The 48,280-nt window shown below is 70.9% G+C and carries 45 protein-coding genes; 31 read left to right on the plus strand and 14 right to left on the minus strand.

What is annotated here, in order from left to right:
* Positions 1-57: 57 nt before the first annotated feature.
* Complete coding sequence (locus ACFVH5_RS25305; protein WP_385836051.1) at positions 58-1,734, minus strand: methyltransferase; 1,677 nt, start codon at positions 1,732-1,734, stop codon at positions 58-60.
* 95 nt (positions 1,735-1,829) lie between these two features.
* Entirely contained in the window at positions 1,830-2,993 is a 1,164-nt protein-coding gene (locus ACFVH5_RS25310; protein WP_385836098.1) for a 4-hydroxybenzoate 3-monooxygenase, read from the minus strand.
* A gap of 515 nt (positions 2,994-3,508) precedes the next feature.
* Here ACFVH5_RS25310 and ACFVH5_RS25315 point away from each other — a divergent pair.
* The 5 genes from ACFVH5_RS25315 (at position 3,509) to ACFVH5_RS25335 (ending at position 9,616) form a co-directional block, all read left to right on the plus strand.
* Positions 3,509-4,678 (plus strand): DNA gyrase subunit B, encoded by a 1,170-nt coding sequence (locus ACFVH5_RS25315; RefSeq protein ID WP_385836053.1) that lies wholly within the window; start codon positions 3,509-3,511, stop codon positions 4,676-4,678.
* 435 nt (positions 4,679-5,113) lie between these two features.
* On the plus strand, positions 5,114-5,857 hold the full coding sequence (locus ACFVH5_RS25320; RefSeq protein WP_385836055.1) for an NUDIX domain-containing protein: 744 nt from the start codon (positions 5,114-5,116) through the stop codon (positions 5,855-5,857).
* Positions 5,858-7,021, plus strand: coding sequence for a purine phosphorylase (locus ACFVH5_RS25325; RefSeq protein WP_385836057.1), 1,164 nt, complete (start codon positions 5,858-5,860; stop codon positions 7,019-7,021).
* Positions 7,018-8,994, plus strand: coding sequence for a hypothetical protein (locus tag ACFVH5_RS25330; RefSeq protein WP_385836058.1), 1,977 nt, complete (start codon positions 7,018-7,020; stop codon positions 8,992-8,994). Before ACFVH5_RS25325 ends, ACFVH5_RS25330 begins: the two co-directional genes overlap by 4 nt.
* 82 nt (positions 8,995-9,076) lie before the next feature.
* Positions 9,077-9,616 carry a hypothetical protein gene (locus tag ACFVH5_RS25335; protein WP_385836059.1) on the plus strand — a complete coding sequence of 180 codons (540 nt, stop codon included), beginning with the start codon at positions 9,077-9,079 and terminating at the stop codon, positions 9,614-9,616.
* 137 nt (positions 9,617-9,753) lie between these two features.
* Here ACFVH5_RS25335 and ACFVH5_RS25340 read toward each other — a convergent pair whose 3' ends face one another.
* Positions 9,754-10,416, minus strand: coding sequence for a hypothetical protein (locus tag ACFVH5_RS25340; protein ID WP_384806177.1), 663 nt, complete (start codon positions 10,414-10,416; stop codon positions 9,754-9,756).
* 139 nt (positions 10,417-10,555) lie between these two features.
* Between ACFVH5_RS25340 and hemL the strand changes: the two genes are divergently transcribed.
* The 7 genes from hemL to ccsB all read left to right on the plus strand — a co-directional run bounded on the left by hemL (position 10,556) and on the right by ccsB (position 18,653).
* Positions 10,556-11,875, plus strand: a complete 1,320-nt coding sequence (gene hemL, locus ACFVH5_RS25345; RefSeq protein WP_385836061.1) for a glutamate-1-semialdehyde 2,1-aminomutase — start codon at positions 10,556-10,558, stop codon at positions 11,873-11,875.
* A complete protein-coding gene (locus ACFVH5_RS25350; protein WP_384806173.1) occupies positions 11,872-12,546 on the plus strand; it encodes a histidine phosphatase family protein in 675 nt (224 codons plus the stop codon). The genes hemL and ACFVH5_RS25350 overlap by 4 nt, the downstream gene beginning before the upstream one ends.
* A 429-nt stretch (positions 12,547-12,975) precedes the next feature.
* On the plus strand, positions 12,976-14,229 hold the full coding sequence (locus ACFVH5_RS25355; RefSeq protein WP_385836063.1) for a hypothetical protein: 1,254 nt from the start codon (positions 12,976-12,978) through the stop codon (positions 14,227-14,229).
* Positions 14,230-14,283: 54 nt separating this feature from the next.
* Positions 14,284-14,907, plus strand: coding sequence for a TlpA family protein disulfide reductase (locus ACFVH5_RS25360; RefSeq protein WP_385836065.1), 624 nt, complete (start codon positions 14,284-14,286; stop codon positions 14,905-14,907).
* A 6-nt stretch (positions 14,908-14,913) separates the two neighbouring features.
* A complete protein-coding gene (locus tag ACFVH5_RS25365; RefSeq protein WP_384272260.1) occupies positions 14,914-15,681 on the plus strand; it encodes a cytochrome c biogenesis CcdA family protein in 768 nt (255 codons plus the stop codon).
* A 3-nt stretch (positions 15,682-15,684) separates the two neighbouring features.
* Positions 15,685-17,520 (plus strand): cytochrome c biogenesis protein ResB, encoded by a 1,836-nt coding sequence (locus ACFVH5_RS25370; protein ID WP_385836067.1) that lies wholly within the window; start codon positions 15,685-15,687, stop codon positions 17,518-17,520.
* On the plus strand, positions 17,517-18,653 hold the full coding sequence (ccsB, locus tag ACFVH5_RS25375; RefSeq protein ID WP_384806165.1) for a c-type cytochrome biogenesis protein CcsB: 1,137 nt from the start codon (positions 17,517-17,519) through the stop codon (positions 18,651-18,653). The genes ACFVH5_RS25370 and ccsB overlap by 4 nt, the downstream gene beginning before the upstream one ends.
* A 16-nt stretch (positions 18,654-18,669) precedes the next feature.
* On the opposite strand, the gene ACFVH5_RS25380 is transcribed toward ccsB, so the two are convergent.
* The 4 genes from ACFVH5_RS25380 to ACFVH5_RS25395 form a co-directional block, all read right to left on the minus strand.
* Positions 18,670-20,880 (minus strand): hypothetical protein, encoded by a 2,211-nt coding sequence (locus ACFVH5_RS25380; RefSeq protein ID WP_385836068.1) that lies wholly within the window; start codon positions 20,878-20,880, stop codon positions 18,670-18,672.
* Between the two features lie 156 nt (positions 20,881-21,036).
* Positions 21,037-22,020 (minus strand): isopenicillin N synthase family dioxygenase, encoded by a 984-nt coding sequence (locus ACFVH5_RS25385; protein WP_385836070.1) that lies wholly within the window; start codon positions 22,018-22,020, stop codon positions 21,037-21,039.
* A complete protein-coding gene (locus tag ACFVH5_RS25390) occupies positions 22,013-22,501 on the minus strand; it encodes a nucleoside deaminase (RefSeq protein ID WP_385836072.1) in 489 nt (162 codons plus the stop codon). Before ACFVH5_RS25390 ends, ACFVH5_RS25385 begins: the two co-directional genes overlap by 8 nt.
* A 265-nt stretch (positions 22,502-22,766) precedes the next feature.
* On the minus strand, positions 22,767-23,219 hold the full coding sequence (locus tag ACFVH5_RS25395; protein ID WP_385836074.1) for a GNAT family N-acetyltransferase: 453 nt from the start codon (positions 23,217-23,219) through the stop codon (positions 22,767-22,769).
* Positions 23,220-23,305: 86 nt separating this feature from the next.
* Here ACFVH5_RS25395 and ACFVH5_RS25400 point away from each other — a divergent pair, with 86 nt between their 5' ends.
* Positions 23,306-24,160 carry an alpha/beta fold hydrolase gene (locus tag ACFVH5_RS25400; RefSeq protein ID WP_385836076.1) on the plus strand — a complete coding sequence of 285 codons (855 nt, stop codon included), beginning with the start codon at positions 23,306-23,308 and terminating at the stop codon, positions 24,158-24,160.
* Between the two features lie 24 nt (positions 24,161-24,184).
* Here the strand turns inward: ACFVH5_RS25400 and ACFVH5_RS25405 are convergent, their stop codons facing one another.
* Positions 24,185-25,183 (minus strand): aldo/keto reductase, encoded by a 999-nt coding sequence (locus tag ACFVH5_RS25405; protein ID WP_385836078.1) that lies wholly within the window; start codon positions 25,181-25,183, stop codon positions 24,185-24,187.
* Between the two features lie 94 nt (positions 25,184-25,277).
* A complete protein-coding gene (locus ACFVH5_RS25410; RefSeq protein WP_385836080.1) occupies positions 25,278-26,366 on the minus strand; it encodes a sensor histidine kinase in 1,089 nt (362 codons plus the stop codon).
* Between the two features lie 337 nt (positions 26,367-26,703).
* On the opposite strand from ACFVH5_RS25410, the gene ACFVH5_RS25415 reads away from it, so the two are divergent.
* The 5 genes from ACFVH5_RS25415 (at position 26,704) to ACFVH5_RS25435 (ending at position 29,317) form a co-directional block, all read left to right on the plus strand.
* Positions 26,704-27,102 carry a sortase-dependent protein gene (locus ACFVH5_RS25415; RefSeq protein ID WP_385836082.1) on the plus strand — a complete coding sequence of 133 codons (399 nt, stop codon included), beginning with the start codon at positions 26,704-26,706 and terminating at the stop codon, positions 27,100-27,102.
* On the plus strand, positions 27,099-27,731 hold the full coding sequence (locus tag ACFVH5_RS25420; RefSeq protein ID WP_385836083.1) for a class F sortase: 633 nt from the start codon (positions 27,099-27,101) through the stop codon (positions 27,729-27,731). The genes ACFVH5_RS25415 and ACFVH5_RS25420 overlap by 4 nt, the downstream gene beginning before the upstream one ends.
* A 115-nt stretch (positions 27,732-27,846) precedes the next feature.
* Entirely contained in the window at positions 27,847-28,338 is a 492-nt protein-coding gene (locus tag ACFVH5_RS25425; protein WP_189778691.1) for an RNA polymerase sigma factor, read from the plus strand.
* Positions 28,322-28,846: a hypothetical protein gene (locus ACFVH5_RS25430; protein ID WP_385836084.1), complete on the plus strand. Its 525-nt coding sequence runs from the start codon at positions 28,322-28,324 to the stop codon at positions 28,844-28,846. Before ACFVH5_RS25425 ends, ACFVH5_RS25430 begins: the two co-directional genes overlap by 17 nt.
* Before the next feature lie 231 nt (positions 28,847-29,077).
* The gene (locus ACFVH5_RS25435) at positions 29,078-29,317 is read left to right on the plus strand and encodes a hypothetical protein (protein ID WP_385836085.1); all 240 of its coding nucleotides are present in this window, start codon (positions 29,078-29,080) and stop codon (positions 29,315-29,317) included.
* 43 nt (positions 29,318-29,360) lie between these two features.
* Here ACFVH5_RS25435 and ACFVH5_RS25440 read toward each other — a convergent pair whose 3' ends face one another.
* Positions 29,361-29,765 (minus strand): PLD nuclease N-terminal domain-containing protein, encoded by a 405-nt coding sequence (locus ACFVH5_RS25440; RefSeq protein ID WP_385836086.1) that lies wholly within the window; start codon positions 29,763-29,765, stop codon positions 29,361-29,363.
* 124 nt (positions 29,766-29,889) lie between these two features.
* On the opposite strand from ACFVH5_RS25440, the gene ACFVH5_RS25445 reads away from it, so the two are divergent.
* The 5 genes from ACFVH5_RS25445 to mqnE all read left to right on the plus strand — a co-directional run bounded on the left by ACFVH5_RS25445 (position 29,890) and on the right by mqnE (position 34,894).
* On the plus strand, positions 29,890-31,350 hold the full coding sequence (locus ACFVH5_RS25445) for a menaquinone biosynthesis decarboxylase (RefSeq protein ID WP_107020863.1): 1,461 nt from the start codon (positions 29,890-29,892) through the stop codon (positions 31,348-31,350).
* Entirely contained in the window at positions 31,347-32,249 is a 903-nt protein-coding gene (mqnP, locus tag ACFVH5_RS25450; RefSeq protein WP_385836088.1) for a menaquinone biosynthesis prenyltransferase MqnP, read from the plus strand. The genes ACFVH5_RS25445 and mqnP overlap by 4 nt, the downstream gene beginning before the upstream one ends.
* 153 nt (positions 32,250-32,402) lie before the next feature.
* Entirely contained in the window at positions 32,403-33,077 is a 675-nt protein-coding gene (locus tag ACFVH5_RS25455) for a UbiX family flavin prenyltransferase (protein WP_107020869.1), read from the plus strand.
* Positions 33,078-33,207: 130 nt separating this feature from the next.
* Positions 33,208-33,666, plus strand: a complete 459-nt coding sequence (locus ACFVH5_RS25460; RefSeq protein WP_210881899.1) for an Lrp/AsnC family transcriptional regulator — start codon at positions 33,208-33,210, stop codon at positions 33,664-33,666.
* Positions 33,667-33,730: 64 nt separating this feature from the next.
* Positions 33,731-34,894 (plus strand): aminofutalosine synthase MqnE, encoded by a 1,164-nt coding sequence (mqnE, locus tag ACFVH5_RS25465; RefSeq protein ID WP_210881900.1) that lies wholly within the window; start codon positions 33,731-33,733, stop codon positions 34,892-34,894.
* A gap of 211 nt (positions 34,895-35,105) precedes the next feature.
* Here mqnE and ACFVH5_RS25470 read toward each other — a convergent pair whose 3' ends face one another.
* Positions 35,106-35,702 carry a TetR/AcrR family transcriptional regulator gene (locus ACFVH5_RS25470; RefSeq protein ID WP_384806138.1) on the minus strand — a complete coding sequence of 199 codons (597 nt, stop codon included), beginning with the start codon at positions 35,700-35,702 and terminating at the stop codon, positions 35,106-35,108.
* Positions 35,703-35,854: 152 nt separating this feature from the next.
* Between ACFVH5_RS25470 and ACFVH5_RS25475 the strand changes: the two genes are divergently transcribed.
* The 4 genes from ACFVH5_RS25475 to ACFVH5_RS25490 all read left to right on the plus strand — a co-directional run bounded on the left by ACFVH5_RS25475 (position 35,855) and on the right by ACFVH5_RS25490 (position 38,293).
* Positions 35,855-36,439 (plus strand): hypothetical protein, encoded by a 585-nt coding sequence (locus ACFVH5_RS25475; protein WP_385836089.1) that lies wholly within the window; start codon positions 35,855-35,857, stop codon positions 36,437-36,439.
* Positions 36,440-36,550: 111 nt separating this feature from the next.
* The gene (locus ACFVH5_RS25480) at positions 36,551-37,084 is read left to right on the plus strand and encodes a GNAT family N-acetyltransferase (RefSeq protein WP_384806134.1); all 534 of its coding nucleotides are present in this window, start codon (positions 36,551-36,553) and stop codon (positions 37,082-37,084) included.
* Between the two features lie 108 nt (positions 37,085-37,192).
* Positions 37,193-37,543 carry a DUF4229 domain-containing protein gene (locus tag ACFVH5_RS25485; protein ID WP_385836090.1) on the plus strand — a complete coding sequence of 117 codons (351 nt, stop codon included), beginning with the start codon at positions 37,193-37,195 and terminating at the stop codon, positions 37,541-37,543.
* Between the two features lie 93 nt (positions 37,544-37,636).
* A complete protein-coding gene (locus ACFVH5_RS25490) occupies positions 37,637-38,293 on the plus strand; it encodes a TetR/AcrR family transcriptional regulator (protein WP_385836092.1) in 657 nt (218 codons plus the stop codon).
* 40 nt (positions 38,294-38,333) lie between these two features.
* On the opposite strand, the gene ACFVH5_RS25495 is transcribed toward ACFVH5_RS25490, so the two are convergent.
* Entirely contained in the window at positions 38,334-39,233 is a 900-nt protein-coding gene (locus ACFVH5_RS25495; protein ID WP_385836093.1) for a MaoC family dehydratase, read from the minus strand.
* 418 nt (positions 39,234-39,651) lie between these two features.
* The gene (locus ACFVH5_RS25500; RefSeq protein WP_385836094.1) at positions 39,652-40,992 is read right to left on the minus strand and encodes a 3-oxoacyl-ACP reductase; all 1,341 of its coding nucleotides are present in this window, start codon (positions 40,990-40,992) and stop codon (positions 39,652-39,654) included.
* 237 nt (positions 40,993-41,229) lie between these two features.
* Between ACFVH5_RS25500 and ACFVH5_RS25505 the strand changes: the two genes are divergently transcribed.
* Together ACFVH5_RS25505 and ACFVH5_RS25510 are read left to right on the plus strand one after the other, a co-directional pair.
* Positions 41,230-42,501 carry an acetyl-CoA C-acetyltransferase gene (locus ACFVH5_RS25505; protein WP_385836095.1) on the plus strand — a complete coding sequence of 424 codons (1,272 nt, stop codon included), beginning with the start codon at positions 41,230-41,232 and terminating at the stop codon, positions 42,499-42,501.
* A gap of 199 nt (positions 42,502-42,700) precedes the next feature.
* Positions 42,701-44,617: an AMP-dependent synthetase/ligase gene (locus ACFVH5_RS25510; RefSeq protein WP_385836096.1), complete on the plus strand. Its 1,917-nt coding sequence runs from the start codon at positions 42,701-42,703 to the stop codon at positions 44,615-44,617.
* A gap of 166 nt (positions 44,618-44,783) precedes the next feature.
* Here ACFVH5_RS25510 and ACFVH5_RS25515 read toward each other — a convergent pair whose 3' ends face one another.
* Positions 44,784-44,987, minus strand: a complete 204-nt coding sequence (locus ACFVH5_RS25515; protein ID WP_016645643.1) for a cold-shock protein — start codon at positions 44,985-44,987, stop codon at positions 44,784-44,786.
* A gap of 371 nt (positions 44,988-45,358) precedes the next feature.
* Between ACFVH5_RS25515 and ACFVH5_RS25520 the strand changes: the two genes are divergently transcribed.
* A complete protein-coding gene (locus ACFVH5_RS25520) occupies positions 45,359-46,240 on the plus strand; it encodes a menaquinone biosynthetic enzyme MqnA/MqnD family protein (RefSeq protein WP_384806121.1) in 882 nt (293 codons plus the stop codon).
* Positions 46,241-46,386: 146 nt separating this feature from the next.
* Positions 46,387-48,237, plus strand: a complete 1,851-nt coding sequence (locus ACFVH5_RS25525) for a serine/threonine-protein kinase (RefSeq protein ID WP_385836097.1) — start codon at positions 46,387-46,389, stop codon at positions 48,235-48,237.
* Positions 48,238-48,280 lie beyond the last annotated feature (43 nt).

Genomic DNA, 48,280 nt, shown 5'->3' on the forward strand with positions numbered 1-48,280 from the left:
GCGCAGTTCCCCGCGCCCCCATTCAGGGGCGCGGGGAACTGCGCAATCTTTTCGGCGTCAGGTGCGGCGGGCGTGCAGGACCGTGCCGTCCAGGGGGAGCGGGGTGCGGTCCAGGAGCGTGAGGCCCGCCTCGGTGAACAGCCGGGCGTAGTGGTCGGCCCGGCGCTCACGGCCGCCGACGTTGCACATCATGTGCAGATCCCAGGCCGTGGCCAGCGAGGCCGAACCGTCGGCGGGCAGGACGCGTTCGACGACGAGCAGATCCGCGGCGGAGGACATCGCGCGGGCACAGTGGCGCAGGATCTCCCGGCAGCGGTCGTCGTCCCAGTCGTGCAGGACCCGGGACAGGACGTAGACGTCACAGCCCGCGGGCACGTCCGCGAAGTCGCCGGGCAGGAAGGTGCACCGCTCCGCGTGCCCGGCCCGGCCGAGGACGCGGCGGGCGGTCTCGACGGTCTGCGGGCGCTCCAGCAGGAGGCCGTGCAGCCGGGGGTGCGCGGACAGGATCCGGCCGAGCAGTTCCCCGTTGCCCCCCGCGATGTCGACCACGGTGGCGCCCACGGGCGCCGAGGCGAGGACCGGGTGCGCGGGCAGCGGGTCGAACATCCGGGCACCGGCGGCCATCGACAGGTCGAAGAGTTCGGCGAGTTCGGGGTCGCGGGCGAAGTGGTCGAAGTGGTTCTCGCCGAAGCGCTGCTCGAAGGCGACCTGTCCGGTGCGCACCGTGTGCCCGAGCCCGGCGAAGGACTCGTAGAACGGTCCCCCGTACATCAGCGCCAGTGGCCGCATCGACCCCTCGGCGTCCGCGCGCAGCAGCGCCCCGGTGTCCGTGAGCCGGAACCCGTCGCGGTCCTCGCTCACCACGCCGAGCATCGTGAGATAGCGCAGCAGGGTGGCCAGGTTCGGCGCGAGGGCACCGGCCTCCCGCGCCAGTTCGGCCAGGCCGACGGCGCGCTCCCGGTCCATCGCGTCGGCCACCTCCAGTCGGGCGAACGCGGCGAGCGCCTGCGTCGTCCACGCCCCGGTCAGCAGCCGCAGCAGGGTCTCGGCGTGCTGCTGCCCCGGGTGTACGTCGTCGAGGTGGGCGGCGAGGACGTCACGGTGGTCGCCGGGCACGTACAGCTCCACGCGCCGGTAGCCGGACTTGGCCTCGGCGGGCGCGGTGAAGTAGAACACCGTGCCGTCCTCGTGCGGGTTGTAGCCGCCGCCGTCGGGGATGGCGCCGTACTGCCCGAAGGCCGCGCACAGGCCGCGCAGCACCAACGGGTCCGGTGCCTCGACCTCGAAGGCGACATGCGCCTCGCGCTGTCCCTCCCGCTCGTGCGCGGCGACCGTTTCGAGGTCCGAGCCCGGCGGCACGGTCAGCGCGAACACCTCGACCGTGCGCCGCGTCCCGTCCCGGCCGCGCACCGAGGGGCGCAGGATGGCGACGTCCAGCTCCGCCGCGGAGCGCCGGTGGCGTACGGCCAGCCGCTCGCGTACGACGACGCTGGGCCGTGGCGGCGCGTCCGCGGCGAGCCCGCAGTCGGCGAGCGCGGCGTACAGCGCGGCCTCGTCGGGCGGGAAGACGAGCAGAGCCGCGTGCGAGAAGGCGCAGCGCTCCGCCAGGGCGCGCAGCTCCGGGCCGTCGAGCCCGGGGAGCAGCAGCGGGAGGAGGGTGGCGGTGTCCTGTTCCTTGACGAATTCGACCGTCTCGCGCAGACGGGACATGTCGCCCGACAATGCCGTGATCACTACGGGTGGATCCTCATTCCGGGGTTCGGCTGACTGCGTACGGATGACTGCGTGGGAAGGGCTGCGCAGGGACGGCTGCGTACGGGCGGGACCGGCTAGATGCCGACGTAGTGCTCGGCGAACCAGTCCTGCTGACTGCGGGACGTGCGCAGCGAGGCGAGGCGGGCGCGGCGCAGGGAGTTGTGGAACAGCGACTCGCCGTCCGCGCCGGACGGGCCGTGCAGCAGCCCGATCATCCAGTGCGAGAACTCCTGCGCACGCCAGATGTGGGTCAGACAGCGCGCGGAGTAGGCGTCGAGGCCCGCGGGGTCGCCGCGCGTGAGGTCGTCGGTCAGGGCGTCGGCCAGGGACGCGGCTTCGAGGACCGCGAGGTTGGCGCCCTTCGCGGCGGACGGGCTGATCAGCCCGGCGGCGTCACCGGCGAGGAACAGGGCGCCGTGGCGCAGCGGTTCGAGCACGTCGGACTCCAGGTCGACGACGGCCCGCTGCACGACGCGCCCGCGGCGCAGCGGGCCGTACTCCCGTGCCCGCATCCGCAGTTCCAGCTCGTCCCAGATCCGCTCCTCGGACCAGGACGCGGCCGGGGTGCCGCGCTCGCACTGCAGGTAGTAGCGGGTGATGTCGCTGGTGCGGGCCATGTGTCCGGCGAAGCCGCGCTCGTGGACGGCGTAGCCGACGGCGTCCAGGCTGGGCGGCGCCTCGGCGAGCAGGCCGAGCCAGGTCACGCCGTGGTCGCGGTGGTGGCGGACCGTGCCGGCCGGCAGGGAACGGCGGGCCGCGCCGTGCCGGCCGTCGCAGCCGGCCACGTACCGGGCCCGCCACCGCAGGGGGCGTCCGTCGGCCTCGCGCGCGACCACCTCGGGCCGCTCGCTGTCGGCGTCGTGCACGGCCACGGCCTCGGTGCCGAACCGGATCTGTCCGCCGCGCTCCAGGAACCGCGTCAACAGGTCGGACACCAGGTCCTGTTGGGGATAGACGGTGTGGTGTTCCCGCTGCCCGAGCCCGCCGTAGTCCAGCCGGAACCGGCCGTCCCCGGTACGGAACTCGCAGACGCCGTGCGGTTGTCCGCGTCGGTGCAGCCCGTCGGCGAGACCGTGCCGGTCCAGGGTCCGTACGGTGCCGGGCGCGAGGAATCCGGCACGTGCGCGGGTCCGTACGTGCGCGGGTTCGGCCCGTTCCAGGACGACGCAGTCGATGCCCCGGTCCACGAGGATGTTGCCGAGCACGAGCCCGGCCGGCCCGGCCCCGAGGACGGCCACGTCGGTGATGTGGCCGGCTGGTTCTGGTCGGCGCTTCCCGTCTGTCACGAAACCAGATAGTAAACAGCCCAAAACCGGTCAGCGAACCTGATTCACCCGAATGCGTCGCTCGAACGACAAAGCGGGCGAGGGGTGTTGTTTTTGGAGTGAGGGTGGGGGGCTTCGGTGCGCTCAGGGGTGCGGGCCCGGTGAGGGCTGGTCGCGCAGTTCCCCGCGCCCCTGAAAGCAGGGGCTGCGCCCCCTGAAAGCGAACGGATTGCGCCGTTTCCGGCGCCCTTTGGGGGGCTGTGCCCGTGGGTCGGATTGGGGGGCTCGGGGGTGGCCTGGGTGGGGGGCTGTGTGGCTTCGGTGGGGGTTGGGGGTGCTTCGGGGGTGGTGGGCGGCTGTGGGGTCGACCTGTTTTCGGCAGGGCCTCACCGGCCTGCACGTGGCCTCGACGAAACAGCTCTGACCTGGTGTTTTACCGAGATTAGCCTAGGCTGAAGAGGTCTGCCGGACGTCAAGGGAGGGGCTCCATGACTGGAGACGGCACGGGGTACGACGCTGCCCGGATCGAGGTGCTGGACGGGCGGGAAGCCATTCGTAAGAGGCCCGGGATGTACGTCGGTTCGATCGGCGAACGCGGCCTGCATCACCTGGTGTTCGATGTCGTCGGCCGGGCGGTGGATCAGTTCCTGGCCGGCCGGTGTGGCTCCGTCGATGTGACGCTCACGGCCGACGGCGGCGTGCGGGTGGCCGACGACGGGCCGCAGGACCCCTTCGAGATCGACGAGGAGACCGGAGGTCCGGGCCTCGAAGCGCTGCTGACCGGCTTCCTCACCGACTACTGGCCCAGCGGTCGGCGCAGCGTGACGGTGAGCCACTTCAATGTCGGGCTCTTCGTCGTCAACGCGCTGTCGAGCCGGCTGACGGCGGAGGTGCGGTGCGAGGGCGTCCACCGGCTGCGGGAGTACGCGTGCGGCGCCGAGATCGGCCCGACCGTCGTCGCCGTGGAGCCGACGGCGGGAAGCGGGACGACCGTCGCGTTCTGGCCCGACACCGGGATCTTCGAGACGACGCAGTGCTTGTTCGCCGTACTGGCGGAGCGGTTCCGGCAGTTGGCCTTCCTCAACCGCGGCCTGCGCATCTCGCTGACCGACGAACGCCCGGCGGGCGGGACCCGAGCGGTCTCGTTCCGATACCCGGACGGAGTACGGGACTTCGTGGCCGCCCTCGACGCGGAGACCGGAATGTCCTTGGGCCGGGACGTCATCGGTTTCGAGCGGGAGGACCCACGGATGGCGGGGACGATGGAGGTGGCCCTCCTGTGGAGCGGCTCGGGCGAGGAGCGCACGCTCGGCTTCGCCAACAGCGGCGCCACTGCCGAGGGCGGCGCGCACCTGGACGGCTTCCGTGACGGGGTGACGGCCGCGGTCACCGCGTACGCGCGTGGGCGGGGGCTGTCGGCGGCGACGGACGCCGATCCCTGCGCGCACCGGATCGGCGCGGGACTCAAGGCGGTCGTGTCGGTGAAGCTCGACCGTCCCAAGTTCCTCGGATCGACCCGTGGACTGCTGGGCAACCCCGACGTACGGATGTGCGTCGGGGAGGCCGTCCGGGAGCACCTGGCCAACTGGTTCGAGGAGCGGCCGGAGCAGGCCATGGAGATCGTCGACCGTATGGTCCGGGGCACCCACGAGCTCTGAACCGTCGGCGGACCACGCCGTCGGACGTACGTGTGCGCCGGCGGTCCGACCCGGCAGGGGCAGGCCCGCTGCCGGACCGGGCAGCGGGCGGTCGGGGGGCGTGGTCAGCGCCGGTATTTCCGAGTGACCACCTACATGACCCAGCGCCCACGACCCGCGAACACAGGGGCCCGCAATCGCCCGAGCCGGCCGGCCGACTACCGCTTCCACTTGGTACAACCGGGCAGCCCGGACACCCCTTCGCGGCTTCCTGAAACGCAAATGTCCGCTGCCGAGCTGCTCCGTGACGACACCGAATCAGCAAGCTCCGCTCGCCCCCGCTTGACCGCGCAGCGGACAGCGAGTCGACCGTTCGGAGCGGCACCGTCACGCAACTTCAACGCCCACTGTCGCACTTCTTGTTAAAGTGACAGTAACTGAAGTAGCTTGTAAAGCATGCAAGTTGACGTGTGGTCACCCACGCCCGTGCTGCTGACGGTCGATCTCGTGATTCTGACGCTCCGTGAGGGGCGACTGTGTGTCCTGCTCGTGGAGCGAGGTGAGGATCCTTATCAGGGCATGCTGGCTCTGCCGGGCGGGTTCCTCAATCACGCTGGTGAGGAGATTCTGGACGCCGCCCACCGGGAGTTGCGTGAGGAAACTGCTCTGACTGCCGGGTGGGTCCATCTTGAACAGTTGGCCACCTATGGGACGGCAGGCCGAGATCCACGCGGACGAGTCGTATCCGTGGCCCACTTGGCGATCGCACCCGGGCTCCCCGAACCGGTCGCGGGAACGGATGCCACGGATGCTGCGTGGGTTCCCGCGGAAGCCGTCCTGTCTGGTGAGGTGGACCTGGCCTTCGACCATCGTCAAATCGTGACGGACGGAATCGAATGTGCGCGCGCCAAGCTCGAATTCTCGGCGCTGGCCACGGCATTCTGTGGAGAACTCTTCACCATAGTCGACTTGAAGCAGGTGTACGAGGCGGTTTGGGGCACCGAACTCGACACTCGTAATTTCTATCGGAAAGTCCAGGCCGCAGAGGGATTCATCACCCCGGCTGGCTCGGCGCGCAGGACCACGAGAGGGCGGCCCGCGCAGCTTTACCGGGCTGGGCCGAAGACGGTGCTGTTCCCGCCGTTGATCCGACCTGTGCCGTCCGTGACGGAAGAGGACGCGAGAGGGGAAGGGGATTAGATGTCGAACGACCTGGTGGTGATTCTGACCGCCCTCAATCTTGAGTACCAGGCGGTGCGCGGCAAACTGGTCGGCCTGCAGGTGCGCCGTCATGAGCGTGGGACACGGTTCGAGGTGGGAACCGTGCAGGGAACTTCATGTCGGGTCGCGCTCGGCCTGACGAACAAAGGGAATCATTCCGCCGCGGTGATCGCCGAGCGCGCGATACAGGAGTTCTCGCCGGTGGCCGTACTCTTCGTCGGCGTCGCCGGTGCCCTGTGGGACACCGCCAGGCTGGGCGACGTGGTGATGGCGACACATGTGTACGCCTATCACGGCGGGACCAGTGAGGACGACGGGCTCAAGGCCCGCCCCCGGGTGTGGGAGGCGGCGCACACCATCAGTCAGCTCGGTTCGCATGTGGCCCGTGTGAACGACTGGGCCGACGATACATCCGGTCGTGGGCGTGCGCCGCAGGTGCGCTTCGGTGCGATCGCCGCCGGTGAGGTCGTGCAGAACTCGAAGATCTCGGCAGAGGCGCGGTGGATCCGGCGGCACTACAACGACGCGCTCGCAATCGAGATGGAGGCCGCCGGCGTGGCGCAGGCTGGTCATCTCAACGGGGCACCGGTGGCCATCATCCGGGGAATCAGCGACCGGGCGGACGGTACGAAGAACAGCGCGAAGGACCGCAACTGGCAGCCACGGGCCGCAGCGAACGCGGCGGCATTCGCTACCCGGCTGGCCGTGGAACTGGTGAGAGAACAGGAGCAGATCGCCATGTCCCAGGCAGACAAGGCCCATAGGGGTGACGGGCCCGAAGAGCACGTCAGCAACACCGCCCACAACAGCACCGTTGGCATCATGGCCGGCTCGGTCAAGGAGAGCAGCGTCTACTTGCACGCAGATCGGAAGGTGTCCGATCCGGTGGACCTGATCGCGGAACTGGGTGCTTTCCGTGAACACTTGAAGCGTCACCACGCCGAGAGTTCCCTCGACGACGACACCTATCGAGAGGCGTTGGCCGAGTTGGGGTTCGCCCACCGGGCAGCAAAGGAGAAAACTCCCGAATCGCCCAAGAGGGCAACCATGGCGCTCAAGAGGTTACGAGGCCTGGTCGCGGAGTTTCCCGAGCTGGTGGCCAGGCTGGCGCCACTGGTCGTCGCGGCGGGTGACTCGTCATGAACGACGGCAGCGGCGGTACGCACAATTCTGCATACGATTCCACCGTTGGAATCCAGGCCGAGACCGTACACAATTCCAACGTCTATTTCGTGCATCCGGATGCATCGCCTCAGGAAAAATACAGGGTCGGTGTGCGGTTCCTGGAGGATGGCATCCCCAGCCGTGCTCGCGACATGATCAGTGACGCGATCGCCCATGGATACGAGAACGCGGAAGTCCGTTTCCATTGGGTGCTCGCCATGCTCAGTGCACGCGCCTACCACGACCTCAACACCGAAGAACTCCAGCGGCTGCACCATGCTTCCGGGCTCGTGCGGACCTACGCCGAGGGAGAGTGGAAGGACGCTCTGCGCATCGCCTTCGAACTGTTGGCGATGCTCAGCACCACGGACGGTGAAGCAGGGCGCGTACTGGAGCGGTTGCGAACCCTGTCACCTCGCCGGCGGGACGCGATCCTCCACCACTTCGACCTCGTACTCACCGGAGGGCTGAAGGACAGCCTGTGGGCAGAGAACCGCGAGCGGGCCGAGGCGGCTCGCTTCGGCGACGACCGGGTCCAACGGGTCTGGGCCTATTTCGAACCCGACCCCATCGGGCCACGAGCTCTACCGCCCCGCCCGAGCACCGCTGCCGCGGCGAGGGCGGCCCTCCCGGTCCGGGTCGGCCTGTTCGGCATCGGCACAGCGTTCCTCTGGATCCTGGCGCTGATCGCGGACCCGGCTGCGGCAGTCATTCAGTTGCTGGTGGCGCTCTGTGCGGGCCTGACCGCGGCGCACTTCGGCCCGCGATGGTGGTACCAGGAACATCAGCTGAAGGCCGGGAATCGTCAGCCCCCCATTCCGTACATGAGCGCTCCCGCCTCCGACCAAGACGGGTTCACCAAACGTGTCCGTCATTCGTTCGATCACTACTTCGGTATGCGAACGCCCTACGGATTCTCCCCGCAAGAATGGCTCGGTCGTACTGGCTACATCCGCAACAGCCTGGTCGTCGAGATCGCGTTTCTCTACCGCGAGAGTCGCATCAGTGTGGACCGGGTCAACTGGCTGATCCGCTATCTCGCTGAGGATGCCCGGGATCGCTACAACCGAGGCACTCTTTTCGATCGGCCCCACCAGAGCCAGACGTCGGTGGCGAAAGTGATGTGTGTGCTCGCCCTCATCGTTCTAGGCGTCACGACGCTGGGCCTGATCGGATCAGTGGCCTCGGATGCCGCTCCGCAACTGCCGCTGGCCGTCCTGGCTCTGGCCGGTTCGGTCTGGTCCGGACGCGCGGCGGCGTTCTCGTGGCTGGAGGCCGGGGGTGAAGAACGCCGAATGTCCGAGGAGGGCGAAGAATATCAAGCGAGGCTGAGCGCGAGGCAGGTCGCGTACCAGAACTGGAAGTCGTTCCTGGACGCCACGCGACCCAGTGAGCTGGAAATGGAAACCTGGCTCACCTGCGACAAGACGCTGTTCGTCGATGAAGCGCTCCGCCACTACCAGCTCACCTGGCGCGACCTGATCACCCACACCATCCTGGTGACACCCGCACGCCCCTACAAGCGAGGGCGTATGAAGGGTGGCCCTTGGCGATACTCGCGCTACAGCTTCCGGCTCTTCCTGGTCACACAGGATGGCGTTCGTGAAATCAGCACGGAATTCAATTTTGCCGACGCGAAACGTGGGGGCGAGCAGCGAAGCAACTACCGGTTCGATGCGCTGTCCTCCGTGCAGGTCACGGAACGCGCCCGTATCGGCTACGACCTGGAGCTCATCCTCACCAACGGGCCTGCCAGGAACATCCGAGTCAAAGACGCCGATACCCATCAACTGGCGCCGGACGAAAATGCCCAGCAAATAGCCGAGATCAACCTCAATGCGGCCGGCTTCGTCCACACCTTCCGCCTCCTGGAAGGGATCGCGGCGGACGGAAAGCGTTGGATAGAACGAAACAATCCCAACAATATTCCGTCCTTCCGTGCTGCCGACTGAGTCTTTCTCCAGGGTGGGCAGGGTCCGGCGCTCCGCACTCTGCCCACCCACTCCTCAGCCCAGCCGGGACCCGAGCAAAGGAATGGCCGTGGCAGTAAGAGAAGACGTCACTGAGGGCAGACTTTTACTGGTCGAGTACGATCGCATCAAGGAAGAGCAGAAAACCCGGATAGGATTTCGTGACAACCTGCTCTACTTCACGCTCGCCTCGTCCACCGGGGTCCTGGCGATCGCCATCCAGAGCGGGCAGGCTCAACTGCTGCTCGCTGTCCCCGTGATCTGCCTGGTCCTGGGCTGGACCTATCTGGTCAACGACGAGAAGATCTCGGCGGTCGGCTGCTATATCCGCGGCCAGTTGGGACCGCGGCTGGCCGAGCTCAGCGGCGCCCCCGGCGCAGTGTTCGGCTGGGAGAACTACCACCGCGACGATGCGAGCCGCACCACGCGCAAGCGACTGCAGACCGCTGTGGATCTCTTCACGTACTTGGCCTTGCCGATGACCTGTGTGACCGCATTCTGGTGCTCTCCGGCCGTCCAGCCCTTACCCCTGATCGTCTCCCTCGTGCAGACCCTTGCCCTGGCCGTACTGGGCTGGCAGTTTCTCCGCTATGCGGAGCGGTAGTACTGCTCCGAGGCTCCTGCTTCGAACCGCATCCGCCGTCCCGACAGGCGCAGCCTGGTGACCGCCTCCGCAGCGCTGGGCCCGCACCGAGAAGGGCGAGGCCCAATGGGTCCCGCCCATAACCACCGAAACCTCGGTCAGGGCCAGACCAGGCAGTAGGGCTGGTGGCCTGCCTCGTGGAGGCGGTGGCTGAAGTCCTGCCATTCGTGGAGGAGTTGGTAGACGTTGTACGCGTCGCGGGGGCCGCCGCGGTCCGGGACCGTCGACCAGATGAAGGCTGCCGCGCCCACGGCCTCCTCGCCTATGCCGCGGAGCGGGTCGACGACCGTCATGGGGAGCCTGACGACGGCGTAGTCCGGGTGGAGGACGACCAGTTCGAGCGGGGGCACCTTGTGCAGGGGTATGCCCTCGATGCCGGTCAGCACCATCGCGGCCATCGTCTCCGGCTTGATCTTCGTGAACATGCCGTTCATACCGAGCTCGTCGCCGCCGAGCTCCTCCGGGCGCATGGAGATGGGGACCCGGGCGGCGGTCGCGCCGTCCGGAGCCCCGAAGTATTTGTAGGTCACCCCCACCCGGCCACCATTCCCGCTGCTTCCTGGCCTGAGCTGGTCTGCCCCGCGGTCCGTGTAGTCCATACCGTCCATACGCGCGGACGGGTCGATCCGCTCAGGTTCGCTCTGCGAGCCTTGAGTCTGCCGTGCCTCGGCCGCTTCCGCCTCGCGCCGGTGCTTCCCCCGCCGGGCACGCCGAGGACCGAGGTCATCGGTCCCCTCGCCCAGTCCGCCACCGCGATGCATATCTCCACCCGACTGCTTTTCTAGGGTGCGCGACCCCCGCCACGCAACCCGATCATCGTGACAGTGACCTCCCCCACGGCCGCACGCCGAAACGTGCGTTGAAACACCTGTCCGCAGGATCTTCGCAGCCTCTGACACCATGGTCCGTGTGAGCTATCCGTACGAAGCCCCAGTTTCGCAGACTCTTTTCGACCGTGCGGCGGCCGTGACGCCCGGCGGCGTGAACTCTCCCGTCCGCGCGTTCCGCGCCGTGGGCGGTACGCCCCGGTTCATGGTGTCCGGTAACGGTCCATACCTGACCGATGCCGACGGGAGGGAGTATGTCGACCTCGTTTGTTCCTGGGGGCCGATGATCCTCGGCCACTCCCACCCCGAGGTGATCGCGGCCGTCCAGGCCGCCGTCTCCCGCGGCACCTCCTTCGGTACGCCGGGCGAGGGCGAGGTCGCGCTCGCCGAGGAGATCGTCGCCCGCGTCGAGCCCGTCGAACAGGTCCGGCTGGTGTCCAGCGGCACCGAGGCGACCATGTCCGCCATCCGTCTCGCGCGCGGGTTCACCGGGCGCGCCAAGGTCGTGAAGTTCGCCGGCTGCTACCACGGGCACGTCGACGCCCTGCTGGCCGCGGCGGGCAGTGGCCTGGCCACGTTCGCGCTGCCCGACACCCCGGGCGTCACCGGCGCCCAGGCCGGCGACACCATCGTCCTGCCGTACAACGACCTCGACGCCGTTCGGGAGGCCTTCCGCGCGCACCCCGGCGAGATCGCCTGTGTGATCACCGAGGCCTCGCCCGGCAACATGGGTGTCGTGCCGCCGCTGCCCGGCTTCAACCAGGGACTCAAGGACGCCTGCGCGGCGGACGGCGCCCTGTACATCTCCGACGAGGTCATGACCGGCTTCCGTACGAGCCGGGCCGGCTGGTACGGGGTCGACGGCGTCGCGCCCGACCTCATGACCTTCGGCAAGGTCATGGGCGGCGGCTTCCCCGCCGCGGCCTTCGGCGGGCGGGCGGACGTGATGGGCCACCTCGCGCCCGTCGGCCCCGTCTACCAGGCCGGCACGCTGTCCGGGAACCCGGTCGCGACCGCCGCGGGCCTCGCGCAGCTGCGGCTGCTCGACGACGGCGCGTACACCCGGCTCGACGCGGTCTCCGCGCAGATCCGTACGCTCGTCACGGACGCCCTCACCAAAGAAGGTGTGGTGCACACACTGCAGAACGCGTCCACCATGTTCTCCGTCTTCTTCACGGGGGAGGACGTACGCAATTACGAGGACGCGAAGACGCAGGAGTCGTACCGCTTCAACGCCTTCTTCCACTCGATGCTGGCGCAGGGCGTCTACCTGCCGCCGTCCTCGTTCGAGTCCTGGTTCGTGTCGACGGCGCACGACGACCGGGCGGTACAGCGGATCGCCGACGCCCTTCCGGCGGCGGCACGGGCAGCAGCGGAGGCCACGGCAGTATGAGTGACATCACCGTCGTACACGTGATGCGGCACGGCGAGGTCGAGAACCCGGACGGGCTGCTCTACGGGCGGCTGCCCGGGTATCACCTGTCCGAGCTGGGACAGCGGATGGCGGAGCGGGTCGCCGAGCACCTCGCTCCGCGGGACATCACGCATGTCGTCTCCTCCCCGCTGGAGCGGGCCCGGGAGACGGCCACGCCGGTCGCCGAGACGCACGGTCTCGATCTCGCGACCGACGCGCGGCTGATCGAGGCGGAGAACGTCTTCCAGGGGAAGACCTTCGGGGTCGGGGACGGGGCGTTGCGCAATCCCGAGAACTGGAAGCACCTGGTCAACCCGTTCAAGCCGTCCTGGGGCGAACCGTATCTGGAGCAGGTCGTCCGGATGATGGGGGCGCTGGACGCTGCGCGGGACGCGGCTCGGGGGCATGAGGCGGTGTGCGTCAGCCATCAGTTGCCGATCTGGATCGTGCGGTCCTTCGTGGAGCGGCGGCGGTTGTGGCACGACCCGCGCAAGCGGCAGTGCACGTTGGCGTCTTTGACGACGTTCACGTATCAGGGCGACAAGATCGTGTCCGTGGGCTATACGGAGCCTGCGCGTGATCTTGTGCCCGCGCATCTGTTGGCCGGGGCGAAGCCGGCGAAGGGCAAGTCGAAGGCGTTCGGAGCGTAGCTTTTCGCGGCCCTGAAGGCCCGGGCTGCGCCCGGCGTGCTTGTTCTCACAGTGCGGGCCCGGTGGGGGTCGGCCGCGCAGTTCCCCGCGCCCCTGAAGGGCGGGCCTGCGCCCCAGCCCCCACCGGCCCGCCCTTAAGGGGCGCGGGGAACGGCGCGCTCAGCCCCCACCGGGCCGCAGGTGAATATCCGGCCCCGCCACCTACCCCCCAGGGGCGCGGGGAACTGCGCGGTCAACTCCCACCGGCCCGCAGGTGAACAACGCGTCTCGCCGTGCAGCGAGCCGCCCGGTTCCCCGACCCCCGTCACAACTTCGCCATCGGACAGTCACCGAAATATCTAAGTGTGCGGGGGAACCCCCCTCTTCGTCGTGCCCTCTCACTACGTGTCCAGATTGCTTGGGCGCCGAGCACGACGAATGGGGACGGAAATGCACGACATCAGCCGAAGGGGAATGCTGGGCCTCGGAGCCGGGGCCACAGCCGCGGCGGCCATGGGGATCGCGGGCTGCGGCACCGCTCTCGGCGGCGGCGGCTCCCACCACGTCGGCGGTTCCGGAAAGCCTGGTGACAGCGGCAGCGCCCGCCCCGCCCGCCCCCTCGGCGACGGCTCCACCTCTTTCACCGGCAAGCAGCCCAAGCAGCCCGAGAAGCCCGTGCCCCTTCAACCCGGTGAAACCCCGCCGCAGTTCGTCGTCTTTTCCTGGGACGGCGCGGGAGATGTCGGCAACGGTCTCTTCGAGCGCTTTTTGAAGCTCTCCGAAGAGCACGACGCGCGAATGACGTTCTTTCTCTCCGGGCTCTATCTCCTGCCCGAGTCGAAAAAGCGCAAGTACCTTCCGCCGAACAACGCGCCGGGCGCGTCCGACATCGGTTATCTGACGGACGACCACATCAAGTCGACGCTGAAGAACGTCCGGCGGGCCTGGCTCGACGGCCATGAGATCGGCACCCACTTCAACGGCCACTTCTGCGGCGGCACGGGCACGGTGGAGAACTGGACTCCGGCGCAGTGGCGCAGCGAGATCGACCAGGCGAAGGCGTTCGTCAAGGAGTGGCGTACGAACACCGGCTGGAGCGAGAAGGACGTGCCCTCGCTGCCCTTCGACTACGAGAAGGAACTCGTCGGCGGTCGCACCCCCTGCCTGAAGGGCCAGGACAACCTGCTGCCCACCGCCCGGGAGCTGGGCTGGCGCTACGACGCCTCCTCGCCCGGCGGCACCCAGGTCTGGCCGGGCAAGAAGGAGGGCGTCTGGGACCTGCCGCTCCAGGCGATGCCCTTCCCCGGGCACACCTTCGAGGTCCTCTCCATGGACTACAACATCCTCGCGAACCAGTCCGTGAACTCGACCCAGGCTCCGCCCGCCAACTACCCGGCCTGGCGCAAGCAGGCGACCGAATCGTACATAGCTGGCTTCACGCGTACATACGAGACGAATCGTGCGCCCTTCTTCATAGGCAACCACTTCGAGGAATGGAACGGCGGCATCTACATGGACGCCGTCGAGAACGCGCTGAAGCACATCGCGGGCAAGAAGGACGTACGCCTGGTGTCGTTCCGCCAGTTCGTGGACTGGCTCGACGCGCAGGACGCGGCCGTCCTGGAGAAGCTGCGGACCCTGGGCGTGGGGGAGGAACCGACCGGTGGCTGGAAGGCCTTCCTCGGTCAGGACCAGGCCGCCTGAACCCCGCGAGGGGGGTGCGCAAGATCCTCGGAACGGACATGCGAAACTTTTCACATGAGTGCCGCCAGCCGTGCCGTCCAGCGCACCGACCGGACCCGTAGCCGCGCCGCCGTAGCCACCGGAGCGGCCGTCGCCGCGGCCCTGCTCCTGTCCGCGTGCGGATCCGGAGGCAAGTCCGGCGGGTCGGGTGACACCGGTTTCGTCACCGGCTCCGACGGCATCGCCACGGTCGGCAAGGGCAGCCGCGCACAGGCCCCCGAGCTGTCCGGCGAGACCATCGACGGCAAGCAGCTCGACGTCGCCGACTACAAGGGCAAGATCGTCGTCCTGAACGTCTGGGGCTCCTGGTGCGGCCCCTGCCGTCTGGAGGCCAAGAACTTCGTCAAGGTCTCCGAGGATCTCAAGGACCAGGGCGTGCAGTTCGTCGGCATCAACACCCGGGACACCAGCACCACCCCGGCCCTCGCCTTCGAGAAGGCGCACGGCGTCGAGTACCCGAGTCTGTACGACCCGACGGGCAAGCTGATGCTCCGCTTCAAGAAGGGCACGCTCAACCCGCAGACGATCCCCTCCACGCTCGTCCTCGACCGGGACGGCAAGGTCGCCTCCCGGTCGCTGTCCGCGCTCAGCGAGGACAACCTGCGCAAGATGCTCAAGCCGATCCTCGCGGAGAAGTGACCGCTCGTGTCTCTTCTCGTGGCCGCGGGCACCGACCTCAACCGGACCGTCCTCGACGGGGCGCTGGTGCTCGCCATTCCGATCGCCCTGCTCGGCGGGCTCGTCTCCTTCTTCTCCCCGTGCGTACTGCCGCTCGTACCCGGCTACCTCTCGTACGTCACCGGCGTCAGCGGCACCGACCTGGCCGACGCGCGACGCGGCCGGATGGTCGCCGGGGCCTCGCTGTTCGTCCTCGGCTTCACCCTCGTGTTCGTCTCCGGCGGGGCGCTCTTCGGCTACTTCGGCTCGACCCTGCAGGAGCACAAGGACACGATGTCCCAGGTGCTCGGCGTCCTCATGGTCCTCATGGGTGTGTTCTTCCTGGGGATGATGCCCTGGCTGACCCAGCGCGAGTTCCGCTTCCACAAGCGGCCGGTCGCCGGTCTGGTCGGGGCCCCGCTGCTCGGCGCGCTCTTCGGGATCGGCTGGACACCCTGCATCGGACCGACGCTCGCCTCCGTGCTGGCGCTCTCCTCCGACCAGGCGAGCGCCGGTCGCGGGGCCATACTGACGGTCGCGTACTGCGTCGGTCTGGGCGTGCCCTTCGTCGTCGCCGCCGTCGCCTTCCGCAAGGCGCTCGGCGCCTTCGGCTGGGTCAAGCGCCACTACGTGTGGGTCATGCGGATCGGCGGCGGAATGATGATCGCGACCGGTCTGCTCCTGCTGACCGGCGCCTGGGACGGCATCGTGCAGCAGATGCAGGGCTGGTCCAACGGCTTCACGGTAGGGATCTGACGCATGAGCGCGACACGGGACACCGACGCGAGGACCGACGGCCGGACCGACGAGAACGGTACGGCTGACACCGCCACGCGCGACGCCGGCGATCTCGGTGCCGCCGGGGCCCAGCTGTCCACCGCGCCCCGGGAGACGGTCATGCCCGGCTCCTTCGGCGGCGTGCGCACGCCGGGCGCCCTGGGATGGCTCGCCTGGACCGGCCGCGAGGCCACCGGCTGGGCCCGCTGGATCTGGCGGCAGCTGACCTCGATGCGGGTCGCGCTGATCCTGCTCTTCCTGCTGTCGCTCGGCGCGATCCCCGGCTCGCTGATCCCGCAGTCCGGGACCGACGAGACGAAGGTCGCCGACTTCCTGGCCCGGCACACCACGATCGGGCCGGTCTACGAGAAGCTCGGGCTGTTCCACGTCTACAGCTCCGCGTGGTTCTCGGCGATCTACATCCTGCTGTTCATCTCGCTCATCGGCTGCATCGTGCCCCGTACCTGGCAGTTCGTCGGCCAGCTGCGCGGCCGGCCGCCGCGCGCCCCGCGCCTGCTGACCCGGCTGCCCGCGTACACGACCTGGCGGACCGAGGCCGCGCCCGAGGAGGTCAGGGACGAGGCGCTGAAGCTCCTGAAGAAGCGGCGCTTCCGCGCGCACCTCGACGGGAACGCGGTCGCCGCCGAGAAGGGCTACCTCCGCGAGGTCGGCAACCTCGCCTTCCACATCGCGCTCATCGTGATGCTGGTCGCCTTCGCCTGGGGCCAGCTCTTCAAGTCCGAGGGCAACAAACTGATCGTCGAGGGCGACGGTTTCGCCAACACCCTCACGCAGTACGACGACTTCAAGTCCGGCAGCCTCTTCGACACGAACGACCTGGAGCCCTTCAGCTTCGTACTGGAGGACTTCGAGGGCACGTACGAGGAGACGGGACCCAACAAGGGCACGCCGCGCACGTACCAGGCGAAGGTCGACTACAGCGTGGGCGCGGACGGCAAGGAGCAGAAGAAGACCGTCAAGGTCAACGAGCCGCTCGACATCGACGACTCGAAGGTCTACCTCACCGCCCACGGCTACGCGCCCGTCGTCACCGTCCGGGACGGCAAGGGCGAGATCGTCTACCAGCAGGCCGTACCGCTGCTGCCGCTCGACTCGAACGTCACCTCGACCGGCGCGATCAAGGTCATGGACGGCTACAAGGACGCCAAGGGCAAGCAGGAGCAGCTCGGCTTCCAGGCGTTCTTCCTCCCTGCGTACGGGGGCGACGGCACCGCGGTGGTCTCGCAGTTCCCGGCGCTGCTGAACCCGGTGCTCAACCTCGCGGCGTACCACGGCGACCTCGGCGTCGACGCGGGCCTGCCGCAGAGCGTGTACCAGCTCGAAAAGAAGAACATGAAGGAGTTCAAGGACTCCAAGGGCAAGCAGCTGCGGGAGAACCTGAAGCCGGGCGAGACCATGCAGCTCCCGAACGGCGCCGGCTCGATCACCTTCGAGAAGGGGGTCAAGGAGTGGGCGAACTTCCAGGTCACCCGGCAGCCCGGGGCCGGCTGGGCCCTCGCCGGTGCCTTCGGCGCCATCTTCGGCCTCGCCGCCTCCCTCTTCATCCAGCGCCGCCGGGTGTGGGTGCGGGCCGTGACCGGCCCCGACGGCGTCACGGTCGTCGAGATGGCGGGCCTCGGCCGCAGCGAGTCCGCCAAGGTCCCCGAGGAACTGGGCGTCCTGGCGGGCCATCTGTACGACCTGGCGCCGGGCGCACCCGACACCCCGGACCAGCCCGAGAGCGACACCCCGGACCAGCCCGGGAACGAGACCCCCGAACCTCCCGCCGTACCTGCCGAAGGGGCTGAGACGAAGTGACTCTCGCCGCCGCAACCGACCTCGCCGCAACCGACTTCGCCGCCGCGACCGACCTGGCCGCCGCGACCAACGAGCACCTCGCGAACGTCAGCAACACGCTGATCTACTCCGCGATGGCCGTCTACACGCTGGCCTTCTTCGCGTACATCGCCGAATGGCTGCTCGGCAGCCGCAGCAAGGTCGGCCGGACGGCCGCCGCGCTGACCGCCGACCGGACCGGCAAGAAGGCGGCCGCCCCGGCGGTCACCGTGCAGAACGCGGGCGGCACCGCCGTACTGGAGCGGCCCCAGGTCGTCACGCGGGCCGCGGCCGGTGCGCGGGACGTGCCGGACGGGCCCGGCGCGCACGGCGGTGACGAGCAGGGCGACCTGTACGGCCGGATCGCCATCTCCCTCACCGTGCTCGCCTTCCTCATCGCGTTCGGCGGTGTGCTCGCCCGCGCCCTGTCGGTGCAGCGGGCGCCGTGGGGCAACATGTACGAGTTCAACATCACCTTCTCCACCGTCGCCGTCGGTGTGTATCTCGCGCTGCTGGCGATGAAGAAGAACGTCCGCTGGATGGGCCTCTTCCTGGTGACCACGGTCCTCCTGGACCTCGGTCTCGCCGTCACCGTCCTGTACACGGCGAGCGACCAGCTGGTGCCCGCGCTCCACTCGTACTGGCTGTACATCCACGTCTCCACGGCGATCTTCTGCGGCGCGGTCTTCTACGTGGGCGCGGTCGGCACGATCCTGTACCTCTTCAAGGACTCGTACGAGAACAAGCTCGCGACCGGCGGCAGGCCCGGCCGTTTCGCGACCTCGGTGCTGGAGCGGCTGCCCGCCTCGGCGTCGCTCGACAAGTTCTCGTACCGCGTGAACGCCGCCGTCTTCCCGCTGTGGACGTTCACGATCATCGCCGGTGCCATCTGGGCGGGCGACGCGTGGGGCCGCTACTGGGGCTGGGACCCCAAGGAGACCTGGTCGTTCATCACCTGGGTCGCCTACGCCTGCTATCTGCACGCCCGTGCCACCGCCGGCTGGAAGGGCCGCAAGGCCGCGTACATCGCGCTCGCCGCCTTCGCCTGCTGGCTGTTCAACTACTACGGAGTGAACATCTTCGTCACCGGCAAGCACTCCTACGCCGGGGTCTAGGGCCTGACGACAGGGGCTAGAGCCTGTCGTCAGGACCGGACGTGGTCCGGCCGAGGCGCAGGGCGCGGCCGGACAGGGCGTCCTCGGGCCAGTGCACGGAGGCCCGCAGCAGCGGCTCCACGTCCGTCGGCCGGAGCCTCGACAGATGCTCCAGTTCGGACCGCAGCCGCTCGGCGACGACCGGGTCCGGCAGCGCCAGCGGGTCGGTCACCTGCCAGACCCCGTACAGGAGTCGGCGTATCCGCAGGTGCAGGGCGGTGTCCGCGCCCTGCGGCGGGGGCGGGCCGGTGCCGACGCGGCCGAGCGCGACCCGGGTGCGGGCGTCGGACGCGGCGCCGCCGAAGCCGTCCGGGACGGGCACGGGGTGGTACGGCGCCGACGCGAGGAAGACCAGCGCCCGCAGCCACGCCTTCGTGTCGAGGCGGGGGAAGGCGTCGCGCAGATACGTGACGGCCGGTTCGGCGGCGCCCAGGGCGAGTTCGTGGTGGAGCCGGTAGAGGACCCGCTGCTCCTTCGGCCCCGGGCCGTCCTTCGGGCCGTCCCCCGTGCCGTCCGGCGCGGCCGGGATGTCCGTGTAGTGGGCGACGAGTGTGCGGTGGGCGGCCTCCCAGGTGCCGTGGTCCGGATCCCTGCGGTGCAGACCGAGCAGCAGCAGCGCCCGCAGGAACGGATCGCCGACGAACTGGCCGGGGACCGTGGGCAGGCCCTCCTCGGCGAGCCGCGCCTCCAGGGCCAGGACCCCCACCGCGCCGAAGTCGCCGGGCAGCCGGGCCGCGGCCAGCGCGCACGCCGACTCCCGGTCGTGGGCCACCGCCAGCAGCGCCAGCTCGTCCCGGTGGCCGTCCGGCGTGAGCCGGTCGAGGAGTTCGCGGTAGGCGGGCCGGCCGTCCCGCGCCCCACGCTTCCCGTGAGCCCCGTACACCCCGTGTGCCCCGTAGGCCTCGTGTGCCTCCTGCGGTACGAGGTCCGCGGTGAGCAGTTCGCCGGGTGTGCCGGCGCCCCGGGGGAGGTTCTGCCGGGCGGACTCGGCGAACAGCGTCGTACCGAGCGGGCTGCCGCGCGTCAGCCGGTGGGCGGCGCGCGGCAGCCGGGACGGTACGGCGAGGCCCCGGCAGGCCGCCTCGACGACGCGCGGGGTGTCGTCGGGGGACAGCGGTGACAGCGGGACGAGCAGCGCCCGCGACGAGGCCGTGCCGCCGGGCTCCCAGCCGCTCGCGCGAACCAGCTCGGACAGGGTGCTGCGGGTCGCGTTGCGCAGGGCCGGATGACCGTGGCCGCGCAGACCGGCGAAGAACACCACCCGGTCGGCGATGCCGTCGGCCCGGTCCCGCAGCACCGCTGTGATCAGCCCGATGCCCGGCGCGCTCTGCGCGTTGTCGATGAGGACCACCGGGCGTCCGGGCCGGTTCCCGCGCGGCAGCGGACCGCCGTACGCGTCGTCGAGATCGGCCAGCAGGGCCCGTACGAGATGGCCCTCGGTGTGGGTGCGCGGGTCGCCGCCCGCCCTGAAGCGGCCGGAGAGCAGAAGCAGTCCGAGCTTGGGGTTGCCGTCGGCGTTCGGGTGGTCCCGGTACCAGGCGGCGGCCTTGCGCAGCCGGCGGTGCGTGGGCGAGACCCCCTCGGAGAACGTCTCCAGGGCGGCCTCGACGACCGGCTCGACCACCGGACCCGTACCCGGCAGGGGGCCGGTGAGCGGGTCGGTGAGGCGGGCCGAGACCCGGCCGACCCAGCGGCTCGTGGGTGCGCCGACCCAGGACCCCGTGTCGTTCAGCAGCAGGATGCGTTCGGCCTCCCGACGGATGCGGGGCACGTTCCGGTCGTTCCAGCCGCCCGCCGCCACGGCCAGCAGGCCCACCGCGAGCCGGGGGAACGGGATCCGTCCCGCGTCGGCCACCGGCTCCGCGAGCTGCTCGGCGATCGTCACCAGCGCCTGTGCCACCGGCGACCAGACCTCGTGCGGCCGTCCCGCGGGAGGCCTCGCGAACCGGTCGGTCTCGCAGTCGATCAGCGCGAGGGGCGTATGGCCCCCGTACGCGGCCCGCAGCTCCGCCAGCACCGCGCTCTTGCCGAGCCCGCGGGCCCCGGCGAACACCACGAAGGGGATGTCCTTCGGGTGTTCGCAGGGACTGGGCCCGTGCTCGAACGGCCGCAGGCCGACGAGCCGTGGAGCGAGGCCGGGCGGCTCCGTGTCGAACAACGCCCCTCGGCCGTGCAGCCCTCTGCGCACCGCATCTCCCCCTGGGACCCCTCGGGTCCGGTTCTCGTAGAGGTGAGGTGTATCAACCGTGCGGCGGTCAGGGGGCGTTGCTTCGGAGTGGATCGATTGATGTCCGCGGGCTTACGCAAATGTCGGCGCCGTCGGCGGAGTCCGACCGGGCCCGGTTCAGTTCACGGTGATCGAGTCGAGTTTCGAGCGCAGGTACACATGGGAGTCGACGGGTTCGTACGCCACCCGGCCGACCGGGGCCGGAACCGACTCGACGCGGGTCCCCGGCGTGCACTCGCCGAAGTAGACGAGGGACATCAGCTCCTCGGTGGGCTCGTCGGCGGGCGGCGGCAGCACGCGATGGCGACCGGAGCGCCAGCGGTCGCCGGTCCAACGGGCCATCAGATCACCGATGTTGATGGTGAACGCCGCCGGGTCGAAGGGCGCGTCCTCCCAGCCGCCGTCGTCCGTCCAGACCTGCAGCCCGCCCTTGCCGGCCTGCCGGTCGAGGATGGTGACCGTGCCGAAGTCGGTGTGCGGGCCGATACGGAACTGGCCCTCCTCGGGCTCGCCGACGACCTCCCGGCCCGGGTACCAGTTGATGTTGAAGCCGTAGGTCGGGTGGTCCATGTGCCGGGTGAAGAAGTCGGGCTCCAGGCCCAGCGCCTCACCCAGCAGGGCGAGGAGATGGTTCTCCAGCTCGGCCATCCGTGCCAGGTACTCCTCGCACACGGCCCGGAGCCCGGGGGCCTCGGCCGGCCAGACGTTCGGCGCGCACCACTCCGCGTCGGTCTCCGGGTCGTCGAAGGGCTCGTGCGTCGCGAAGCTCAGCGACTCCTTCAGGTCGGGCGGGGTCGGAGTGCCCTCCGCGTAACCGTTGGCCTCGGCACCCGGACCGAGCCAGCCCCGGCCGCCGACCTGCACCGCGTACGGCTCCTTGGCCTCGGCGGGCAGCACGAAGAAGGCACGGGCCGCCTCACGGACGCGTACCCGCAGGCCGGGGTCGACGCCGTGACCGGTCACCAGCAGGAATCCGGCGCTCTGGAGCGCGCTGTCGACCGTCCGGGCGATCCGGGTACGGGCCTCGGGGTCGCCGGAGAGCCACGGACCGAGATCGACGGTCGGCACCCGGGGCCGCCCGTGGGCTGTGGTGTCACTCACCGATGTCCTCGTTCCACAGTGCGGGGTTCTTCGCGACGAAGTCGCGCATCAGGGTGACGCACTCGGCGTCGTCGAGGAGCACGATCTCCACGCCGTGCTCCGCCAGCCAGTCGTGTCCGCCGTGGAAGGTCTCGGCCTCCCCGACGACCACCCGGGAGATCCCGAACTGCCGGACAAGACCACTGCAGTACCAGCACGGCGAGAGGGTGGTCACCATCGTCGTACCGCGGTAGGAGCGCTGCCGTCCCGCGTCGCGGAAGGCGGCCGTCTCGGCGTGCGTGGACGGGTCGCCGTCCTGGACACGACGGTTGCGGCCCCTGCCGAGGAGGGTGCCGTCCGCGGCGTACAGCGCGGCGCCGATCGGGATGCCGCCCTCGGCGAGACCGGCCCTGGCCTCCTCGACGGCGGTCCCGAGCCAGGCGCGGGCCCGCGTCCTGTCGAAGCGCCCCACGTCTTCCAAACCGTCACTGTCGGTGCTCATGAAACCCACTCTCCCCGATCGCCCCCCGGGTCACTCCTCACGCCGGCCCCCGTTCGCCCGCGGGCCGGTGGGGGCGGGCCGCGCAGTTCCCCGCGCCCCTCAAGGGCGAAAAGACTGCGCTGTTCCCCGCGCCCTGAAGGCGAAGGCGAAAGACTCCGTCGTTCCCCGCGTCCCTGACGACGATGACAAACGACCGCGCGATTCCCCGCGCCTCTGGGTGGGACGGGGCGTAGCCCCTCCCCGAGGGGCGCGGGGAACTGCGCGCTCAGCCCCCACTCAGCCGCAGGTCGATCCAGAGGTCGTTCCCGCCCGGCAGGGTGTAGCGGTCGGACTCCACGTACCCGTGGGCCAGCGCGAACCGCAGGCCCGCGGCGTTGGCGGCCAGCACGACGGTCTCGATCGTCGTGGCGCCGAGTGCCCGGGCGAGCGCCAGCCCCCGTACGTGGAGCCGCTCGCCGACCCCCCGACGACGGTGGCCGGGGAGCACCCGGGCGATCACGGTGGCCGTCGCCCCCTCACCCTCCGGCGGCCGGACCGTCGTGCAGCCGACCAGCACGTCGTCGAGGTACGCGACCTCCAGCCGGTACCGCCCGGCCCGGTCGCGGACCTCGGCCGGGGACAGCGCGGCCGGCGGGACGATCACGTTGTGGACGTGCCGCCAGTCCTCCAGCGACACCTCGGAGACGGCGTCGACGGGCTCGATACGGAGATCGCTCATCACAGCAGGCAAGCGCGCGGGCAGACGACCCGTCAACCGGGTAAATACCGTTGTCCCTCCTCCGGGGGCCCGACGAGGATGAGGCCATGGCTGACTTCCTGGCTCCCGACGGCACCCGGCTCGCCTACCGCGAGGAGGGCGTGGCGGGCGAGCGCGAGCCGTTGCTCTGTCTGCCGGGCGGGGCGATGCGGGCGTCGGCGTATCTCGGGGACCTGGGCGGGCTGTCGGCGCACCGACGGCTGGTGCTGCTCGATCTGCGGGGCACCGGCGAATCCCAGGCACCGGCAGACCCGGCGACGTACCGCTGCGACCGGCAGGTCGACGACGTGGAGGCCCTGCGCGAACACCTCGGCCTCGACCGGATCGACCTGCTCGCGCACTCGGCGGGCGGCGACCTCGCGATCCTGTACGCGGCCCGGTGTCCCCGGCGCGTCCGCACGCTGACGCTCGTCGCCGCGCGGGCCCGAGCGCTCGGGGTGGACTTCACCGCGGAGCAGCGGCGGGAGGCGGCGGCCCTGCGCAGGGGCGAGCCGTGGTTCGAGGACGCCCACGCGGCGTATCTGAGGATCTGGGACGGGTCCGCCACCGACGCCGACTTCGACGCCGGAACCCCCTTCTTCTACGGGAGTTGGACCACCACCGCCCGGGCGCACGCGGCGGCCGAGGCGGCGCAGATCAACGACGCGGCGGCGGACGTGTACGCCTCCGAGGGAGCGTTCGCCGATCCCGCCGGGGTACGGGCCGCCGTCGCGGGGCTCGACGCGCGCGTCCTCGTCCTCGCGGGGGAACTGGACGGCGGCCCGCTGCCACGCGTCGCCGCCGGGGTCGCCGGCCTGTTCCCCCGCGGTGAGGCGGTGGTCCAGCCGGGCGCCGGACACTTCCCGTGGGTGGACGACCCGGCCTTCTTCGCGGGGACCGTCGTCAAGTTCTTCGCTGGTTAGGGCTGTTGGCGAGGATCCGCCGGTTCAGGAGGTGGGGGTCGGGGTCTCCTCGGTGAGCAGGCCCGTCGTCTTCAGGGCGGTCCAGAAGTCCGCCGGAACGGGGTGGTCGAAGAGCCGCACGTTCTGGGCGACCTCGTCGGCCGAGCGGGCGCCGACGACCACACTCGTGACGGCGGGGTGCCCGAGCGGGAACTGCACGGCGGCCGCGAGCGGCGGCACGTCGAAGTCCGCGCACACCTCTTTCAACGCCGCGATGCGCGCGACCAGTTCGGCGGGGACCGAGGCGTAGCCGTGGGGTGCTCCCGGGCGGGGATCGGCCAGCAGGCCGGACTGGTAGACGCCCGCGGCCATGACAGCGACCCCGCGCTCGGTGCACAGCGGCAGCAATTCGTCGAGCCCGGAACGGTCGAGAAGGGTGTAACGCCCGGCCAGCAGGACACAGTCCGGGCCCGGCGTCATGGCCTCCCGCAGGAAACGGGCCGCCACCGGCGCGTGGTTGACGCCGATCGAGACGGCGCCGACGACACCCGTGGCACGCAGTTCGGCCAGTGCGTCGTACGCCTGCGAGACCGCGGTGCCGAAGTCCTCGTCGGGGTCGTGCACATGGAGGACGTCCACCCGGTCGAGCCCCAGCCGCTCCAGGCTCTCCTCGACCGAGCGCAGCACCCCGGAGCGCGAGTAGTCGAGCCGCGGACCGACGCCCGCCGGAGGGTCCGCCCAGATCGGCTGGGTGTCGGGGCCTCCCGGTTCGATGATCCGCCCGACCTTGGTGCACAGCGCATAGGCGTCCCGTGGCCGAGCGGCGAGAGCGGCTCCGGTACGGGTCTCCGAGCGCCCGTAGCCGTACACGGGGGCCGTGTCGTACAGCCGTATGCCCAGGTCCCAGGCGGTGTCCAGGACGCGGGCCGCCTGTTCGTCGGACACCGGCTCGAACAGCCCGCCGAGGGAGGCGAGTCCCAGCCCGAGACGGCTGACCCGCAGTCCCGTGCGGCCCAGTGGTACGAGTTCGTCGGCTCTCGTCATCGGCCCGTGCCGCCTTCCGTCGATGCCAGTGGTTCTGTCGCTGCCGGTGCCGACCGGCACCATGCATTCAGCCGATGCCGTCGGCTCAGTCGGCTCAGTCGGTTGGTGTGGGTAGGTGTAGGCGTACTCCGTAGCCGCCGTTCGGTGTGGGGCCTGACTCGAAGGTGCCCGCGAGGTTTTCCGCTCGTTCGGCGAGGCCTATCAAGCCGACCCGGGAGCCGGGCAGTTCCAGTACGGGGCGGGTCGGTGGGGTGTTGACGACGGTGACGCCCAGTCCGTCGCCGCCGTGCCACAGGCATACCGTCGTGGTGGCGCCGGGCGCGTGTTTGCGTACGTTCGTCAGGGCCTCCTGCACGGTCCGGTAGACCGCGCGTTCGGCCGGTGCCCCGATGCCGGACGGCAGCTGGCCCTTCAGCGTCACCTCGATCCCGCTGGTGTCGATCAGTTGCCGCAGATCGGCCAGGGTCGGCTGCGGCGCCGCCTCGGCCGTACGGCCGCCCGAGGCACGTAACAGCGCGACCATGTGCCGCAGTTCGTCGAGCGTGGTCACGCTGAGCCCGCGGATCGCGCGGGCGGCCTCGCGCGTCTCGGCGTCCTTCGCGCCGACCTGGAGGGCCCCGGCCCGTACCGCGATGAGGCTCACCTGGTGGGAGACGACGTCGTGCATCTCCCGCGCCAGCTGGGCCCGTTCGCGGGCCACGACGCTCTGGGCGTGCAGCCGGCGTTCGTGCTCCCGTGCCTCCTCGACCTCGGCCAGCCGGTCGGCGGCATCACGGCTGGCCTGCACCAACTGGCCCAGGAAGACCGGCGCGGCGGCCGTGGCCAGCAGATAGACGAAGTCCACGAACGTCCAGAAGCGGTCGTCCTCGGCGTACTCCGACAGCGGCCACGGCAGCGCGGACGCCAGTGCCGACGCGATGGCGCAGGCGACGAGCAGCCGCCGGTCCCGGCTGCGTTCGGCCAGGGTGTAGAGGGCGGCCAGGGGCACCACGACGACCGACGAGAAGAGCGCGGCGGGCAGCGACAGCAGGAACACCGCCAGCGGGAAGCGCCGCCGCACGACGAGCGCCGCGCAGGCGGCGGCCGAGAGGGCGAGTTCCAGCGGGGTGTAGTGGTCGAGCTGGAGCCCGACGTCCACGGCCGCGAGGGCGGCGAGCAGCGCGTCGGCCGGTATGGCTCTCACGGATGCGGCTCTGGCGGACAGGGCCTTCACGGGGTGTCGGACCGGTGCCTCGTCGTCCCCTGCTGCCTGAACCCGGATCACGCGCGTTCCGCTCCTCCCCGCCCGGCCGCCCTGCCGCCCTGTCCCCGGGGCGCCCCGGCCAGACCTGCCGAATGCCGGCCAAGCCTAGGGCGAGGTGGTACGCGGTGGGGCCGGTGTTTGCCGGTGCCGTACCCGTTCGAGGACTTTGCCTTCTCTTTACAACCCGGTCCGCCGCTGCCTCGTCTCTCCGCTCGCCATCCGCAACGCAGCCGTCCGCCGTACCACCGTGCGGACGGACCGATGAGAGAGAGCACACATGCGCCGAACTGTCCTCAGCGCCCTGGCACTCGCGTGCACCGCCGTGCTGGCGAGCACGGTGCCCGCGTTCGCCGACGCGACGGCCCCGACCCCCGTCCCCGCCTCGGAGAAGCCGAGCACCGAACCGACGAAGGCCCCGGCCCCGGCCGAGAGCAAGCCCCCGACCACAGCGCCGAGCGCCGAACCGAGCGCCGCGCCGACCCAGGCGCCGTCCAAGGCGCCCTCGGACGCCGAGGTCTCCGTCGTACCGAGCGGAGCGCCCGACACCGGTGAGGTGCCGACCGGTTCGCAGTCCGGCGGCGAGCGCGGTCTGATCGGCGGGGGCGCCGCCGCGGCGGTCGCGCTGGGCGGCGCGGGGATCTACGTCGTACGCCGCCGACGGGCGACCGGGGCGTGACCCTGTCGTCCCGGCGCGCCTTCGTCACCGCGGCGATGGCCACCCTGCTCGTGGGCTGCGGCGGGGGAGGGGGCGGTGTACGCGACGGGGCCGTCACCGACCTCGGCCACGAGAACTCGTCACCGCCCCCGAAGTCCGCGGGCAAGAACGTGCGCGCCCTCGCGCGCTCGGTGCCCGTGGCGCTGCGTATCCCGGCCATCGAGGTCGACACGCCGGTCATGAAGCTGGGGCTGGCCCCGGACGGCAGCGTGGAGGTCCCTCCGATCGAGGCCGGCGACCGTGCGGGCTGGTACCGCCACTCGCCGACGCCCGGCCAGAAGGGCCCGTCGGTGATCCTCGGCCATGTCACGGTCGGCAAGTACGGGGACGGCGTCTTCCTCGGTCTCAAGCGGCTGCGGCGGGGCGACCTGATCGAGGCGCGGCTGGAGAACGGCACGGCGGCGGAGTTCACCGTCAGCGCCGTACGGACGGTCGCGCAGGCGGAGTTCCCGACGGAGGACGTGTACGGGGACGTGGGCCGGCCGGAGCTGCGGCTCATCACGTGCGGTGGGCCGCGCAGCGGTGACGGCTACCGCGACAGCGTGATCGTCTTCGCGGAGCTGAGTTCGAGCGGCCCCGGGAGCTCCTGACCCGGCGCGCCGCACGCCGTGGATTCCGGGCCGTCGGAACCGTACGCCGACGGTCCGGGATCCTTCCGGGTGAGCCCCACGAGCCCCCACCATGAGCGTCACGACCTGGAGAGCGTTGAAACGGTCCCGCGAGGAGGCAGCGTCCGAGCTGTTCGCCGCCCTCTACCCGCGTCTGGCCGGCTGGTGCCGCCGGCTGGTCGACGACGACGAGACGGCCCACGAGATCGCCTCGGAGGCGTTCACCCGGCTCTGGGCCCGCTGGACCTCCGTCGCCGAACCCCGCGGCTTCCTCTACGTGACCGCGGCGAACATCGTCCGGGATCACTGGCGCAAACTGGAGCGCGAACGCCGGGCGGTGCGCCGTGCGACGGCCGAGGCCGCCGTCCGCCCGGAGACCGAACAGGCCGATCCGTCGGTGCGCCTGCTCGTGCAGTCCCTGCCGGAACGGCTGCGCGTCCCGATTCTGCTGCACTACTACGCTGACATGCCGATCCGGGAGGTGTCCGTGCTGACCGGGCGCAAGGAAGGAACCGTCAAGGCCGATCTCCACGCGGCCCGCGAACTGCTCCGCGCCCATCTGAGGAGAAGCGTTGATCACACACTCTGACGACGGCCCGGACTTCGAACCCGACGACCCCCTCGCCGTCATCCTGCGGCCCGCGTCCGACTACCTCGGCCCGCCCCCCGGCCGGTACGAGGCGATCCGCCGCGGCGCGGCCCGCCGCCGGCTGCTCCGCGCGGCGGCCGGGGCAGGCCTGCTGTGCGCGGTGACGGCTCTCGTCGCGCTGCCGGTCCGGCTGGCGGCGCCCGACCGGCCCGTGTCCCCGACGGTCCCCCTCGCTCCGCCGTCCACGAGCGGCCTTCCGGCCTCGCCCACCCCGTCGCCGTCGACCGGGCCCACCGAGTCCGACGCGGACCGGCCCACCCAGGCGCCCGAGGCCTCCAAGAAGCCCCCGGTCGCGAGCCCCGACGCGTCGACAGGGCCCTCCGCGGCGGCCCCCAGCAAGCCGCCGGCGGACTCGGTGGCACCCAGCGCGGCGCCGACCGAGAAGCCGTCGACGATACCGACTCCGTCCGCGAAGTCACCCTCCAACTCCCCTTCGGAGAAACCGTGATGACGATGTGTCAGGCGGTGGGCCGGATGCCCGGGGTGGGGCTGCCCCCACCCCGGGTCTGGTAGGTCGCTTCATGGCGGCGGCGGGCGGACGGCGGCAAAGTTGAAGTCGGAAAGTCCAAGGGGAAGTTCGGTCCGAACCCGAACCAAGAACCTCAGCCGAAGACTTCAATCGAGGACTTCGGCCGAGAACGTCGACCAGCAGCCGCTCCGCCGCCCGGAAGGAACCGCCATGAACATCTCCACGACCTCCGGCCCGATCACCGACCGGACCGCGGGCGGGACCGCGGTCCGGACCGCCGTCCTCGCGACCCCCGAGAGCGAGCTCGCCCCGCTGCTCGCCGCCTGGGACGACGCGCACTCCGGTGCCTGCGACGATCACGATCTTGAATGGCGGCACCTGCTGGACGAGATGGCCCACCCACGTACCACGCAGGCGTTCTACCGGCTGGCCGCGTCCGCCGGGAGCTGATCCCGGCGCCGCCCGGCACGCCGGGCGGCGGTCAGGATTTCGGTCAGGACTTCGGCGGAGCGGCGTCCTCGGGACCCTCGCCGCCGGTGTCGTCCTTGCCGCCGCCCGTTCCGCCGGGCTCGCCCTTGTCCTTACCGCCGTCCCTGCCGCTGTCCTTGCCGTCGTCCCTGCCGCCGTCCTTGTTCTCGTCCCTGAGGGACTTGAGGAAGTCGGGGTTGTCGTCGGGCGCGACCCAGCCGCCCCGGCGGGACGACGCGGCGTCGCGCGGGGTGCGGACCCGGCCGACGATCAGCCACGAGATCGAGCCGACGAGCGGGAACAGCAGCACGAGAATCGCCCAGAGGGGCTTCGGGATGTAGCGGACGTCCTTCTCATCGGTCGTGATGCAGTCGATGAAGGCGTAGATGCTGAGTGCCAGCGGCACCAGGATCATCAGCACCCGAAGCATGCGGTGGTTCCCCCTGCTGTGGAGACGCGTACGGAGACGGGTCAAGAAGAACCCATGCCCGTCGGGGCCGGTCGAGCGGCCCCCCTTACGGAGCCAGCGTAGCGAGTAGCCGATACTGGGACGCATGGCTTACGACGATCTTCGCTCGCTGCTCCGGGCGCTGGAGCGCGAGGGCGACCTCCAGCGCATCAAGGCCGAGGTGGACCCGTACCTGGAGGTCGGGGAGATCGTCGACCGCGTCCAGAAGGCGGGCGGCCCCGCGCTGCTCTTCGAGAACGTGCGCGGATCGGCGATGCCGCTCGCGATGAACGTCTTCGGGACGGACCGCCGCCTGCTCAAGGCGCTCGGCCTGAAGTCGTACGCCGAGATCAGCGAGAAGATCGGCGGGCTGCTGAAACCCGAGCTGCCGCAGGGCTTCATGGGGGTGCGCGAGGCCTTCGGGAAGCTCGGCGCCATGACGCACGTACCGCCGAAGAAGGTGAAGTCGGACAACGCCCCCGTTCAGGAGGTCGTGCTCACCGGCGACGACGTCGACCTGGACGCCCTGCCCGCGCTCTTCACCTGGCCGCAGGACGGCGGGTCCTTCTTCAACCTCGGACTCACCCACACCAAGGACCCCGAGTCCGGCATCCGCAACCTCGGCCTCTACCGCCTCCAGCGCCACGACAAGCGCACCATCGGCATGCACTGGCAGATCCACAAGGACAGCCGCAACCACTACGCGGTGGCCGCGCGCCGCGGCGAGCGGCTGCCGGTCGCGATCGCCTTCGGCTGCCCGCCCGCCGTGACGTACGCCTCCACCGCGCCGCTGCCCGGTGACATCGACGAGTACCTCTTCGCCGGGTTCCTCCAGGGCAAGCGGATCGAGATGGTCGACTGCAAGACGGTGCCGCTCCAGGTGCCGGCGCAGGCCGAGGTCGTCATCGAGGGCTGGCTGGAGCCGGGCGAGATGCTCCCCGAGGGCCCCTTCGGCGACCACACCGGCTTCTACACCCCCCAGGAACCCTTCCCGGCGCTGACCATCGACTGCGTCACGATGCGCAAGCGCCCGCTGATCCAGTCGATCGTGGTCGGCCGGCCGCCGACGGAGGACGGCCCGCTGGGGCGTGCGACGGAGAGGTTCTTCCTCCCCCTCCTCAAGATCATCGTGCCGGACATCGTGGACTACCACCTGCCCGAGGCGGGCGGCTTCCACAACTGCGCGATCGTCGCGATCGACAAGAAGTACCCGAAGCACGCCCAGAAGGTGATGCACGCCGTCTGGGGCGCCCACATGATGTCCCTGACCAAGCTGATCGTGATCGTCGACTCCGACTGCGACGTCCACGACCTGCACGAGGTGGCGTGGCGGGCGCTGGGCAACACGGACTACTCCCGTGACCTCACCGTGGTCGAGGGCCCGGTCGACCACCTCGACCATGCCTCGTACCAGCAGTTCTGGGGCGGCAAGGCGGGCATCGACGCCACGCGGAAGTGGCCCGAGGAGGGCTACACGCGCGACGGCGGCTGGCCCGAGATGGTCCTCTCGGACCCGGATACGGCGGCGAAGGTCGACCGCCGCTGGAAGGAGTACGGACTCTCGTGAGCAGCGCATCAGCGGCGATCCCGCAGCCCGGACGCACGAAGGCGTTCCTGCGGCTCGTCATGATCGAGCACTCCGTCTTCGCGCTGCCGTTCGCGTACATCGCGGCGCTGACGGCGATGTTCCTGACGGACGGCAACATCCAGTGGGGCCGGCTGCTCCTCGTCACCGTCGCGATGGTCGGGCTGCGGACCTTCGCGATGGCCGTGAACCGGATCATCGACCGGGAGATCGACGCCCGCAATCCCCGTACGGCCCACCGTGAGCTGGTCACCGGCGCGATGTCGGTGAAGCACGCCTGGACGGGCGCGCTGGTGGCCCTGGTGTTCTTCCTGGGCGCGGCGGCCCTCCTGAACCCCCTCTGCCTGGCGCTGGCGCCCATCGCGGTGATCCCGATGGTGGTCTACCCGTACGGCAAGCGGTTCACGAACTTCCCGCAGGCCATCCTGGGTCTCGCCCAGGCGATGGGCCCGATCGGCGGCTGGCTGGCGATCACCGGCGAGTGGTCGTGGGACGCCGTGATCCTGGGCCTGGCGGTCGGCATCTGGATCGGTGGCTTCGACCTGATCTACGCCTGCCAGGACGTACGGACGGACCGCGAGGTCGGCGTGAAGTCGGTACCGGCGCGCTTCGGCGTCCCGGCCGCGATCTGGGGCGCGCGCGGCTGCCACGCGGTGACGACCGGCCTCCTGGTCTGGTACGCGCTGGCCACCGACGCGGAGGTCTTCTTCTGGCTGGGCCTGCTGATCGTGGCGGGCGCGTTCCTGTACGAGCACACCCTCGTCCGCCCGACGGACCTGTCCCGCCTGAACCGGGCGTTCTTCCAGGTCAACGGTTTCATCGGCATCGCACTGTTCGCCTGCGCGCTGCTGGACCTGCTGGTGCGGGGACTCACGGTCTGACGGACGGCACGCTTCGACCCGGCCCGCGTCGGCCCGGCCGGCGCGGGCTTTCCCGACGGGCGCGGGGGCGTCGGCGCACCGCCCGGCCGCCCGTTGACCCGAAGGCGTGCCACCGGTCCTGAGTCAGTGGCGTCGCGCCGGTAGGCTCAAGGTGTGAACGCAGGAGAAACAGAGCGTCGGCCTTGGATCGTGGGGGTCTCCGGCGCGTCCGGAACGCCGTATGCCGCTGCCGTGCTGCGTGCCCTCCTCGCGGCCGGTGAGAGCGTCGACCTCGTCGTCTCACGGGCCTCGCGGCTCACCCTGCTCGACGAGACCGGGATCAGCTTCCGGGACGCCCACTGGCAGGACGACCTGCGGGAGTGGCTCGGCCGGGGGGCCGACGGCAAGCCCGGCACGTTCGCGGTGGACGTCGACGCCGTACGGCACTGGAGCGCGGGGGACCTGGCGGCGGGGCCGTCCTCCGGCTCGTACCCCTCCAAGGGCATGCTCATCGTGCCCGCCTCCACCGCCTGTGTCGCCGGAGTCGCGCTCGGCCTCTCGAAGGATCTGCTCCAGCGCGCCGCGAGCGTCGTCCTCAAGGAGAGGCGGAAGCTGGTCGTCGCCGTCAGGGAGACCCCGCTGAACGGGCAGACCCTGCGGCACCTGGTGACCCTCGACGACGCGGGCGCGACCGTACTGCCGGCCTCCCCGGCGTTCTACGCGGGGGCCACGCACATCCAGGACCTGGTGGACTTCGTCGCCGGGCGCGTGCTGGACGCGGCGGGCGTCGGGCACACGCTCTACCGCCGCTGGGAGGGCGAACTCGGCGGCGGCTCCCGCACCACCTGAGCGCAGTACCACCCGAGCACGGCACCACCCGAGCACGGCACCACCCGAGCACGGCACCACCCGAGCACAGAGCAACGCGGCAGTACTCACCCATCACTTCAGGAACTTTCAGCGGAAGGCTATCGATCGCATGGACGCGGTGGACAGGCAGCTCATCCAGGCTCTCAGGGAGAACGGCCGGGCCTCCTACGCGGAGCTGGGACGCCTCGTCGGACTGTCGGGGCCCAGCGTCACCGACCGCATCAACCGCCTGGAGGCGGCCGGTGTCATCACCGGCTACCGCGCGACGGTCGACTCGGCCTCGCTCGGACTCGGCGTCATCGCCCTCATCGGCATCTCCCTCTCCGACGCCGCCGACCACGAGGACGTGGCACGCCGGATGAAGGACCTCGGCGAGATCGAGGACTGCTGGTTCATCGCCGGCGACGACTCCTACATGCTCAAGGTGCGGGCGTCGGACGTGGACGGCCTGGAGCGGACCATCCGCCGGCTGTCCGGGACCAAGGGCGTCTCCAGGACCCGTACGACCATCGTGCTCTCCACGAAGTGGGAGAACAGGGTGGGTGAGCTGCCCGAGGAGGAGCAGTAGGGGCGCGGGAGTACGGTTGAGCGGTTGACACGAATAGGCGCAGGTCACAGGGAGAGGTACACGCATGGACGTCGGGCTCAAGCGCGAGCTGGAGGACAAGGTCCGGGCCGGTGAGCGGCTGACCCGCGAGGACGGCATCGCGCTCTACGAGTCGGACGACCTGGCCTGGCTGGGCGGGCTCGCCCACGAGGTGCGCACCCGCAAGAACGGTGACGTCGTCCACTTCAACGTCAACCGTCACCTCAACATGACGAACGTGTGCACCGCGTCGTGCGCCTACTGCTCGTTCCAGCGCAAGCCGGGCGAGAAGGACGCGTACACGATGCGCATCGAGGAGGCGGTCAAGCTCGCCAAGGCGATGGAGGGCGAGAACCTCACCGAGCTGCACATCGTCAACGGGCTCCACCCGAACCTGCCGTGGCGCTACTACCCGCGCTCGCTCAGCGAGCTGAAGAAGGCCCTCCCGAACGTCTCCCTGAAGGCCTTCACCGCCACCGAGATCCACCACTTCGAGACGATCTCCGGGCTCAGCGCCTCCGAGATCCTCGACGAGCTGATCGACGCGGGCCTCGAATCCCTCACCGGCGGCGGCGCGGAGATCTTCGACTGGGAGGTCCGGCAGCACATCGTCGACCACCGCACCCACTGGGAGGACTGGTCGCGCATCCACCGCCTCGCGCACGAGAAGGGTCTCAAGACCCCGTGCACGATGCTGTACGGGCACATCGAGGAGCCCCGCCACCGGGTCGACCACGTCCTGCGCCTGCGTGAACTGCAGGACGAGACCGGCGGCTTCCAGGTCTTCATCCCGCTGCGCTACCAGCACGACTTCGTCGACATGAAGGACGGGAAGGTACGCAACCGGCTGCAGGCCCGTACGCAGATGGCGACCGGCGCGGAGGCCCTGAAGACCTTCGCGGTCTCGCGGCTGCTCTTCGACAACGTGCCGCACGTCAAGGTCTTCTGGGTCATGCACGGCGTCCAGACCGCCCAGCTCGCGCTGCAGCACGGCGCGGACGATATGGACGGGTCGGTCGTCGAGTACAAGATCACGCACGACGCGGACAACTACGGCACGCCGAACAAGCTGACGCGGGAGGATCTGCTCGATCTGATCCGCGACGCCGGGTTCCGGCCGGTGGAGCGGAACACTCGGTACGAGATCATCCGCGAGTACGAAGGCGCGGACGCGGGGCGGCGGGAGACTCCGCAGCCCATGCGGCTTTGAGCTGTTGTTGACCCTGGGGGCTGCCGCCCCCAGGCCCCTGCCCAGCCCTCGCTCCCGCGGTCTTGTGCGGGTGCGTGGGGGCTGGGCGCGCCGTTCCCCGCGCCCCTTCAGGACGACAGGATTGCGCCGTTCCCCGCGCCCCTGAAAGCGAAAAGATTGCGCCGTTCCCCGCGCCCCTCTGGGGGCGGCCCCTGTCGGGGGACGGGCCGGGTCAGGTGGTGCGGACTCTGATGATTCCCTCCACGCCCTGCATGAAGGTTTCCGAGATCAGGTTCGGGTCGAAGAGGCAGCCTGCCGCCATCGCGCCGTCCCGGAGCATGACGAGGTGCCGGGCGCCCGCCTCGGCGGGTTCGTCGCCGGTCTCGGCCAGCAGGTCCGTCACCGTGTTCAGGAACCACTGCCGGTGAGCCAGTACGGCCTGGTGGATCGGCTGGGTCGCGTCGGGGTACTCGGCCGCCGCGTTGAGGAAGGCGCAGCCGCGGAACCCGGGGGACCGGATGCCGTCCGTGATGGACCTGCCCACGGCCAGGACCCGTTCGACCGGTGACTCGCTGCTCGCCCGGGCCGCGTCGACCTGGGCCCGGATGCCCCGGTCCGCCAGGTCGAGATACGCGAGGACGAGTTCCTCCTTGCCCGCGAAGTGCCGGTACAGCGTGGCCCGGGTCACCTTGGCCTCCGAGGTGATCCGGTCGATGCCGACCGAGTGGATGCCTTCCGCGTAGAAGATCCTGGTCGCCGTGTTCAGCAGCCGCGTACGCGCCTCGGATGTGCCGGCGCCTGCGCCACCGCCCTCTGGGTTCCTGCTCATGCCTTCAGCCTACCAAGACGGCGGGGTAGAACGTTCGGTCTTGACAGCGGTGCCCGGTTGCCCTTTAGCTGTGATGGGACCGAACGTTCTCCCTCATGTTCGTGTCGCGCTCGCCATCGCCCTCGTCATCGACATCGCTGAAAGGCACTCCCATGGACACCTCCGTGAACTCCCCCGTGGACCCCTTCGTCGGGACCGCCCCCACCGGCGTCCCCGCGGCCCTGCGCAAGCTGTACTTCGTGCGCTTCGCCTTCGCCGCGGTGTGGGCCGCGCTGCTGTTCACGACCGCCGACACGCTGGGGCCGGTGAGTGTGACGCTGCTGGTGCTGTACCCCCTGTTCGACGTGGCGGCGGCGGTCGTCGACCTCCGGGCCGCCCGGGCCGACGGCGGCAAGGCCCCGGCGCTGCTCGTGAACATCGCGATCAGCTCGCTGACGGTGATCGGGCTCGCCGTCGCCGCCACGTCCGGCATCCCGGCCGTCCTGCGGGTCTGGGGAGCCTGGGCCGTCCTCTCGGGAATCGTCCAGCTGGTCGCGGGCGCCCTGCGCCGGAAGCTGGGCGGCCAGTGGCCGATGATCATCAGTGGTGCCATCTCCACCCTCGCCGGCTCGTCCTTCGTCGCCTCGGCCGCCGGTGACGACGCCTCGCTGTCGAACCTCGCCGGTTACGCCTTCCTCGGCGGCGTCTTCTTCCTCGCCTCCGCGCTGCGCCTGGGCCGCGCCCGCGACGGGGTGTGACCTCGTCCGTCCGCATCGGCCGTGAGGGGTGCGGCGGGTTCGTGGGGGTCGCGAGGGCTGTGCGGCACAAGCCACTTGAGTCACAGGCCGGGTAATAAGTAATCTGCCCGCATGGCCCTTACGTTCGAGCTCGACCCCTCTGTCGGCACCGCCCTGCGGGACGGCATCACCGACCTGTGGGCCGACGTGTCCAACGCGGGCGGCTCCGTCGGCTTCGTACCCCCGGTCTCGCGTGAGACCGTACGGCCGGAGCTCGTGAAGCACTTCGTCGCGATGGCCGAGGGCCGCACCCGGCTCCTGGTCGGCCGCGACGAGGACGGAACCGTCGCCGCGACCGCCTTCCTCACCCACAACACCCACCGCCTGATGAAGCACTGGCTGTGGCTGTACACGGTGATGGTGCACCCCAGGCACCAGGGCAGGGGCTACGGCCGCGACCTGCTCACGGCCGCCGCCGACGCCGCCCGCGGTCTCGACGGCATAGAGGCGATACGGCTCACCTGCCGGGGCGGCGAGGGCCTGGAGCGGTTCTACGGGTCGTGCGGCTACAAGGAGGTCGGCCGCGTACCGGACGCGATCAGGGTGTCGCCGGGCGACGACCGGGACGACATCACGATGCTGCTGTCCCTGGGCCGCGTCGACTGAGGCCGACGGGCCCCACACCCCCGACACCCCCCTACAAGATCGCGGCCCGCGCGTGCTTCACTGGACGGTGCCCTTTGGGAACGTTCGGAACGGGAAGAGTGGATTGAGATGCTCCGCTACACACTGATGCGCCTCGGGATCTTCGTGGGCTGCCTCGTGGTCGTCTGGGGCCTCGTCTACTCCGGCGTCGCTCCGCGCGGCCTCGGCGACTCGAACGGCATGTGGGTCGTCATGCTCGCCCTGGTCGTCTCGGCGCCCATCAGCTTCGTGGTCCTCCGCAAGGAGCGCGACCGCGCCTCGGTGCAGGTCGTCGCGCGCGTCGACCGCATGAAGTCCAACCTGGAGGCGAACCGCAACCAGGAGGACGAGGCCGCGGACGCCGCCTCGGGCAAGACGTCCGGAGAGGTACCGGGCGAGGTGTCCGGCGACGTGTCCGGCGCCCGGAGCCGCACGGCCTGAAGGCGGCCGGGGCCGCACCCCCGCCCCCGGTGCGACCGCAGGTGACCGCACCTCGCCCCGGCGCAACCGTCGGCAGAACATACTCTTTCCTGTATGGGTGCAGTGAAGAGCAAGCGGATGCCCCGTGCCGTGCGCGAACAGCAGATGCTGGACGCCGCCGTACGGACCTTCGGGCAGCGGGGCTACCGGGCCGCCTCGATGGACGAGATCGCCGATCTGGCAGGCGTGTCCAAGCCGTTGGTCTACCTGTACCTGAACAGCAAGGAAGACCTGTTCACCGCGTGCATCCGGCGTGAGGCCGCCGCCCTGACCGCGGCCGTACGCGCCGGAGTCCGTCCTGACCTGCCCGCCGACCGCCAACTCTGGGAAGGCCTGCGGGCGTTCTTCACGCACACCGCGCAGAATCCGGACGGCTGGGCGGTGCTGCACCGTCAGGCGCGTACGCACGGGGAACCCTTCGCCGCCGAGATCACCTCGATGCGCGAGGAGATCGTGGCGTTCGTCACCCAGCTGATCGTGGTCGCCGCGCGGGAGGCCCACCGCAACCCCTCACTGCCCGAACGCGAGGTCGCGGGCCTCGCGGAAGCCCTCGTCGGTGCCGCCGAGTCCCTCGCCGCCTGGGCCAACGCCACCCCCGGGGTCTCCGCCCGGCAGGCCGCCGCGACCCTGATGAACTTCGCGTGGGCGGGCCTCGGCGACCTGATGGAGGGGCAGCCGTGGGCGGAGGCCCCGGGCCGCGACCCTGAATAAGGGGGGGTGCGCCGGTGGCGCCGTCCGGATCGGGTGGGCGTCAGGCGAGCGGCAGCACTTCCCCCGTCAGATGCAGCCGGCCGCCGTCGGCTCCGCGCAGCTCGAAACGGCTGCTCCTCGCCCCGTACGACACCGTCCCCGGCAGCAGCACCGGCGCCTTGAACTCCGCCCGGATGCGGGCCGCCTGGGGTGTCCCGCGCTCGGCGAGGCAGCGCGCCACGGTCCACATGCCGTGCGCGACGGTCCGGGGGAAGCCGAACATGCGGGCGGTGAGGGGGTGCAGGTGGATCGGATTGCGGTCCCCGGACGCGGATCCGTACCGCCGCCCGACGTCCTCCGCGAGGTGCCACTCGGCGAGCACGGGCAGCGGCTCGCGCTCCGCCGCGGCCCGCTCGGCAGTGCGTCCGTTTTCCGCGGGCTGCGCGACGGCGTGCCGTGCCAGATAGGTGCTGCGTGACTCCCACACGAGGTCGCCGGCCGCCCGCACCTCGGTCGTGACGACTGCCTCCGTCCCGCGCCGGTGGGGCACCAGGTCGTCGACGCACACGGCGAGTTCGTACTCTCCGGTGGCCGTGAGCGCCCTGTGCTGCGTGATGCCGATGGACGTGTGCACCAGCCCGAGCAGCGGCAGCGGGAACGTCCGCGCGCTCATCAGCCGCATGGCCGCGGGGAAGCCGAGCACATGCGGGTAGGTCGGGGGCAGCTCGTCCGCCCCCACGCCGAATCCGCAGGCGCGCTCGTACGCGGCGAGCCTGCCCAGGTCGACCCGGACCCCGGGCAGTACCAGCCGGGTACGGGGTGCGGTGACGGTGACCCCGGTCCGGGGCCGCTTGAACGGGGAGAGCACCGCTCCCCGGGCCAGCAGGGGCCACAGCGCCGGCGACCGCCCGAGGGTACGCGTCCGAGTCCCGTCGTTCCCGACATCCACCAGGTCACCCATCTCCAACTCTCCTCCTTCGCAACGGGGTTGTGCTCGCCGATCGCTGTCAGGTGCGGGCCCGGTGGGGCCGGGCCGCGCAGTTCCCCGCGCCCCCAAAGACAAGGGCTGCGCCCTTGAGGGGCACGGTGAACGGCGCGACCAGCCACAGCGGACCCGCACCTGGCAACGGTGCTTTCAAGGGGCGCGGGGAACGGCGCGATCGGCCACGACGGACCCGCACCTGGCAACGGCCTGCTTTTAGGGGCGCGGGGAACTGCGCGACCGGCCACAGCGGACCCGCACCTGGCAACGGTGCTTTCAAGGGTCGCGGGGAACTGCGCGACCAGCCACGACGCACCCGCACCCGGCAACGGCGCTTTCAAGGGGCGCGGGGAACTGCGCGACCAGCCACAGCGGACCCGCACCGCAAAACGAACCGTTACGCCCCCAACAGGCTCTGCCCACAAACGCGCACCACCTGTCCATTGACCGCCCCGGACCCCGGACTCGCGAGCCACGCCGTCGTCTCGGCGACATCCACCGGCAGCCCGCCCTGGGAGAGGGAGTTCATCCGCCGCCCCGCCTCGCGGATGAACAACGGCACCGCGGCCGTCATCCGCGTCTCGATGAACCCGGGCGCGACGGCGTTCACGGTCACGCCGTACTCCGACAGCGCCCGCGGCCCGAGAGCCCGTACGAGCCCCACGATCCCCGCCTTGGACGCGGCGTAGTTCGTCTGGCCCGCGTTGCCCGCGATCCCGGCGATGGACGCGGTCGCCACGACCCGCCCGCCGGGCCGGAGCGTGCCGCCGGTCAGCAGCGCGTCGGTCGTGCGCAGCACACTCGCGAGGTTGACGTCGAGCACCGAACTCCACCGCTCCGCGGGCATGTTGACCAGCCGCCGGTCCCGCGTGATCCCCGCGTTGTGGACGAGGACGTCCAGTCCTTCGGGCAGCGCGTCGGCGATGCGCGCCCCCGCGTCGTCCGCCGTGATGTCCAGCGTGAGGGCGACCCCGCCGAGCCGTCCGGCGACCGCGGCCAGGTCGGCCTCGGCGGCGGGCACGTCCAGGCAGACCACTCGCGCCCCGTCCCGCGCGAGCGTCGTGGCGACGGCCTCGCCGATCCCGCGCGCGGCCCCGGTGACCAGCGCGGTCCGTCCGGCGAGCGGCTTGCCCCAGTCGGCGGGCGCCGCCTTCTCGGCCTCACCGTCGCCGACCTCGACCACTTGCCCGCTGATGTACGCGGACCTGGGCGAGAGCAGGAAGCGGAACGTCGACTCGGCGGCGCGCGCGTCCGTGAGCCGTAGGAGATGCACGGTCGTGCCCCGCCCGATCTCCTTGCCGAGGGACCGTACGAACCCTTCGAGGGCCTGCTGCACGGCGGCCTGGTGGTGGTCGGCGGGGTCCGGGGGCGAGCCGAGCACCACGATCCGCCCGCTCCCGGCGACCGACCGGACGACGGGGTGGAGTGCCGCGTGGACCTCGGTGAGGGTGTCGACGTCATGGACGCCGGTGGCGTCGAGGACGACGGCGACCGGGTTCTCCGTGCCCAGGTCCAGTGCCGACCCGGCCGGTACGAGGTCCAGGTCCAGCCCCGCGTGGGCGAGGACGGGTGCCAGGTCGAGGTCGGACTTGCCGGCCGTGAGATGCAGCAACCGGCCTTGCAGGGAGGGCCGTTCGGCGCTCCACCGCCGGAGCCGCGCCGGCTGGGGCAGGCCGAGCCGCCGGGTCAGGAAGCGGCCGGGCGCGGTGCCGGTGAGGCTCAGATAGCGGTCGGCCATGGTTCAGCTCCCAGCTGGGTCGGATGCGCTCGGGCGCAGGCTCGCGCGGGCACCCACTCCCTGCTTACTCTGGAGTAAGGTTACCCGAGGTAATGCTACGTCACCGTGAGGGAGCAGGTCGAGATGAGCCCCGTCGAACCCAGTCGCGCACCCCGGCCGCTCCGCGCTGTCGGACCCGTTCCCACCGTCGGATCCGCCCCCGCGGCCGAACGTGTCCCCGCCGCCGGACCCCTCCGTGTGCCGGAGCCGCGCCGCGTCGCGGTCGTCGGCGGTACGCGCATCCCCTTCGCCCGCTCCGACGGCCCGTACGCCACCGCCTCGAACCAGGAGATGCTGGCCGCGGCCCTCGACGGCCTCGTGGACCGTTTCGGGCTCGAAGAGCCGGGCGCGGTGGGGGAGTTGGTGGCCGGTGCCGTCCTCAAGCACAGCCGTGACTTCAACCTCGCGCGCGAGACCGTGCTCGGTTCACGGCTCGACGCCCGCACCCCCGCGTACGACCTCCAGCAGGCCTGTGGCACCGGCCTGCAGGCCGTCGTCGCGGCGGCCAACAAGATCATGCTCGGGCAGACCGAGTCCGCCGTCGCGGGCGGCGCGGACACGGCCAGCGACGCCCCGCTCGGCGTCAACGACCAGCTGCGGCGCGTCCTGCTCGAGGTCCGGCGCGCGAAGTCGGCGGGCGCCCGGCTGAAGGCGCTCGCCCGCGTCCGCCCAGGCCACCTCGTCCCGGAGATCCCGCGCAACGCGGAGCCGCGTACCGGACTGTCGATGGGTGAGCACGCGGCGGTCACCGCCCGGACGTGGGCCGTCACCCGCGAGGCGCAGGACGAACTGGCGGCGGCCAGCCACCAGCGGCTCGCCGCCGCCTACGAACGCGGCTTCTTCGACGACCTGGTCGTGCCCTTCCGGGGGCTGGCCCGGGACCAGAACCTCCGCCCCGGCTCCTCGGTGGCCGAACTGGCCACGCTGAAGCCCGTGTTCGGCGTCCGGGGCCCCGACCCCACGATGACGGCCGGGAATTCGACGCCCCTGACCGACGGCGCGGCCACCGTGCTCCTCGCGAGCGACGCGTGGGCGGCGGGGCGCGGCCTGACGCCCCTCGCGTACCTGACGGCGTACGAGACGGCGGCCGTCGACTTCGTGGCGGGGGACGTGGCCGGCGGGGAGGACGGGTTGCTCATGGCACCCGCCCACGCGGTCCCGCGCCTGCTGGAACGGGCCGGACTCGGCCTCGACGACTTCGACTTCGTCGAGGTGCACGAGGCGTTCGCGTCCCAGGTGCTCGCCACCCTGGCGGCCTGGGAGAAGCAGGGGCTCGGCCAGGTCGACCGGGCCCGCCTCAACGTGGCGGGCTCGTCCCTGGCGACCGGCCACCCCTTCGCGGCCACCGGGGCGCGGATCGTGGCGACCCTGGCGAAGCTGCTCGCGGAGCGGGAGGGTCCCGGCCGCGGCCTGATCTCGATCTGCGCGGCGGGCGGCCGGGGGGTGACGGCGATCCTCGAACGCCCGTGACCCGGCCGGGCACGCGACCCTCCGTGCGCCCGGCCCTTGTGCGACGTCCATCCATGCCCACACCTTCGGCAAAAGATGAACAGCCGTCCGAACACGCACCAACCTCTCACTCTTGTGCACACAAGCCCCCCAGTTTCCCGGGTGAACCTGCCCCCTCACGGGTCCGTAATGGGAGAAGTACGAGAGCAAGGAGCCGCCCGTGTCCCGCGATCCCTCTTCCCGCGCCCAGCCCGCCCTGCCGGAACCCGAGGTCAGGCGGCTGGACGGTGTCGTACGAGAGGTCTCGGTCCCCCCGCTGATCCTGCCCGTGACCCACGGCTCGCTCGCGGACATCCCGTTCGACAACGCCGACCAGGTGCCGGACGACCCGGTGCTCAGCCGCAAGGGCCCCGACGGCCGCTGGCAGGACGTCACGGCGGCCGAGTTCGCCGACCAGGTGCTCGCGGTCGCCAAGGGGCTGATCGCCGAGGGCCTGATGCCCGGCGACCGGCTCGCGATCATGGCGCGTACGACGTACGAGTGGACGCTGCTGGACTTCGCCGCGTGGGCCGCGGGCCTGGTGACCGTCCCCGTCTATCCGACCTCGTCCGTCTTCCAGACGCGCTGGATCCTCCAGGACTCGGGCGCGGTGGCGATCGCCGTCGAGCATGTGTCGCAGGCCGCCGCGCTCGGTCCCGAACGTGACCGGCTGCCCGACGTCCAGCATGTGTGGATCTTCGAGAAGGGGCACACGGACCGGCTCGCCGAGCTGGGCCGGGGCGTCCCCGACCAGGAGGTCGCCGTACGCCGTGGCGTCCTCGGCCCCGACTCGCTCGCGACGGTCATGTACACCTCCGGCACCACCGGGCGCCCCAAGGGCTGCGCGCTGACCCACGGCAACTTCTTCGCCGAGGTCGACAACGCCGTCGAACTGCTCCACCCCGTCTTCAAGTCCACCTTCAAGGAGCCCGCCTCCACGCTCCTGTACCTCCCGCTCTCGCACGTCTTCGGCCGCATGGTCGCCGTCGCGTGCATGCGCGCCCGGGTACGCCTGGGTCACGCGCCGAGCATCCGTACGGAGGAACTGCTGACGGACCTCGCGGGCTTCAGGCCGACCTTCCTGCTGGCCATCCCGTACGTGCTGGAGAAGGTCTACAACAGCGGTCGCGCGACCGCCGAGAGGATGGGCCGCGCCGCCTCCTTCGACCGTGCGGCCCGGGTGGCCCGCGGCTACGGGGAAGCGCTGGAGGCCCAGCAGCACGGCACGGGCTCCGGGCCGAGCGCCAAACTCAGAGCGGCCCGCGCCGTCTACGACCCCCTCGTCTACCGCCGTATCCGCGCGGCCCTCGGCGGCAAGGTCCGCCAGGTGGTCTGCGGCGGCTCCCCGCTCGGCCGCCGCCTCGCCTCCTTCTACGCGGGCGCCGGCATCCAGGTGTACGAGGGCTACGGCCTCACCGAGACCACGGCCGCGGCGACCCTCACCTATCCGCACCGGCCGCGCCTGGGCACGGTCGGCTGGCCGCTGCCCGGCACCCGGGTGCGGATAGCCCAGGACGGCGAGGTCCTGCTGAACGGCAACCAGGTGTTCCGCGGCTACTGGGACCCGCAGGCGGGCGGAGTGGTCCCGGCCGCCCAGGACGGCTGGTTCGCCACCGGTGACATCGGCGAGCTGGACGACGACGGCTATCTCACGATCACCGGCCGCAAGCGGGACATCCTGATCACCACCAGCGGCAAGAACGTCGCGCCCGCGCCGCTGGAGGACTGGCTCCGCGCGCATCCCCTCATCAGCCAGTGCGTCGTCATTGGCGACAACCGCCCATACGTCACCGCGCTGGTCACCCTGGACGGCGAGGGCATGGCCCACTGGTGCCGGATGACCGGGCGGGCGGAGGCCCCGACGGCCACGCTGGTCACCGACCCCGACCTGCTCACCGTCATCCAGCGGGCGATCGACGACGCCAACCGCCTGGTCTCCCGCGCGGAATCGATCCGCCGCTTCACCGTCCTGCCCCTGAACTTCACGGAGACCGCCGGCCATCTGACCCCGACGATGAAACTGCGCCGGGCGGTGGTGACCCGGGAGTTCGCCGGGGAGATCGAGGCGATGTACGACGGGGCGCTCGGCGGCGAGTAGCAGGCGGGCGGGCGGGCAGGCAGGGAGGAAGCTGGGGAGGGAGCGGGAGAGCGCGAGGGGAAAAAAGGCAGGAGCCCCTTCACCTGACGGTGTGGGGCTCCTTGGGTCTTGCTTCTAGGTTCCGGATCAGAGTGTCGGGCTCGGGAGCCCGGACTCAGCCGAAGGATCAGGCGGGGGTGACGTTCTCCGCCTGCGGGCCCTTCGGACCCTGGGTCACGTCGAAGGTAACCGCCTGGTTCTCTTCGAGGGAGCGGAATCCGCTCGCGTTGATCGCGGAGTAGTGGACGAAGACGTCCGGGCCGCCGCCTTCCTGGGCGATGAAACCAAAGCCCTTTTCAGCGTTGAACCACTTCACGGTTCCGGTAGCCATAAGCCCTCCTTGGGCCCAAAGGGTTGCCCTGCTCCAGAACCTGCAAGGTGTAAACAAAAGCTTGTGAACAAAACCTTGTAAACAACTGCATTCGTCTGAAAACGACGAGAGCCCGCGGTCACATGCTCCGCAGGCTCTGTACTGCAAGGGAAACCAAACTGCAACTTGCGGATGAGCCTACCCAGGAGGGCAGCCGAAGGCAATAGAGGGCAAGATCACGTCACCCGGAAGTTTGACGGGTCCGCCGGAGGGGCTGACGTAGCGGTATCACTCGGTGTCACAAGGGTTGACACATGGGGCGGAAGCGGTTTCGTACTCCACTCGGGCACCCTGGATCCTGCACCGTACCGCATGGGGGTTAGCCTCGCGATGTGGACAATTCTCCTGAGTCTCCCGAGGGGCGTCCCGACGCCCGCCGCTCACGGCCGCGCGTCGGCCACATCCAGTTCCTGAACTGCCTGCCCCTGTACTGGGGACTCGCGAGAACGGGCACGCTGCTCGACTTCGAGCTCACCAAGGACACCCCGGAGAAGCTCAGCGAGAAGCTCGTACGGGGCGATCTCGACATCGGGCCCATCACCCTCGTCGAGTTCCTCAAGCACGCCGACGAGCTGGTCGCCTTCCCCGACATCGCGGTCGGCTGCGACGGCCCCGTGATGTCCTGCGTGATCGTCTCCCAGGTCCCCCTGGACCAGCTGGACGGCGCCCGGGTCGCCCTCGGCTCGACCTCGCGTACGTCCGTACGCCTCGCGCAGCTCCTCCTGTCGGAGCGGTACGGCGTCGAGCCGTCCTACTACACCTGCCCGCCCGACCTCAGCCTGATGATGCAGGAGGCCGACGCGGCGGTGCTGATCGGCGATGCCGCCCTGCGCGCCAATCTGCTGGACGGCCCGCGCTACGGCCTCCAGGTGCACGACCTCGGCGCCCTCTGGAAGGAGTGGACGGGCCTGCCCTTCGTCTTCGCGGTCTGGGCCGCCCGCCGCGACTACCTGGAACGCGAGCCGGTCCTCACCCGCAAGGTGCACGAGGCGTTCCTCGCCTCCCGCGACCTGTCCCTGGAGGAGGTCGGCAAGGTCGCCGAGCAGGCGGCCCGCTGGGAGGCCTTCGACGAGAGCGTCCTGGAGCGCTACTTCACGACCCTCGACTTCCGCTTCGGCGCACCGCAGCTGGAGGCGGTCACGGAGTTCGCGCGCCGGGTCGGCCCCACGACCGGTTTCCCGGCGGACGTGAAGGTCGACCTGCTGGAGCCCTGAGCCACCCGGGTCCGCGGGACGGGCGGCACTACCCTGCTGGAGTGCGTGCGGCTCGTCCGGGGGACGACACCCGGGGGACGACGGACATACGCACACACGGGTCTGCGGGTCTGCGGGTCCACGGGGGACGGGGGAGGTGCGGGCGCATGAGGCCGCTCGAAGTCGACGAACCCACGGTGGTGGGGCCCTACCGGCTGCTCGGCCGGCTCGGCTCCGGCGGGATGGGCCGCGTCTACCTGGGCCGCAGCGCGGGCGGCCGTACCGTCGCGGTCAAGATCGTGCACCCGCACTTCGCGCTCGACGAGGAGTTCCGCGCCCGGTTCCGCCGCGAGGTGGAGGCGGCGCGGCGGGTGGGCGGCGCGTACACGGCCCCGGTCCTCGACGCCGACCCGGACGCCCGGGTCCCGTGGGTGGCGACCGGCTATGCCGCAGGCCCCACGCTGACCGCCGCGGTCACCGACACGGGCGCCCTCGCGGACCACTCCGTACGCGTCCTGGGCGCCGGGCTCGCCGAGGCGCTGACCGCCGTGCACGGCCTGGGCCTGGTCCACCGCGACGTCAAGCCGTCGAACGTGCTGCTGACCCTCGACGGCCCCCTCCTCATCGACTTCGGCATCGCCCGCGCGACCGACGGCACGGCGTCCCTCACCGCGACGGGCGTCTCCATCGGCTCGCCCGGCTACATGTCGCCCGAGCAGATCCTCGGCAAGGGCGTCACCGGCGCGGCCGACGTCTTCTCGCTCGGCGCGGTACTGGCGTACGCGGCGACGGGCTCGTCCCCGTTCCCCGGCGACTCCTCGGCCGCCCTGCTCTACAAGGTGGTCCACGAGGAACCCGAACTGGGCGCGCTCACCGGCGGGTTGCGGGAGGTGGTCGCCGGCTGCCTCGCCAAGGACCCGTCCGCGCGCCCGTCCCCGGCGGCCCTCGCCACCGCACTGGCCCCGGAGGGCGCGGCCCGGCTGGTGGCGGCGGGCTGGCTGCCGGGTCCCCTGGTGGAACAGGTCAGCCGCAGCGCCGTACGCCTGCTGAACCTGGAGGTCGCGGACGGGACGGCGGAGGCGGCGCCGTCGGGGGTGGTGGACTTCAGCAGCCCTTCGGTGGACAGCCCTTCGGCGGCCGGTCCTGCGGACAGCCCTGCGGCGGCCGGTCCTTCGGGGGCGAGTGCGGCGGGGGAGGGAGGGGCGCCCGGGGTCTTCGGCCCGCCCGACCCCTCGTACGCGTCGTACTCCCCCTCTTCCTCCCCCTCCCCGTACTCGCCCTACGCTCCGGGCGCCCACAACGGGCCGCACACGCCGTACCCGGGCGCCCCCACGTACGTACCGGAACCGCGGGATGCCGACGGTCCGCCCGCCCCTGCCGCCCACGCCCCTGCCGCGGGGAAGGTGTCCGTCAGTGTGGCGGCGACCTCCGTGCCGGGTGCGGGCGGCCGGGGACGCAGGCTGAGCTGCACCGTCGCGCTCGCGGTGGCCGGGGCGCTGGCGGCGGTGACGTTCGGCTCGGTGTTCGTGTTCGACCTGCTGCCGGGCACCGGCTCGGACGACAGCAGCGACGCGGGACCCGCCGGGACACCGCCCGCGGCCAGCGCCGGCCCCTCGGCCGGGAGCAGCGCCACCCCGAGCACCGGCCCCACGGGCGGTGAGGACAGCGCGATCCCCGCGTCGTACCTCGGCACCTGGGAGGGCGACGGCTTCGCCCTCGACGGCAAACTCCCCATGGGCACCTTCCGGGTGACGGTCGGCCAGGCCGAGAAGGGCGAACGGCTCGGCACGTTCCGCCAGACCGACCTCATCGGCGGCACCTGCGACACCGACCTGTACCTCGAGAAGGTGACGGCCGGACAACTGATCGCCACGAGCGTGGCCAAGCCGTCCACCACGTCCGAGTGCACGACGGGCCGCCACGAGGTCCGCCTGATCCCGGTCGCCGACGACCTGCGCTACGAGACGGACAACGCGGACGCGGGGGATCCGGTGGCTCGGATGTCGAAGGTGGGGTAGGGGGCGGCCGGTGACGGCAGTGGGCCGGGGGGATGTCCTGTGC

Source organism: Streptomyces sp. NPDC127119 (genome assembly GCF_042677425.1).
GTDB lineage: Bacteria > Actinomycetota > Actinomycetes > Streptomycetales > Streptomycetaceae > Streptomyces.

Excerpts from the sequence above, each read along its gene's own strand:
- ACFVH5_RS25315 (WP_385836053.1), top strand. The coding sequence starts at position 3,509 with ATGACTGGAGACGGCACGGGGTACGACGCTGCCCGGATCGAGGTGCTG.
- ACFVH5_RS25320 (WP_385836055.1), top strand. The coding sequence starts at position 5,114 with ATGCAAGTTGACGTGTGGTCACCCACGCCCGTGCTGCTGACGGTCGAT.
- ACFVH5_RS25325 (WP_385836057.1), top strand. The coding sequence starts at position 5,858 with ATGTCGAACGACCTGGTGGTGATTCTGACCGCCCTCAATCTTGAGTAC.
- ACFVH5_RS25330 (WP_385836058.1), top strand. The coding sequence starts at position 7,018 with ATGAACGACGGCAGCGGCGGTACGCACAATTCTGCATACGATTCCACC.
- ACFVH5_RS25335 (WP_385836059.1), top strand. The coding sequence starts at position 9,077 with ATGGCCGTGGCAGTAAGAGAAGACGTCACTGAGGGCAGACTTTTACTG.
- ACFVH5_RS25340 (WP_384806177.1), bottom strand. The coding sequence starts at position 10,416 with ATGCATCGCGGTGGCGGACTGGGCGAGGGGACCGATGACCTCGGTCCT.
- hemL (WP_385836061.1), top strand. The coding sequence starts at position 10,556 with ATGGTCCGTGTGAGCTATCCGTACGAAGCCCCAGTTTCGCAGACTCTT.
- ACFVH5_RS25350 (WP_384806173.1), top strand. The coding sequence starts at position 11,872 with ATGAGTGACATCACCGTCGTACACGTGATGCGGCACGGCGAGGTCGAG.
- ACFVH5_RS25355 (WP_385836063.1), top strand. The coding sequence starts at position 12,976 with ATGCACGACATCAGCCGAAGGGGAATGCTGGGCCTCGGAGCCGGGGCC.
- ACFVH5_RS25360 (WP_385836065.1), top strand. The coding sequence starts at position 14,284 with ATGAGTGCCGCCAGCCGTGCCGTCCAGCGCACCGACCGGACCCGTAGC.
- ACFVH5_RS25370 (WP_385836067.1), top strand. The coding sequence starts at position 15,685 with ATGAGCGCGACACGGGACACCGACGCGAGGACCGACGGCCGGACCGAC.
- ACFVH5_RS25390 (WP_385836072.1), bottom strand. The coding sequence starts at position 22,501 with ATGAGCACCGACAGTGACGGTTTGGAAGACGTGGGGCGCTTCGACAGG.
- ACFVH5_RS25395 (WP_385836074.1), bottom strand. The coding sequence starts at position 23,219 with ATGAGCGATCTCCGTATCGAGCCCGTCGACGCCGTCTCCGAGGTGTCG.
- ACFVH5_RS25400 (WP_385836076.1), top strand. The coding sequence starts at position 23,306 with ATGGCTGACTTCCTGGCTCCCGACGGCACCCGGCTCGCCTACCGCGAG.
- ACFVH5_RS25405 (WP_385836078.1), bottom strand. The coding sequence starts at position 25,183 with ATGACGAGAGCCGACGAACTCGTACCACTGGGCCGCACGGGACTGCGG.
- ACFVH5_RS25415 (WP_385836082.1), top strand. The coding sequence starts at position 26,704 with ATGCGCCGAACTGTCCTCAGCGCCCTGGCACTCGCGTGCACCGCCGTG.
- ACFVH5_RS25435 (WP_385836085.1), top strand. The coding sequence starts at position 29,078 with ATGAACATCTCCACGACCTCCGGCCCGATCACCGACCGGACCGCGGGC.
- ACFVH5_RS25440 (WP_385836086.1), bottom strand. The coding sequence starts at position 29,765 with ATGCTTCGGGTGCTGATGATCCTGGTGCCGCTGGCACTCAGCATCTAC.
- ACFVH5_RS25445 (WP_107020863.1), top strand. The coding sequence starts at position 29,890 with ATGGCTTACGACGATCTTCGCTCGCTGCTCCGGGCGCTGGAGCGCGAG.
- ACFVH5_RS25460 (WP_210881899.1), top strand. The coding sequence starts at position 33,208 with ATGGACGCGGTGGACAGGCAGCTCATCCAGGCTCTCAGGGAGAACGGC.
- mqnE (WP_210881900.1), top strand. The coding sequence starts at position 33,731 with ATGGACGTCGGGCTCAAGCGCGAGCTGGAGGACAAGGTCCGGGCCGGT.
- ACFVH5_RS25470 (WP_384806138.1), bottom strand. The coding sequence starts at position 35,702 with ATGAGCAGGAACCCAGAGGGCGGTGGCGCAGGCGCCGGCACATCCGAG.
- ACFVH5_RS25475 (WP_385836089.1), top strand. The coding sequence starts at position 35,855 with ATGGACACCTCCGTGAACTCCCCCGTGGACCCCTTCGTCGGGACCGCC.
- ACFVH5_RS25480 (WP_384806134.1), top strand. The coding sequence starts at position 36,551 with ATGGCCCTTACGTTCGAGCTCGACCCCTCTGTCGGCACCGCCCTGCGG.
- ACFVH5_RS25485 (WP_385836090.1), top strand. The coding sequence starts at position 37,193 with ATGCTCCGCTACACACTGATGCGCCTCGGGATCTTCGTGGGCTGCCTC.
- ACFVH5_RS25490 (WP_385836092.1), top strand. The coding sequence starts at position 37,637 with ATGGGTGCAGTGAAGAGCAAGCGGATGCCCCGTGCCGTGCGCGAACAG.
- ACFVH5_RS25495 (WP_385836093.1), bottom strand. The coding sequence starts at position 39,233 with ATGGGTGACCTGGTGGATGTCGGGAACGACGGGACTCGGACGCGTACC.
- ACFVH5_RS25500 (WP_385836094.1), bottom strand. The coding sequence starts at position 40,992 with ATGGCCGACCGCTATCTGAGCCTCACCGGCACCGCGCCCGGCCGCTTC.
- ACFVH5_RS25515 (WP_016645643.1), bottom strand. The coding sequence starts at position 44,987 with ATGGCTACCGGAACCGTGAAGTGGTTCAACGCTGAAAAGGGCTTTGGT.
- ACFVH5_RS25525 (WP_385836097.1), top strand. The coding sequence starts at position 46,387 with ATGAGGCCGCTCGAAGTCGACGAACCCACGGTGGTGGGGCCCTACCGG.